Below are 57,671 nucleotides of genomic sequence, written 5' to 3'. Positions count from 1 at the left end.
CCTTGGCCGTGGCGGCGGGCCGCGGGCGGGGGCGGCGCGTTGCGGCGGCGGGCGCCCGCGGGTCCGGCGGGGGCGGTCACGGCAGCAGCCAATCGGCGGGGCGCTCCTCGGCGAGGCGCACGGAGCCGGTGACGGGGGTCCTGGAGGCCGGCGTGAACGGGGGCCCGTCCGCGGAGGACCAGGCGTAGCCGGACTCGGTGGCGGAGGAGGGCAGCAGGCGCACGAACAGGGCGATGGGGTCGCCCTCGGCGGCGAACCTGGCGGCGAGTGCGCTGTCGCCGAGGAACCCGCCGAGCTGCCGTTCGGTCTGCGGGGCGCCGGCGACGGCCGCCACCCGCCCGCGCAGCACCCCGTACCGCTCCCGCGGCGCCGACTGGACGCTGAGGTCGACGGCCGCGCCGGTGGGGATCGCGGCGCCCTGGGAACCGGGCAGGAACAGCACGGCGATCAGCGGCTCGTCCGGCCCCGCCGCGTGCTCCAGGGTGGCCAGGTCCTCGCCCGCGGTGACGACCGAGCCGACCTGGGCGAGGACGGTGGTCAGCCGGCCGCCGTCCACGGCGGGCACCTCGCGTTCGCCCTCCTCGGTGCGCAGCCGCAGCAGGGGCGCGTCGGGGGCGAGCAGCTCGCCCGGCTCGGCCAGCACCCGCACGACCTGCCCGGCCACGGGGCTCTGCAGCACGTAACTGCCCTCGGGGTAGGTGAGGATGCCGGGGGCGCTGACCGTGGTGGAGACCGTGCCGGTCAGGGCCCAGAAGGCGGCGCAGGCCATGACGGCGACGGTCACGGCCAGGACCAGCCGGCCCTGCGGGCGGGCGAAGCGCAGGGGAAGGTCGAGTTCTTCCGGTGACTGCAGTTTGGAGAGCGCTTTGTGGCGGAACTCCACGGGCCATTCCTTCACACTTCCGGCCCCGGCGAGGAGGTGACGGGCGGGGCCGAATCCGCGAGACGCGTGACACCCCCGCGACCCGGCAGGGCTTTCCGGGCCACGGGGGCGGCCACGCTGTACGTGGGGCTACTCGGGCGTTTCCCCGGGGCAGGGGCTTTCCGGGTGCCGGATTTCCTCCGGGTTTCTCCCGGGACGCCCCGCGACCTCAGAGACCCGCGACGCCGCCCAGGACGCCGGTGACGCCGACGCCGGTGGTGGAGGCGACCGTGCCCTGCAGGTAGTTGACGGTCTCCAGGCTGTTCACGGCGCCGGTGACGTCGGACACGACGGCGCCGACCAGGCCGCTGGTCACGCTGATCCCGGCCACCCCACCGGCGACCGCGTCCAGCTCGGCGTCGTCGATCTCGCGGGTCTCAAGCTCGTTACGCAAGATGGTCATTCCCTTCACTGTGAATTCTTCGCAATGCCGCAATGCCGCGGTGCCGCAATGCTGCGAGGCGGCGAAACGGCACGCGAGGCCATGGAGCGCGACGGAGATCGGTTCGGAAGCACCTCCGTGGCGAGCAGGATGTAAGCACGCGAACGGATGCCCGGGCCAGCCATGCCGCCGCCCGCGGCGGCCGAAGGGAAACCTCGGGTGACGGCCGTGCAGCATCCTTTGCCAAGTACCCCAATATTTTCGCGTAATCGGCCGCCGCGGGCGGGCCGGTGCCCGCGGCAACGAAACCCAAAGGGCGTCAACGGGGCCCATCGGGCGCAAGTCCGTCATGTACTCCATCGCGCCGAGGCGTGCCCGCGGTGGGGGTGCGGCGTGAGGATTTCACGAAGGTGCGGCCCGCGGCGCGGGCCCGCGGCCCGCCGGGAGCCGCCCCGCCCCGCCCCGGCCGCTCCCGCGGCCCTGCCCCGGCCGGTCCCGCGGCCGTTACCGCGGCGGGGCGAGCGCGGCGGGTGGGGCGGAAGGGGGCGCGGGGGCGGAAAGGTCTGCGGGGGCGGAGGGCGCGGCGGGGGAGGCGGCGGGGAGGAGGACGGTGACGACGAGTCCGCCGCCGGGGCGCGGCGTGGGGATCAGGCGGCCGTCGTGGGCGGTGACGACGGCCTGGACGAGGGACAGGCCGAGGCCGCTGCCGCCCTCGGCGTGCAGGCGGGCGCCCACGCCGCGGACGAAGGGCTCCAGGAGCGCGGCCGTCTCCTCGGCCGCGATGGGCGGGCCCGAGTTGGCGAGGCGCAGGTACGCCTCCCCGCCCGCGGTGCCGGTGGCGGCCGCCAGGTGGCCGCCGGGGTGGTTGTGGCGGACGGCGTTGCCGACGAGGTTGTCCACCAGCCGTTCGAGCAGCACGGGTTCGCCCCACACCACGGCGGGGCGCAGGTCGGTGGCCGAGCCGAGGCCCAGGGCCCGCACCTCCTCCGCGCGGGCCCCGAGGGCGGCCGTCACCAGGCCGGCGAGGTCGACGGGGCGCCGCGCGCCGGGACCCGCCTGGCTGCGGGCGAGCAGGAGGAGGCCGTCGAGGGTGCGCCGGCTCGTGGTGACGGCGGCGGAGATGTCCGCGGCCATGGCGAGGAGTTCGGCCCGGTCCGGCTCGCCCTCCAGGGTGACGTCGAGCGCGGTGCGCATGGTGGCCAGCGGGGTCCGCAGCTCGTGGGCCGCGTTGGCGGCGAACATCCGCTGGCTGTGCAGCGCCCGGTCGCGTTCGGCGATGCCGCGCTGGATGCGGTCGAGCATGTCGTTGATCGTGGCGGAGAGTGCGGTCAGTTCGTCGGTGGGGGTGCCGACCGGGACGCGTTCCGACAGATTCTCCGCGGACAGGCGCCGGGCCGTGGCGGAGACGCTGCGCAGCGGGCGCAGCACGCGCCCGGCGACGAGCCACGCCACGAGGGCGGCCGGCACGGTCAGCAGGGCGAGGGCGAGCGCGGACTGGGTGAGGAAGGCCGACAGGGTCACGTCCCGCACCCCGGACACCGAGGCGGGGAGTTCCGGCAGCGGCGGGGCGCCGGGTTCGCCGGCCGTGTCGTGGAGGTAGAAGCCGAGGCGCCCGCCGAGCCGCCGCCGCAGCAGCAGGTAGGTGAGGGCGGTCAGCACCACGCCGGTGGCCGACACCATCGCGGTGTACAGGAGGGTGAGCCTGCCGCGCGCCGTGAGGTGGCGGGGCGCGAGCCGCCCGGCCCACCCGCCCCCGCGTACGCCCCGGCGCCGGACGGCCCCGGGGCTCACGGCCCGATCCGGTAGCCGAAGCCGGTCACGGTCTCCAGGAGCGGCGGGTCCCCGAGCTTGCGGCGCAGCGTGCCCACGGTGATGCGCACGGCGTTGGTGAACGGGTCGGCGTGCTCGTCCCACACCTTCTCCAGCAGCGTCTCGGCGCTGAGCACGTCGCCGCCGGCCGCGAGCAGATGCTCCAGCACCCCGAACTCCTTGGGCGTCAGGGCGAGCAGCCGCCCGGCGCGCTCCGCGGTGCGGCGCGCGGGGTCGAGCACGAGGTCGGCGGCGCGCAGCACCGGCGGACGGGCGGGGGCGCTGCGCCGGGTCAGGGCCCGGACGCGGGCGACCAGTTCGGAGAAGGCGAACGGCTTGCCCAGGTAGTCGTCCGCGCCCAGCGTGAGGCCCTCCACCCGGTCCTGGACCGTGCCCGAGGCGGTGAGCATGAGGATGCGGGAGCCGCCGTGCTCGGCCAGCCGCCGGCACACGGTGTCCCCGTGAACCACGGGCAGGTCCCGGTCGAGCACGACCACGTCGTAGGGCGCGAGCTCCCACTTGTCGAGGGCGGTGCGGCCGTCGGGGGCGAGGTCGACGGCGAAGCCCTGCCTGCGCAGCCCGGTGGCGACGTACTTGGCCAGGGCCTGCTCGTCTTCGGCCAGCAGAATCCTCACCCGGCCATCATTCAGCCCCCGGCATATGGATTCCGTATGGCCGCGCGCCCGGCCGCCGCCCGGCGCGTCGGGAGGGCCGGGAGGGGCCGGGTGCTGTTGTCTCGGTAGGCCCGAGGCTTTCGACAGGGAGGTCACCGATGGAGATCACCGCCTACGGGGTGCTCGGCGACGAACGCCCGCTGCTCCAGGCGGCGTTCGACGAGGCGTTCCAGGGGCGTCACGCGCTCCGCTGCCTGGAGCTGTTCCTCGACCGGAACACCGCGCCCACCGCCGCCGGCCACGAGATCGTCCTCAGCAGCGTCAACGACCGACTCGACGCCGAGGTGATCGCGGCCCTGGCGGCCGGCGGCACCCGGCTGGTGGCCCAGCGGGCCACGGGCTACAACAACATCGACCTGGACGCGGCCCGGGCCCACGGCCTGGCCGTGGCCCGGGTCTCGCACTACTCGCCGTACTCGGTGGCCGAGTTCGCCTGGGCGCTGGCCCTTGCGGTGGGCCGCCGGGTGGTGCGGGCCGCCGGCCGCTCCCGCGAGTTCGACTTCCGCCTGGACGGGCTCATGGGCCGTGACCTGCACGGCCGCACCGCCGGAATCCTGGGCACCGGCGCGATCGGCACCGCCTTCGCACGCATCGCCCACGGCTTCGGGATGCGGCTGCTCGGCAACGACGTCCGGGAGAACCCGGAGTGCCTCGCGCTCGGCATGACGTACGTGCCGCCCTCCCGGCTGTTCGCCGAGTCCGACCTGATCAGCCTGCACGCGCCGCTGCTGCGCGAGACCCACCACATCGTGGGCCGCGAGGAGCTGGCCCGGATGAAGGACGACGCGATCCTGGTGAACTCCAGCCGCGGCGGCCTCGTCGACACCGAGGCCCTGGTCGAGACGCTGCGCGCCGGGCGCCTCGACGGAGTGGGCCTGGACGTCTACGAGGAGGAGGCGGGGCTCTTCCACCTCGACAAGTCGCTGGAGGTGATGACGGACGACACCCTCGCCCGGCTGACGACCTTCCGCAACGTCATCGTCACCTCCCACCAGGCGTACTTCACCCGCGAGGCCGTCGGCGAGATCGTCGCGGCCACCGTGGCCAACGTGCGCGACCACCTGGCCGGGCGCGCCGGGGAGAACCTCCTGGTCCCGCCCCCCGGCTGACCGGCCCACGCCCTTCCCCGCCGTCCTCCGCGGGGCCGCCGCCCATCCTGCGCAGCATGGGCGCGCCGCCGGTGGCGAGAAACCGGGCGCGGTGGGCTCGGTCGGTCCGGTCGACCTGGTGGGCCCCGTCGGCCCCGTCGGCTCCGTCGGGCCGGTCGGCTCGGTGGGCTCGGGCAGGCAGACGCCGTCCACCAGGAGCAGCTCAAGCGAGCAGCCCCTCCCGGGCGGGGGCTGGGGCGCGGGCCTGGGTTCCTCGGGACGGTCGTAGAGGAGGGCCGCGGTGATCAGGCCAAGCAGCAGCGCGGCGACGGCCTGCCCTACCCGGGAGGCGGGCGGCTCGGGAACGGCATGGTGGTGCGCCGGGCCCGGCCGCGGCGGCTCGGCGCCGAAGGAGGCGGCGACCGCCGTCAGCGGCAGGTCGAGGTCCGCCCCGCACCGCACGAGCGCGCGGCGGAGCCGGGCCGCCCGCTGCGGATCGGTGGGGGCCTCGGCCGTCAGGTCCAGCACCGCGGCCGCCCCGGAATCGCGGGGGACGGGCGCACAGGGCCTGGTGGCCCCGGCCGCCGTGGCGTCCCACACCGCCCGGCCCGCGGCGACCAGCGCCTGCCAGGCGAGCAACCGGACCGCCGTCCCCGCCCTGGCCTCGCCGAGGTCGCCCCACTGCGGCAGCCCCCAGCGGGTGAGCCGCAGCGCCCCGCCGAGCTCCGCGCCGCGCCCGTCCTCGACCGCCTCCAGCAGGCCGCCCGGGGTGGGCCGGGGCCGCCCGAGGATCCGCACCGCCGCGGCCAGGTCGCGGACGGCCGCCACGGCCCGCAGTTCCGCCACCTCCGCCAGCCACTCCTGCCAGGGCAGCACCACGCCCTCCCCGGCCGCACCCTCCGCCGGGGCCGACGCCGCGCCGTTCGCCGTGCCCCCCGCCGTGTCTCCCGCCGGGTGCCTGGCGGGCGCCTCCTCGGGGGTCGGGAAGAGCGCCCGCCAGACGCCGGCGGGGAGGGGCCTGCCCGGCCCCCACAGGGCGAGGGCAGGCCGGGGGTCCTCCGGCACCCCGCCGCCCGCGCCCCCGCCGCCCGCCCCGGCCTCGTCGGCGGCCAGCCGCCGGAGCCGCTCGGCGAGCGGGGGATGCGAGTCGAACGCGCTCCTCGGCTCCGCCGGCCGTGCCCACAGCCGGTGTTCCAGCAGGGCGCGCCGCCCGGGATCGGCGAGTTGCGCGGCGAACGCCCGCACCGGATCGTCCGGCCGCCGCCCGATGGCGGCCATGGGCCCCAGGCACCGGTCGCGGAAGTCCGCCCAGCCCGCGGCCAGCAGCGGTAACGCGGCGAGCGCCCGGGCCAGGGCCTCCGGCCCGGCGACCGCCGCCGCGGCCGCGTCCGCGGCCAGCTCCTGCCGGCGGCGCACCGCGAAGGACGTCACCTCGTACAGCCGGGCGCAGCCGAGCATGCACAGGTACTGGAAGCCGGTGTACGCCGCGCTCACCGGGTTGTTGCCGCCGACGGCCCCGGCCATGCCCCGCAGCGTCGCCTCCAGGGCGACCGCGCCCCGGTAGACCGTGGCGGCGAACCTGGTGTGCCCGTGCGCGTAGTGGCCGAGCTCGTGGCACAGCACCGCCCGCAACTCGTCGGCGCGCAGCCCGCCGAGCAGCGGGACCCCCAGGTACAGGCGGCGTCGACGGGGCGGCAGCCCGCCCCAGGAGTCCTCGTCGACCGAGGCGTTGGGCCACGGGGTGAGCCGGATCTCGGTCGGCGCGGGGGCGCCCACCCGGTCCGCCAGGGCCGTCACCTCGGCCCACAGTTCCGGCGCCTCCCGGCGGCCGACGGGGATCGTGCCCGGCCGCGGGCCGATCCGGCCCCCGCCGGCGAGGACGAACAGCAGCGGCGGCAGCGCGGCGAGGCCGAGCACGGCGTACAGCAGCGCGCCGAGCACCCGCCCGCTCGCCCCGGGGGCGGCCAGCGCGGGCAACGCCACCGCGCCGACGACCACGAAGCCGGCCGTCAGCGCGGCGGCCACCAGCCGGAAGCCCACCACCAGCACCGCCGCCGCCGGCGACCCGCCACGGCGGCGCGCGGTCACGCCCGCCCGCCCAGGCCCCGCGGTGCCCCCGCGGCCACACCCCCACGCGCCGCCCGCGCCCGTGCCCGGGGCAGCCCGCCGCCGCCCAGCGGGCCGGTTCACGGGATCACCGGTGCCCCTCGACTCCGCTCGGGGTCCGCTCCCGTGGTCACCACCGTCAGCTGCCGTGCCGCCTGCCCGGCGCGCCGGGCGGAACGCCCGGCCGCCGCCAGCGCGGTGAGTGCCGTGCGGCCCTCGCGCAGCAGCACCTCGCCGGCCCGGGTGAGGGAGACCCGGCGGCTGGTGCGGTCGAGCAGCCGGACGCCGAGCCGGCGCTCCAGCCGCTGGACCGACCGGGACAGCGCGGGCTGGGCGATGCCGAGCCGGACGGCGGCCCGGCTGCAGTTCAGCTCCTCGGCGACCGCGACGAAGCAGGCCAGTTCCCGCGACTCCATACCCTCAGGTTATGGGTGCGGGGCCCCGGTCGGTCTCGGTGCCGCTCACCGGCGGCTGGCGGACCGGGAGCCATGACAGACACGGCCAGACACGGCCGGGCCGGAGGCCAACGTGGCCCGCATGCGGCTCTTCGTCGCACAGGTGCAGCAGGCGGGCCGGTTCGAACTGATCGACAGCCTGGTCCACCCCGACTACCGCAACCACACGGCAGAACCGGGCCAGGGCAGGGACCGGGAGGGAGTGCGGGCGACCACGAGGGCCCTGCACGCGGCCTTCTCCGGCCTGACCGTGCGGATTCTGCACTGCGTCGGGGAGGGAGACCTCGTGGCCACGCACAAGGTGTTCCGCGCCCGGCACACCGGCCCGTGGTTCCACCTACACCGCTCGTTCGGCAGTCCCGGGGAACCCCGGCCGCCGCACGGCCGGGGTTCCTCAAGGCGGTGAGCGTCGGTCACCGTGCACCGGGAAGGTCAGCGCTGCAGGGTGAGGACGCCCGGCCGCCAGGGCAGCTGGTCGTAGGGGCCGCCCGCGGTGGGGGACTTGCCCTGGTAGAGGAACTGCAGGTTGCAGGGGTCGATGGTCATGGTCTGGTCGGGGTTGTTGCGGACCAGGTCGCCGTGGCTGATGTCGTTGGTCCAGGTGGCACCGCTGTTGGCCCTGCCCGCGAAGGGGTTGCTTTCGCCGGCGGCCTGCGGGGTCCACGAACCGCTCAGGCTGGAGGCCGTGAACGAGCGGAAGTAGCGCCCGTTCGCACCGATCGCCTCAACGATCATGAGGTACTGGTTCTGGCCCTGCACCTTGTACACCTGTGGCGCCTCGAACAGGTTGTTCGTCGTGTCGCTCATGACCGTCGTGTACGACGAGCCGAAGCTGGACGGGAAGTTGCCGATCGGCATGCTCGCCCGGTAGATACTGCCGTTGTCACCGGCGAAGAACAGGTACATGTTCTGGCCGTCGGCGATCAGGGTCTGGTCGATCGGGCCGGTACCGGAGTTGGGGATGCTGCCGGTGAACAGCGGCTGCGGCGCGGACCAGCCGTTGGGGTTGGTGGGGTCGCTCGACGTGCGGTAGATGAAGGGCCACGCGCCCCATTGGTACGCCAGCACCCAGATGTTCTTGGGCGCGAAGTAGAACAGCGTGGGCGCCACCGTGGACTGGCTCATCCCGGTCTGACCGGCCGAGGCCATGTCCGACCAGTTCGTGAAGGGACTGAACGCCATCGAGCCGTACGACGATCCCGAAACGTTCGACGCGTAGACCAGGTGCTTGCCGTTGTAGACGACGTTGGTGAAGTCCTTCAGGGAGACCCACCCGTTCGCCGGCTGCGCCAGCGCGCCCGTGGACGTCCACCGGTAGGTCGAGGGAAGAGCGCATGTGCCGTCGCCCGGCGTCCCGGACAGGCCGGTCCACTGCTGGTTGCTGCCGCCGTTGCACGTCCAGATCTGCACCGCTGTGCCGTTGGCCGTACCGCCGTCCGCGACATCCAGGCACAGCCCGGACTCCACGCCGACGATCGTGCCGTCGGCGTTCACCCGCCACTGCTGGTTCGCACCGCCGGAGCAGCTCCAGATCTGCACCCGGGTGCCGGCCGTGGTGGCGTGGTCCGGAACATCCAGGCATTTGTTGCCGTACACGGTGAGCTGGTTGCTGTCCGTCAGCGTCCACTGCTGGTTGGTCCCGTCCCAGCAGTCGTAAATCTGCAGTTGCGTGCCGTCGGTCTGGCCGGCGCCCAGCACGTCGAGACACCGGCCGGAACCGACACCGCGCAAGGCGCCACTGGAAGCCGCCTGAGCCGGGGCCGCCGCGAGCAACGCCGCCAATGCGGCCAGGGCCGCAACCACGGCGGTGATCACCGCAGACGGATGTCTGCGGCTGAAACTTCCTCTGTGCATGGGGGACTTCCTCAACTGTGAGTAGGCGGTTCCGGTCGGCCTCGTCAGAGGCTGCCCGGACTGTCGGTGCAGTGCGCAGCGGTCTGTGAGCACCACGGCAGACCGCTTGTGACACCCGGTTCTTCGTGCCCTTCTCCCGGGCGCCGACAGGACTGCCGCGGCCGGCGAACGGCCTGGCGGGGACGGAACCGCCGAGCGCCCGGTTGACATGGCCGAAGAGGGCGGCACGAAAAATTGGCGAGGTCATGACATGTGAAACGATGCGGCCCCTTGCGGCTCCGGCTTCGGGGATGCGACTCGGAGTCGCCCTGCTGCGCGAGGGGCGACTCCATGTGTTCGTGATATCGAACGCGGGTGGGAATGTCGAACAACCCGAATGATAGGGAACCGGCGAGCGGCGTCAACACCTCTCGGGCATCGAGGTCAGGACCTGGGAAAGCCGGGAAAGAGGGCGGGCCTCCGGCAGTTCCCCGATCCGGGCGACAAGGAGTCCGCGCTGGTCCGGCACCGAATTCAGGAGCCCGGGGCAGAGTCCGGCGAGGACCTCGACCCGCTGTACGAAGACCGGTTCCGCGGGCGGATCCCGCAGGAGCACGGGGGAACGCCGCCCGCAGGCCCGTGCGGCGCGCGGTACGACGCCTTCGGGGTGGAGGTCCGCCACAGCCGCCCGCGGGAAGAGATCACGCTTCGGGTGCTGATCACGCCCGATGTGAGTGAGGAGGTGGTCGTGGGCGTCCGGTGTCCGGGCGGACCGCCACCGGCGGTGAACCGGCGGAGCCGGCTCAGCCGTCCCGGATGACGAAGGCCCTGATCGCCTCGACGGCCCCGCCGCGTGACCAGTCCGTGGAGGAGGAGGACAGCGTCAGGATGTCCACCGAACCGGAGAAGTGGCGCTCGCTCAGGCCCTGTTCGATGTGACGGCTTCCGGCAAGGATCACGTCCACGCTCTCGCCGGCCACCAGCACGGTCCGCACGCTGGTGTGGTTGGCGATGCCGGCGGCGACCGCCCCGACCGCCCAGCCCGCCAGGCGGGCGATGTCGCCGCAGACGACGTCTCCCTGCCGGGCCCTGCGGGCGATCTCCTCGGGGGAGACCGGCCGGTGCAGTCCGTACGCCGCGGCGGACAGGAGCGCCCCGGTCGAGAGATACGCCGAGATGCAGCCGCGGTGCCCGGTGGGGCACATGGGGCCGCCCGGGTCCAGGATGTGGTGCCCGAAGGCGACGACGTCCTCCTCGGTGGTCTCCAGGATGCGGCCGTCCCGGCATACGGCGTAGCCGATGCCCGCGCCGGCGGTGGCCAGGGCGAAGTCGGTGAGGCCGCGGGCCTCCCCGAACCAGTGCTGGCCCCGGGCGAGGGCGTGGACGTCGTTGCGGACCACGCAGGGGATGCCCATGGCGGCGTTCAGGACGGATTCCAGCGAGACCCGCCGCCAGCCCAGGAAGGGCGCGTCGAACAACCCGGCCTCCGCCGCGTCGCCGCCGGGCGAGGCCCGCCCGCCCAGCGCGAAGCCCGCCGCGGCGGGCTTCGCGCTGTCCCGGGCCAGCCGGTCCATCAGGTCCCTGGCCTGGGCCGCGACCCCTTCGGGCGTCCGGTCGCCGAGCGGTTCGCTGCGCTCCGCCGCGACCTCGCTCCGCAGATCGGTGACGACCGCGTGCATGTGGTCGGAGGTGAGCTTCACCCCGAGGAAGTGGTAGGCGTCCGCGACGACGTCCAGCGGGCGGGTGGGGTGGCCGTTCACGGGGTCGTGGACGGTTCCCCGCTCCACCAGCAGGCCGGACTCCACCAGGGGCTTGGTCAGCCGGGTCAGGCTGCCGTTCGACAGGCCGAGGCGGCGGGCGAGTTCGGTCCGGGTGCGCGGGCCGTTGACCAGCAGCTCCTTGACGATGGGGCGGGCCGGCCGGGAGACGGCCTCCCAGTCCCCGACCGCCGGCCGGCCGCCCCTCTGTTCGGATCCTGCGTGCACCCGCGCAGCGTACAAGGCACCGCGGGGAAATCCTGGGCGGCGGCCTGCCCGGCCGGGCTCCGGCAGCGCGACGCCGGAGGCCGCCCGGCCGGGGAGCCCGCTCGCGCGACGGGGGGAAAACACCCGTACTTGTTTTTGGTCCAGAACCTAGTCACCCGGAAATCCCCGCCATACACTCCTCGCCAGGGTCGAACCGGCCCGGATTCCGCGGGAGTTGCTTCTGTAGCGGAATCGATCTTGTCTGCTTGCTCGCACCTGTGAGGGGTGCCCCTCCGAGGCCGCCTTCCCGGCCCCCCGGAGCGGTCGCTCCTCTTCCGATGGAGGCAGGTGCCTCCGTTCACCTCGGGAGCCGCAGTGAAACGAACACGGAGAACACTGACAGTCCTGCTGGCCGGACTGGCCACCCTCCTCGGCCTGGCCGGCCCGGCCGCCGCCCGGGACGGGGACCGGGCGGAGCCGCTCGCGACCGGACTGCACATCGAGAACGGCCGCCTGCTGGAGGCCAACGGGAACGACTTCGTCATGCGGGGCGTCAACCACGCGCACACCTGGTACCAGGGCGAGACGCAGTCGTTCGCCGACATCAAGGAACTGGGCGCGAACACCGTCCGCGTCGTGCTCGGCAGCGGCCAGCGCTGGGGGCCGGACAGCCCCGAGAACGTCGCGAACGTCATCGAGCTGTGCAAGGCCAACCGGATGATCTGCGTGCTGGAGGTGCACGACACCACCGGTTACGGCGAACAGGACGGCGCCGCCTCACTGGACCAGGCGGCCGACTACTGGATCGGCCTGCGGGACGTCCTGGTCGGCCAAGAGGACTACGTCGTCATCAACATCGGGAACGAGCCGTGGGGCAACACCAACGCCGCCGGCTGGACCCAGGCCACCATCGACGCGGTCCAGAAGCTCCGGAACGCCGGGTTCGAGCACACCCTCATGGTCGACGGCCCCAACTGGGGCCAGGACTGGCAGAACACCATGCGCACCACCGCGCAGCAGGTCTACGACGCCGACCCCACCGGCAACCTGATCTTCTCGGTCCACATGTACGCCGTCTACGAGAGCGCCGACCTGATCAGCGCGTACCTGCACGACTTCGTCGACGCCGGCCTCCCGATCGTGGTCGGCGAGTTCAGCCACCCCGCCGACCAGTGGGGTGACGTGAACGAGGACGCCATCATGGCCACGGCCGAAGAGCTGGACCTGGGCTGGCTGGCCTGGTCCTGGAGCGGCAACGCCGACCCGATCCACGACCTGACGCTGAACTTCGACCCGGCCCAGCTCACCTGGTGGGGCGAGCGGGTCTTCCACGGCCCCAACGGCATCGGGGAGACCGCCGAGGAGGCCACCATCTTCGGCGGGGGCGGCGACCCCGACGACACCCAGGCGCCGACCGCGCCCGGCACCCCCACCGCCTCCGAGGTGACCGCGACGTCCGCCGTCCTGACCTGGCCGGCGGCCACCGACAACGTCGGCGTGACCGGCTACGACATCGTCCGGGTGCAGGGCACCACCGAGACGCGCGTCGGCAGCTCGGCGACCAACCGGGTCACCCTCACGGGGCTGACCGCCGACACCACCTACACCCTGGCCGCCTACGCCCGGGACGCCGCCGGCAACCGCTCCGCCCGCTCGGCCACCGTCACCGTCACCACCAGCCGCACACCGGTGGCCGCCTGCGCCGTGGGGTACCGCGTCGTCAACGAGTGGAACAACGGCTTCCAGGGCGAGATCGTCATCCGCAACACCGGCACCGCCCCCCTGACCAACTGGACGCTCGGCTTCACCTTCAGCGGCGGCCAGACCATCACCAACCTGTGGGGCGGCACCCCCACCCAGAACGGCGGCACGGTGACCGTCACCCCGGCGGACTACACCCGCACCATCGCGGCGAACGGCACCGTCACCCTCGGCTTCATCGCCGGCAAGAACGGCGCCAACCCCGCGCCCACGGCCTTCACCCTCAACGGCGACGCCTGCGCCACCGCCTGATCCCGCACCACCGTCCGACCGCGGTCACGACCGCCACCGACCGGTGAGCCGAGCACCCCCCACGACCGGCTCGCCACCGGGGGTTGGCCGCCCCAGCTGACGGGGCGGCCAACCCCGAGGCCCGCCGGACACCGAGCGACCCCCACCGGCGCGGTCGTGCCCCGTGGCCGGCCCCGCGTCCACCTCCCGGCAAACCCACGGAAAGCGAACCACATGAACGTCGAACCGAGCCGTAGATCCCTCCTGAACGGAGCGGCCGCCCTCGCCGGCGCTGCGGCACTCTCCCCGCTGCTGGTCGCGTGCGGTGGGGGCGGCAGCGGCAATCAGGGCGGCACCAGCTCCGAGCAGGGCCTGGCGAGCGCGCTGCCGGACCACGTCCCCAGCGACGCCGTCACCCCCGACATCGCCCCCGTCGAGGGCGCGGCCGGCGCCATCAGCCCTCCCGGCTTCCTGCGCTACCCCACCGAGCGGGTCAGGACGGTCCCCGAAGTCCCGGGCTCCGGCGGCACCTACACCACGCTGACCCCGCTGTGGGGCGCGGTCCCGCCCGCCGACAACGAGCACTACCGGGCCATGAACGAGGCGCTGGGCGCGACCCTGGAGATGGCGCCGTCGGCGGGCGCCAACTACGGCACGGTGCTGCCGACCCTCACCGCGGCCGAGCGGCTGCCCGACTGGGTGCAGCTGCCGGGATGGCTGAACGCCCAGGCCAGCACGGGCCGGCTGGTGGGCACCCAGCTCGCGGATCTCACGCCCTACCTGGCCGGGGACAGGATCAGGCAGTACCCCAACCTGGCCGCGCTGCCGACCGGCGCGTGGCGGGGCGGGATCTGGCAGGACAAGCTGTACGGCATCCCCGTCCACTCCGGCACCTTCACGCTGGGAGGCATGTTCTACCACCGCCGCGACATCTTCGAGGAGCGGGGTATCGACGCCAACGAGGTCCGGTCCGCCGACGACCTCTTCGCCCTGGGGGAAGAGCTGACCGACGCCCGCGCCGGGGTATGGGCGTTCGAGGAGCTGTGGCCCTTCATCGACCTGATCTTCCCGATCGAGGCGAAGTTCCGGGTGGTCGACGGCAGGCTGGTCCACCGGTACGAGCAGCCGGAGTTCATCGAAGCCCTCGACTGGTGCCGGCGCATCGTCGACGCCGGTCTGCTGCATCCGGACGCACTGACCGGCAGCCACAACGACGACGCCTCCAAGGCGCGCTTTTACGCCGGCCAGTCGCTGATCACCGCCGACGGCGGTGGCTCGTGGAACGGCGCGGACGCCGACGCCGGCCGGGCCGCCAACCCCGGCTACCGACGCGGCTGTTTCATGCCGTTCTCCGCCGACGGCACCTCCGAGCCGCGGCTGCCCCTGATGTGGACGGCGAGCTGGTACAGCTACCTCAACATCAAGCTGAGGCCGGAACAGATCGAGGAGTGCCTGCGCATCGCCAACTACCTGGCCGCGCCCTACGGCTCGCAGGAATACACCCGGATCACCTTCGGCGTCGAGGGCACCCACTGGACCGAGGGCCCCGACGGTCCCCGCTACACGGAGCAGGGCACGATCGAGGCCCAGCCGGGGACCTACGTCTTCCTCGCCAATCCGATCGCCGTCGTCTCCAACCTGGGGTACCCGCAGATCACCGAGGACTTCTGCGCGTGGGCCGCCGAGGCCGTCCGGTACGCCTACAAGCCGGTGTTCTGGAACATGAACATCACCGTGCCCCGGCGCCTGGCCACGGCGGACGCCGCCCAGGCCGTCGAGGACACCATCAGCGAAGTCAGCCGCGGCATCCAGCCGGTCTCCGCGTTCCAGGAAGCCCTCGGCACCTGGAAGCGCAACGGCGGTGACGAGCTGGTCGGCTGGTACGAGACCGAGGTCCTGGACAAGCTCGGCACCGGCCAGGAATAGCCCCCCAGCCGCCACCGGCGCCGGACGGCAACGCCGGCCGGCCCACGGCCGGCGTCCGGGTCTTCCCCTTCACGGAGTTACCTCATGGCCTCAACCCTCGCGCCCGGCGACGAGCCGGGTGTCACCTCCCCGGCGCGCCGGCGCGGGCACCGGCGGCGGCCGGTGCCCCCGGAGAACCGGTTGACCTGGCGGATCAGGCTGCGCCGCGACCGGACGCTGATCCTGATGACGCTCCCGGCGATCGGCCTGCTCGTGGTCTTCACCTACCTGCCGATGCTGGGCATCGTCACCGCATTCCAGTTCTACGACCCGCTGGTGGGCATCGCCGACAGCGAGTGGATCGGGCTGGAGAACTTCGAGCGCCTCTTCGGCGACCCGCTGTTCTGGGGCGCGCTGGAGAACACCCTCTACCTCAGCGCGGTGCAACTCGTCCTGTACTTCCCGATCCCGATCATGCTGGCCCTGCTGCTCAACTCGGTGCTCAACGAGCGGGTCCGCGCGGTGATCCAGGCGGTCACCTTCCTGCCCCACTTCTTCTCCTGGGTCCTGGTCGTCACCATCTTCCAGCAGATGTTCGGCGGCGCCGGGCTGCTGAACCAGTTCCTGCGCGATCACGGCATGGGCACCTGGGACCTCATGACCGACCCCGACACCTTCGCCCTCCTGGTCACCTCCCAGGTGGTGTGGAAGGACGCGGGCTGGGGCATCATCGTCTTCCTCGCCGCGCTCACCGCGATCAACCAGAACCTGTACGAGGCCGCGGCCGTGGACGGCGCGGGCCGCTGGCGGCGCATGTGGCACGTCACCCTCCCCGGCATGCGCGGCATCATCGTCCTGATGCTCGTCCTGCGCCTGGGCAACGCGCTCAGCGTCGGCTTCGAACAACTCCTCATCCAGCGCGCCGGTGTCGGCCACGACGCCGCGGACGTACTGGACACCTTCGCCTACTACTACGGCATCGGCACCCAGGACTACGGCTACGGCGCGGCAGCCGGCATCTTCAAGAGCGTCATCTCGCTGCTCCTCCTCTGGGGCGCCAACGCGCTGGCCCACCGCTTCGGCGAGGACGGACTGTACCGCTCATGACCACGATGACCCGTTCCGGCACCCCCGCCCCGCGCGTCCCCCGGCAGGCGCCCGGGCGGCGCCGCCACCCCCGGCGCCCGGTGTGGGAGGAGCCGCCCACCGCGCCCGGCCAGGCCGTCAAGGGCCTGTCGCTGACCGCCGTGGTGCTGATCATTCTGGTCCCCCTGTACTGCGTGGTGCTGACCAGCCTCTCCACGCCCGGTGCGATCAACCGGGCCGGCGGCCTGGTCCTGGTGCCCGACGGCCTCACCTTCGACGCCTACGAGACGATGCTCTCCGGCGGGCCGATACGCCGCTCCCTGTTCGTGACCCTCGGCATCACCGTCGTCGGCACCGCCCTGTCGATGATCGTCTCCGTGCTGTGCGCCTACGGGCTGTCCCGCTCACGCTCGCTGGGCCACCGCTTCCTGCTGCTGATCCTCGTCGTCACCATGTTCGTCAACGGCGGCCTGATCCCCACCTTCCTGGTGGTCAACGAACTGGGCGGCTACGGACAGTACTGGTCGCTGATCCTCCCGACGGCGGTGAACGTCTTCAACATCATCGTCCTGCGGGCCTTCTTCTCCGGCACGGCCGCTGACCTCATCGACGCCGCCCGCATCGACGGCGCCGGCGAGTGGCACATCCTGGGGTCCATCGTGCTGCCCACCTCCCGCGCCGTGCTCGCCGTCATCACGCTCTTCTACGCGGTCGGCTACTGGAACACCTTCTTCAGCGTGCTGCTCTACCTGCCGACCGAGAGCGAGAAGTGGCCGCTGCAATACGTTCTATACCAGTACGTCAACCTCGGGGCCACGGTTCCCGGCCAGGCCAACTCCGGCTTCGGCACCGGCGCGGTCCAGATCGCCCCGCTCTCCCTGCAGATGGCGCTGGTGGTCCTGACCCTCATCCCCATCCTGCTGGTGTTCCCCTTCATGCAGCGGCACTTCGCCAAGGGCATGCTGACCGGCGCCATCAAGGGCTGAGGCCCGCGCCCGGCCGCCCGCACACGAACGCCCCGCACCAGCGTCCACGCCGGTCGCGGGGCGATGCGGCACTCACGTGGAGCGCCCCCGGCGGGGGACCCGCAACATGGGAACATCCAGAGCCGCCGACCGGCGCGGACGGAAGGTAGCGGATCCCGCGTTCTCATCGAGGAGCGGACGGCAGATTCCCGTCAGGAACGCGACGAGCGTTCCCTCGTACTGGGTACCCCCGACGGGATTCGAACCCGCGCTACCGCCTTGAAAGGGCGGCGTCCTGGGCCACTAGACGACGGGGGCCGATGGCTCCTGGCACCAGTGGTGCCCCGGGGACGTCCGCAGCATAGGCGATGCGGCGGCGGATCGGCAAAACGGTTTCCGGCGGAGAATGGCAGCGTGTTGCAGATGACGCGCGAGGAGTTCGAGGGCCTGGTGAGCGAGGCGCTCGACCGGGTCCCGCCCGAGTTGACGCGGCTGATGGACAACGTCGCCGTGTTCGTGGAGGACGAGCCGCCCGCCGAGGACCCCGAACTGCTCGGCCTCTACGAGGGGATACCGCTGACCGAACGCGGCGAGTGGTACGCCGGTGCCCTGCCCGACCGCATTCTCGTCTTCATGGGCCCCACGCTGCGCATGTGCGCGCGCGAGGGCGGCGACCGGGAGATGGTCGTCGAGGAGGTGGAGATCACGGTCGTGCACGAGATCGCCCACCACTTCGGCATCGACGACGCCCGCCTGCACGACCTCGGCTACGGCTGACCGCGCCCCCGCCTGGCCGGCGTCCCCGCCCGGCCGGTGCTCCGCCTGGCCGGCGCGGCAGCGCGGCGGTGCGACCGTGGGGCGGCGCGGCGGCGGGGCGGTGCGAGGGCATGGCGGTGCGGCGGCGGGGTGGGCCGTGGGGCGTCCGGCCCCGGTGACGCCGTGTCCTCGACTCGGCCGGGGGAGTTGTGCACGCGGAAGTTTCCGTCGTGGCCGGCTCGGAGGTGCTGCGCCGTGCGCCGTCGTCCCGTACTCGTCTCCCGTTTCCCCTTCCCCGGGCCCCGGGCGGTCGCCCGTGCGGCCCGGGCGATCGCCCGTGCGGTCCGTGGGGGCGCCCGTGCGGCCCGTGGGGCGCTGCTCGGCGCGCTGGCCGCGGTCCTGCTCGCCGGGTGCGTGACCGCAGAGCCGGACCGCGCGCCGGCCGGCCGGCCCCCGGCGGGCAGCCACCGCGCCCAGGACGGCGAGGGCCGCGCGCGGGCGCCGCTGGCCGGGGACGGGTCCGCGGGCGCGCGGGCCGCCGGGGCCGGGCCCTCGCGCGCCCCGCACGGCGCGCGGGACGACCGCGCGCGCCGCTCGCCCTCCCCGGCCGCCGGCCCCGAGCCAAGCCCGCCGTCCGTCCCCTCCGCGCGCGGCGCGCTCCCCACCGGGCGGAGCGGCCGGCCCGGCAGGGCGGAGCCGCCGGAACCGGAGCCGCGACCCGGGCCCGAGCCCGCGCCCACGGCCCCGGACCCGGACCGGGACCCGGGAACCGCCCCAAGCCAGGAGCCCGGCCCGGGACCCGGGGAAGGCGGGGGCGCCGGCCCCGCGCCTGCGGAGCCCTCCGCCCCGGCCCCGGAGCCCTCGGGCAGCCCGGCGCCCGGGCCCGGGGCATCCGGGTAGGAGGGCCGTTTGCGCGGCGGGTCGCACCCTGCGTATGCTTGTAGATCGTTTGATCCCACTTGCCCGGCGCCCCGATGCAGCGCGCCGTGTGGCGCGTTCCTCACTCAGCCGTGGCTGACCGCATCCAGGCGGTCTGAAGCACCTACGGAGCACAAGGCGCGTGCCGACCCCACGACTCCGGAAGGTTCTCGTTTCGCATGTCCGTCACCACGCCAGAGGCTCTGCTCCCGCTGGAGGACGAGCCGACCACCACGTTCGCCGATCTGGGCCTGCCGCAGGACATCGTGCGCAAGCTCGCGGAGAACGGCGTGACCACCCCGTTCCCGATCCAGGCCGCCACCATCCCCGACGCGCTCGCCGGGCGTGACATCCTCGGCCGCGGCCGTACCGGCTCCGGCAAGACGCTCAGCTTCGGGCTGCCGCTGCTGGCCAGGCTGGCCGGGGGCCGCACCGCCGCCAAGCGCCCGCGCGCCGTCATCCTGACCCCCACCCGCGAGCTGGCCATGCAGGTCTCGGACGCGCTGGAGCCCTACGGCGACGTGCTGGGCCTGCGCCTGAAGGTCGTCTGCGGCGGCACCTCGATGGCGAACCAGATCTACGCCCTCGAACGCGGCGTCGACATCCTCGTGGCCACCCCGGGCCGCCTGCGCGACGTGATCGGCCGCGGCGCCTGCTCGCTGGACGACGTCGAGGTGGCCGTCCTCGACGAGGCCGACCAGATGGCGGACCTCGGCTTCCTGCCCGAGGTCACCGAGCTGCTCGACCTGGTGCCGCCGGGCGGCCAGCGCATGCTGTTCTCCGCGACCCTGGAACACGAGATCGACACCCTGGTGCGGCGGTACCTGGTGGACCCGGTCAGCCACGAGGTGGACGCGGCCCAGGGCGCCGTCACCACCATGAGCCACCACGTGCTGATCGTGAAGCCGCGGGACAAGGCGCCGCTGACCGCCGCCATCGCCGGCGGCGAGGGCCGCACGATCGTCTTCGTCCGCACCCAGCTCGGCGCCGACCGGGTCGCCGGTCAGCTGCGCGAGGCCGGGGTGCGGGCCGACGCGCTGCACGGCGGCATGACCCAGGGCGCCAGGACCCGCACCCTGGCGGACTTCAAGGACGGCAGGGCCAGCGTGCTGGTCGCCACCGACGTGGCGGCCCGCGGCATCCACGTGGACGGCATCGACCTGGTGCTGAACGTCGACCCGGCCGCCGACCACAAGGACTACCTGCACCGTTCCGGCCGCACCGCCCGCGCCGGGCGTTCCGGCACCGTCGTCTCCCTCGCCCTGCCGCACCAGCGGCGCACGATCTTCCGGCTGATGGAGGACGCGGGCGTGGACGCCGCGCGGCACATCATCGGCCGCGGCGACCTCTTCGACGAGGAGGTGGCGCGGATCATCGGCGCGCGCTCGCTGACCGAGGTGCAGGCCGAGGCGGCGATGGGCGCCGTCCAGCACGCGGAACTGGAGGCCGCCAGGCTCGCCAGGGAGCTGGAACGGGCCCGCGCCCGCGCCACGGAGCTGCGCGAGGAGGCCGAGCGGCTGGTCGCCAGGGCGGCCAGGGAACGCGGCGACGACCCGGCCGAGGCCATCGCCGCGGCGACCGAGGCCCGCACCGCCGCCGTCGAGGAGGCGGAGCGGGAGGCCGAGCGCGAGGCGATCCGCGAGGCGCGGCGCGCCGAGAAGGCGGCCCGCGCCGAGGCGGCGCGGCACGAGCGCGAGGACCGGCGTGACGACCGCAGGGGCGGCGGGTTCCGTGAGGACCGGCGTCCGTACGGCCGTCGCGAGGGCGAGCGCCGCGAGGGCGACCGCGGGGGTTACCGCAGGGACGACCACCGGCGGGACGACTACCGCAGGGACGACCGGCGTGAGGACCGCAGGGGCGGCGGGTTCCGTGAGGACCGGCGTCCGTACGGCCGTCGCGAGGGCGAGCGCCGCGAGGGCGACCGCGGCGGATTCCGCAGGGACGACCACCGGCGCGACGACCACCGGCGGGACGACTACCGCAGGGACGACCGCCGCGAGGACCGCAGGGGCGGCTACCGCGACGACCGGCCCTCCGCGTACGACCGGCGTGGCGACAAACCGCGCTGGAAGCGCGGCAGCTGAGCCGACCGCCCCGGCCCCCGGCACCACCCGGTGCCACCGGGGCCGGGGCGAGCCCCCGGGCTATGCTGCTCTTGCGGGCCGTTAGCTCAATTGGCAGAGCAGTGGACTTTTAATCCATTGGTTGTGGGTTCGAGTCCCACACGGCCTACGGAAAAGCCCCAGCTCAAGCGCCCGTTGAGCTGGGGCCTCGCTCGTTTCGGCTCGCGGCCCGCGGCAGGGGCGTGGTCAGGCCACGGGGGCCGGGTAGGGGCTTCTCATCGTGCCGGAGTGGGCCTCGACCTGGCCGTCGAGGTGCTCGGGCAGCTCGGCCAGGAAGGCGCGCAGCGTCGGGGTCGCCTGGTGCCGGTCGAGGTCCTCCTGCGACCGCCAGACCTCGTAGAGGAAGAACCGGCCGTCCTCCTCCTCGTGGAGGTGGTACTGAAGGCTGCCCTCGTGTCCCCTGGACGGTTCGACGAGGTCCAGCAGGAGCTTCCTCAGGGCGGCGGCGTGCCCGGGCCTGGGCGTGAGGAATCCGTAGAGCGAAACGGGCGTTTGGGCCTGCGATGTCGTGGTCATGCGCCCACGGTAAAATGTGCAATCCATGTCAGGTTCAAGGTCGTTTCCCGTGAGGTGGGTCACATGAAGATCGGGGAGCTCGCTCACGAGACCGGGGTGGGCGTGCGCCTGCTGCGCTACTACGAGGCCCAGGGGCTGCTCGCCTCCCGCCGCAGCGAGGGGGGCCACCGCCACTACGGCCCCGAGGCCCCCGCCGCCGTCGCCCGCATCCGGACCCTGCTCGCCGCCGGGCTCCCCACCAGGATCATTCGCGAACTCATGCCCTGCTTCTCCGGGGACGGCACCGCGCTCCAGGCCTGCGTCCTCGACCACCTCAGAAGCCAGCTGGCCGACATGGACTCCCGCATCGCCGACCTGACCCGCGCCCGCACCGCCCTGGGCGACATCCTCGACGCCTCCACCCGGGCACTGGCTCCCGCCGCGGCAGGGCGCTGAGGCACACCGGGGCCCCCGGCCGCCGCCCCGGCGCGGACGGGGCGGCCGGCTGCGGCCGGGCGGCCGGAGCCGGGGCCGCGCCCGCGGCCGGGTGGGCGTTCCCACCGGGTGGGCCTCCTGGACCCTGATCAGCCCTTCCAGTAGAGGAGTTCGGCGCGGGCCCACTCGATGACCGCCGGGTCGTCGCCGCCGGGGACGAGGACCTGGCAGACGACGCGGTCGTCGTGGCTGCCGCCGACGTGGGCCTGCCAGGTGTAGGTGAAGTGGCCGTCGCCGGCGTCGTGCACCGGGGAGGCGATCGGCATGCGGGCTCCCTCGTGCCAGCCGGAGGAGTCCCGGTAGTTGTGGCCGAGCCTGAGCTGGATCTCCTGGCCGGCCGCGAGGCCGCGGGCGCGGATCGCGAAGCCGCCGACGTAGGAGGCGGGGCCGTTCAGGACGGTCTGTTCCGCCTTCTTCGTGTGCCAGTCGCCGTCCTGGTAGATCCGGTCGAACGTGAGCGTGAGCCACGTGCCCGGCCGGGCGGTCTGGGTGTGTCCTTCGGTCGTCGAGTAGAGCGAGCGCTCGGGCATGGCATCCTCCGTCTCCGAGTGGGGGTCCCCGGCCCAGCGGCGCAGCGCGGCGCGGTCGGCGAAGGCACCGACGTTCGTGTCCAGGGGGGAGCTGGTGTACTGGTGGAACAGCCATGTGGCCTCGATGCCGGGATGTCCCGGGCGGCCGTTGTAGTCCGCGATCCACAGGGCGTCCCCGGCGAACGAGGTGGTGTCGCGGTTCAGCCAGAAGTCCCGGTTGCAGTACAGGCCGACCCGGTGTCCCGGGCGGAGCTTTCTGACCTCGCGGATGAACTGGTCCTTCTCGGCGCAGGAGGCGCGGGTGCCGCTGCCGGTGGTCTCCCAGTCCACGAACAGCGGGTCGCCCTCCACGCTGCCGCACTTGTCGACGAAGTACCGGGCCTGGGCGGCGATGTTGCCGGGCCACAGGAAGTGGTACCAGCCCACCACCAGGCCCGCCTTCCGGCCGTGCGCGGCCTGGTCGTGCTGCTTCGGGTTGATCCAGCTTCTGCCCTCGGTGGCCTTGACGAACACGAAGTCCAGGCCGTCGGTCGAGTAGGCCGAGCCCTGGTGGTCGGAGACGTCGATCCCCTTGATCACGTGGCCTCCTGAGTCGGCCCCGGGCCGAACGGCACCGGGGGCGGTGGTCGGCGGATGCGTCAGGCGATGCGTCGCCCGCCGGCGCGCGGGCCCTCGCCGCGCGCGGGCGGGCGGGAGGGGGTGGGGGTAGGTCGGCACCGGCGGAACGCGAGGTCCCAAGTGTGGTAACGAGGATGTGTCCCCACTGACCGCTCGCGGCAAACAAGGCGCGTCGCCCGGTGCGTCGAGGCGCCCCTCTCGTGCCGCAACGCACCCGCAACGCGCCCGCGTGCCGCAACTCCCGTGGCGGCGCGAGGCACCCGCAAGGCGCCCGCAAGGCGCGCCCAGGCCCGTAAGGCGCCTGGGCGACGCGCCGCCCTCGCGCCTGGGCGCCCGCAACGAGCCCCCGCGCCCGCAACGCGCCCTCGCGGCGGAGCCGGGCCGGGGCCGGTCTGCGGTCGGCCGGGGCCGGGGCCGGTTCAGGCCAGGGTGGCGGAGAGGGCCTCGCGGAGGCGGGTGACCGAGGCCAGGAACGCGAAGTGGCCGGCGAGTTCCTCCACCCGCGGGGCCACGGCGCGCAGCCGTTCGCGGTCGCCCTCCTCCATCGCCTCGTCGAGCCGGTCGAGCAGGGCCTCCAGACGGTCGGTTGCCTCGTCCCGCACCACGCGTTCCAGGTCGGCGCGTACCTGGGCGGCGGCCTCGCGCAGCGCGGCGCCGGCCCCCTCGGGGGGCGGTCCCGAGCCGACCTGGGGCGTGTTGGCCACATGGCCCTGGCTGCCGATGTTGAACAGCCCGCCGATGACGCGCTGACCGAAGGAGAAGTTCCTGTCACTCACTGGCCGCTCCCGTCTCCGCCGAAGGTTTCCGCCACCGGACCGGCCGCTGTTCCCAGGGCGTCCGCGGCCGGTGGCGCCGCCTGCCCCGCGTCGCCCTCGGAACGGGCCCCGCGTCCGCGGGGCGTGGCCACCGCCTCGCGTACCACGGGCAGTTGGCTGCCCACCTGGGCCAGCAGCGCCGGGGCTGCCGCCCCCACGGTCAGCGCGGCGTAGCCGCCGCCGACCTGGCCGCTGGCCCCGAAGGCCGTCGCGGTGGCCGCCCCCAGGGCGATCCTGATGGCGCCGATCACGAGGAAGGGGCCCAGGTCCACGTAGGCGGCGAGGCGCGGTGGGTTCTTGCGCAACAGCCCGGTGGGCGTTCTCCTGGCCTGCTGCCAGGAGCCGAGCCGGTCGTAGAGGGTGACCAGCTCGATCAGCCCTCCGCCCGCGCCGCCGAGCACGGCGCACTGCCAGACCTCCATCGGCCCCCCCTGCTCGCCTCGGCCCGCGCCGCCGCGGACCTGCCGCCCGTGGGCCGTCCCCACGGTAGCCGCGCCGGGCGCCGCCCGGGTGGCCTTTCGCCGCTCCGGCACTTCGCGGGCGCCCCGGGGGGTTTCTACCCGCCCCGGGCCCGGGTCCACCGGCGCGGCGGCCCGGGGGAAGGGGAAAACCGCGTGGCCGTCGGCGGGCGGCCGTGGCAGCGTGCGGGTATGGGACAGGACGCGCGCATCCGGATCACGACCCTCGCCGAACGGCCCGCGCTGGCCGGACGGCTCTACGAGATCGCCGACACCTGGCCCGCCTTCTTCGACCACGAGGTGGTGGCGCACGTGCTGCTGGGGCGGGTGGCGGCGGAGTTCCCCGCGTACTGCGTGGTGGCGACCGAGGGGGAGCGGGTCGTGGCCCGGGGGTTCGCCGTGCCGTTCGACGCGCGGTCACCGGGCCGGGAGGAGACCCCGGACCAGGGCTGGGACCGGGTGCTCGGCTGGGCCTTCCACGACGCGAGCCGGGGCCGGGAGGCGACGGCGGCCAGCGCGCTGGAGATCACGGTGGACGCCGGGTACCTCGGCCGCGGCCTGTCGTACCTGATGCTGGACGCGTTGCGGCAGGCGGCCGGGCGGCAGGGGCACGGGGAGTTGCTCGCCCCGGTCAGGCCGACGGCCAAGCACCTGCGCCCGCGCCTGCCCATGGCCGACTACCTTCGCCTGCTGCGCCCCGACGGGCTGCCCGAGGACCCCTGGCTGCGGGTGCACGTGCGGTCCGGCGGGCGGGTGGAGGGGATCGCGCCCGCCTCGATGACGGTCAGCGGCTCCCTGGCGCAGTGGCGGGAGTGGACCGGGCTGCCGTTCGACCGCGACGGCGAGGTGGAGGTGCCGGGGGCGCTGGTTCCGGTGCGGTGCGAGGCCGCGCACGGCTACGCGGTCTACGTGGAGCCCAACGTGTGGGTGCGGCACGCCACCCGCCCCCGTTCCGCCTGAACGCGCCGGCCCCGCCTGAACGCGCCGGCCCCGCCCGAGCGCGTCGGCCCCGCCTGAACGCGCCGGCCCCGCCCGAGCGCGCCCGCGCGAACGCCCCGCGTGAACGCCCCCGCCCCGCGCGCCGGCTCAGTCGCCCTCCTCGGGGCAGTCGTAGGCGCCGTCCGGGCCCCAGTGCTCGGCCGGCGGCTGGTTCACCGCGAACGCGCCGCAGGACATCACCGGTTCCGAGTGGCCGTCGACGTAGCGCAGGATCACCAGCGGCTTGTTCCGCGGCACCGGGTCGCCGGCCCGGTAGTCGAGCACGCCGCTGGCCCCCGCCTTGTGCACCCCGCCGTAGAGGACCACCTGCACGCTCTCCCGGTTGAGGCCCCGGCCACCCGTGCTGCCGTACGCGTCGTTGGCGGCCTCGGCGATCACCTGCATGGCGTCGTAGCCGAGCGCGGCGTGCCCGTCGTTGCGCCACAGGTCGTCCTCGCCGAAGGCGGCGGCGTACCGGGCGTTGAACTCCGCGGTGATGGCGCTCGGCGACTCGCCCACGGGCAGCACATGGTCGTCGTGGTAGAGGCGCAGCCAGCCGGGGGTGCGGTACATCCCGGACAGGGCGGCGTTGGTGAGCTCGTTGCCGCCGACGACGGTGAGCGGGTCGCCCGAGCAGTCCGTCGAGTCCTCGAAGTCGTTGAGGAACGCGCCGAGTTCGCGGGACCTGGCCGCCCAGAACACGACCGTCGGGGTGCCGGAGGCGTTCCGCAGCTGCGCGCACACCGCCTCGGCCACGCCGTGGATGCTGCTCTCCCAGCCGATCCGCGTGTCGGGCGAGCGCGGCGGGGCGCCGGTGCCCTCGCCCGGCGGGGTGTGCCACAGCGTCCGCCAGGTGCCGCCCTCGGCCTCGAAGGAGCGGGTGAAGCCGTCGCCGACGGACTTGCTGTACAGGTCGGCCGGGTCCTGGACGACGATCGCGGCCCGCGCGGGCAGGCAGCCGCCCGAGCCGTCCTCGACGATGCGGGCCTCGTGGACGAAGCGGCTGACGATGGCCGCCTCCCGGCTGCTCGGCGGCGCCAGCTGGTGGTAGTACGTTCCGGCCTGCATCTCGTCCGCGGTGGCGTTGGTGGCGAGGGTCGGCACCTCCGCCGCGTTGAGGATGCGGACGGCCGACTGGGTCACCTCCCAGCTCTGGGCGAAGCCGACCACGCCGATCAGCCCCTCGGGGTCCGCCTCCGCCAGGCGCACGATCTCCCGCGCGGCCTCGACGGCGCCCGCGAAGTGCGCCCCGGCGTCGAAGAGTTCGACGCGCAGCCAGATCTTCTGGTCGTCGCTGCGGGCCTCGTCGTTGAGCTGGGCCTGGGCCAGGGCGATGCCGCGCAGCTCGGGGACGGCCCCGTCGGAGCGCTGCCGCTCCTGGTCCCAGTCGTCGCTCACCGGGGTGCCGACGTAGGCGACGGTGCGGACGACGCGGCCCTGCGCCTCGGCCTGCTCGGCCCGCGCGTTCTGCTCCTCGATCAGGGCCTCGGCCGCGCGGTACTCCGCCTGCAGGGGCACCGGCCGCGGCTCGGGTTCCGGCGCGGGGACGACGGCGGAGCCCGAGCGGCCGGGCGGGGGGCCGCCGAGGCAGTCGTGTTCCCCGCCCGGGGCGAGGTGGCCCACCAGCGTGGCCAGCAGCCCGAACGCGGCGAGGCCGGCCGAGGTGGCCTGCAGCGAGGCCGCAGCCGCCGGGCCGAGGCGCCACTCCCGCGGCCGGACGGCGAGCGGCGCCCTGCCCCACGCCGGCCAGGCGCCGGGCCCCGCGGGCAGCGTGACCAGGAGGGGGCCGAACGCCCCGGGCTCCCGGCCGCGCGGCGGGCCGAAGTGCCGCGCCGCCGCGGCGAGCGGGGTGGTGCCGTCCGGCGCCGCCGCGGCGTGGCCGACGGCCAGCAGCAGGGTCGCCGTGCAGCCGGCGTCCCTGACGGCGCGGGTGTAGGCGCGCAGGAAGGCGGTGGCGCGGTCCGCCGCGGGGTGTTCCCGGTGGGCCGGGCGGGCGAGCCGCGCGCCCAGGTCCCGCGGGAGCGCGCCCGGGAGTTCGAGGAGGAACACGTAGCGGGTGCTGCGCCTGCGCCGCCACGGGGAGAGGCGGACCGGCGCGGTGGCGCGGCCCAGGTCGGCGAACAGGGCGTGCAGCAGCACCGTCTCCTGGTCGGCGGGCGAAAGCTGTAGCGCGTCGGCGAAGAACTCGGCCGAGCTGTAGCCGTGCGCGAGGCCGCGTGCCCGGGCGTACCAGCCGTGCCGTTGGGACCGCACCAGCCGCCTGGTGCAGTGCCTGCCCCACCACCAGCGGGGCAGCCGGAAGAACAGGGGCTCGGCGAGGAAGCGCCACAGGGTGCCGAGGGCGCCGCCCGCCACCGCGTCCGGGACCGTCCCGGCGGACCGCAACGCGCCCAGCAGCTGGCCGCGTTGGCAGCGCAGGTCGTAGCAGTGGTCGCGCAGGGCGGTCGCCGTGAGGGGTGGCGCGCCGCCCGCGCTCCCGGGATCGCCCGCGCCCCCCGCGCTCCCGGGATCGCCCGCGCCTCCCGCGCCCGCGGTGCCACCGGGATCGCCCGCGCCGTCCCGGGTTCCGGCGGCGGCCGGGCGGCTCGGATCGCCTGGGGTGCCGGGGCTGCCGGGGGTGCCCGGGGCGGCGCCGGGGGCGGCCGCGTCCGCGGGGCTGCCGAGGCGGGTGACCAGGTCGAGGGCGAGCCGGTGGTTGCGCAGCGGCAGCCGGCCGGTGCGCCGGGGCAGGTTCCCGCCGAGGCGTTCCGCAAGCGGCACGGTGAGGGGCCCGGTGGCCGCGGCGATGTCCGCGGCGGACAGGGTGGCGTGCGGGACCAGGGCGGCGAGCCGGCGCCCCGGCCCCTGCCGGTGGAGGCACCGGTCGAGCCAGGCGCTCACCCGGCGGGCCCGTTCGCGCCGCTCCGCGCCCGTCGTGACGAGCACGGCGGGCGGCAGCACGGCGCGCCTGCGGCGGTGCCTGGCGCGCCGCTCCCGCGGGACGGCGGCGGCCAGCCACGCCTCCAGGAACTCCTCGCTGCCCTCGCCGGACGGGAAGTGGGCGCTCCCCGCCTCGTCCTCTCCCTCACCACACACGGTGCCTCCCCATGCCTCGCGCCGGGCCGCGGCGCGCGGGCGGCGGACCCGGGACGTCCGCGGCCGGAAGCCCGCGGCATGCCGATGGTGCCGCCCGCCGCCGGGGAGGGGTCCCGGTGACGGCTTCCTGTGGGGAGTGCAACGTCCCCCGGCGCCCGCCCGGTTGCACCGCGGAGGGCCCGGGCCCCCGACCGGTGCCGCGCCCATGCCCGCGGCACATGCACCCCGGGGCCGCGGCCATCAGGCGGCCCCGGGGGCGTCCCCGCCGTGGCGGCCCGGCGGCGCCCGCCGTCCCGGCGCCGGCGGCGTCCCCGGCTCCCCGGTTCGGGGCAACCTCGCCGCAGCGCTGTTGAGTTGTCACCGTGGGTTCCTACAATGAGCGGCACGCCAATCCGCCCGTCGCCGAAGACGGGCCGGGGGACCACAGGGGGAAGCGTTGCCGGCGGAATCAGCGGAATCAGCGGAATCGGCAGAGTCAGCGGGAGCGGCGGAGCCCGGGCAGAGCGGACGGGCGCGGGACACGGGGGAGCGGGTCACCCTGCGGCTCGGCGTGGCCGGGGACGAGGCCACGGCGCAGGACGCCCAGCTGCTGCTGCTGTGGCTGCGGGAGGACCCGGAGCTCGAAGGGCTCGACTTCCACGCCGCGGAGGGCAGCGGCATGGGCCCGGGCGAGGACCTGCTCGTGTCGCTCGTCACCGGCGCCATCCAGGCCGGCGTGTTCCGGCTGCTGCGCGCCGCGTACAACTACGTGCGCAACCTGCGGGGCCGGAACCTGTCCGTGACGGTCGACGTGAGCGACACCCTGAGCATCGAGCTGACCTCGACCACCGAGTGCACGCGCGCCGAGCTCGAGCGCCGGGCCGAAGAGGCGGCGCGGCACCTGCGCGGCGAGCCGGAGTGAGACGGTGGCCCACGAGCCGCGGGCCAAGAAAACCCGGGTCCTCCTCATCGGAGTGGCCGACTACGACCACTACGGCGACATCCCCTCGGTGCGCCACAACCTCACGCAGTTGCTGAGCGAGGTCCTCACCCGCGACGAGGCCGGGCGCCTGACCGGCGGCGTCGCCGCCCGCACCCTGGAGTCGCCGACCGGCGCCGAGCTCAGGCGGGCCGTGCGGCGCGCGGCGGGCGAGGCGCGCGACCTGCTGCTGTGCTACTTCAGCGGGCACGGATACCTGCACTTCGACCCGGGCCACGGCGGCGCGGGGCCGAGCACCGAGCTGTACCTGCTGCCGCGCGAGGCGACCACCGAGCGGCCCTGGGAACAGGGCATCAGATACGGCGAGTTGCGCGACCAGCTGTGCGCCGGCTCGCCCGCGGAACGCGTCGTGCTGATCCTGGACTGCTGCTACTCGGGCGCGGCCCAGCGCGAACCCCTGCCCACCGGAAGGCCGTTCGCGCTGATCACCTCGGCCAAGCCGCGCGGCCAGCAGTGGAAGGGCGACGGCCTGGGCCCGACCCCCTTCACCGCCGCGCTGCTCGCCGCCCTGCGCGCGGGGGGCGGGTCCGTGACGGTCGGGGACCTGGCGGCGCCGCTGCGGGAGCGGGCCGCGCGGGACGCGGCGGAGGAGGCCGCCAAGGCGGCCGGGCACGGCGGCTACCCGGACGACTGGTTCCCGCAGGTCACGGCCCTGGAGGGGGCGGGGGACACCAGCCTGACCCGGGCCGCCCACGGCGACGAGCCCCCGCTGGTGGCGGCCTGGCGCCTGCTGCGGGAGGCCGCGCGCACGACGCGGGTCGCGGTGCGGGACGCCGTCACCTGGGCCTTCGGCCGGGGCAGGCCGCTGTGGCACCGGCTGGCCGGGGCGCTTGCCGCGCTGGCCTTCGCCGGGGGCTGCCTGGGCGTCGTGCGGGCCGCGGACGCCCTCAGCCCGCCGCCGGAGAGCTGCCCCATCCCGCTCCAGCTGCGGGTGCTGACCACCCCCGAGTACGAGCAGGCGATGAGCGAGGTGCTGGCCGCCTTCGAGGGCTCCCAGGCGGCGGCGGACCCGCTGGGGGACCGCCCCGAGGGCTGCCGCCAGCTGAACGCCTACGTGTACGCGGCGCCGGGCGCGCAGGTGTCCGAGGCGTTCCGGGACAGCGCGGCCTGGGCCGAGCCGGAACGCGCCTGCCCCGAGGGCGAGCCCTGCCCGAGGCCGCTGCGGGACCTCGGGCCGCGCCCCGACGTCTGGCTGCCCGCCTCGGCCGCCTCCTACGAGCGGGTCAAGGACGCCACCGCGCTCCCGGAGAGCGCCGTCTACCTCGGCGAGCCGGTGACGCTGGCCCGTACCCCGGCCGTGCTGGCCGTGCCCGGCGGACTCCCGGGGCTCGCCCCCGAGGACGGGGACCTCGCCGCCGCGCAGACCGGGCACGGCCTCGCCGAGCTGGTCGAGGCCGCGGAAGGGGCGGGTCTCACCGTGCGCAGGGCGGTCCCGGCCTCCTCCGACGCCTCGCTCGACGCCGGCCTCGCCGTCGGCCCGCACCGCCTGCCGGACACCGGCCCGGCCGCGCTCGACGACCTGGCGCTGCTGTGCGGCCTGGCCGACGGGCCGCAGGCGCGCGATGCGGCGCTGCTGATCGCGGAGCGGTCCCTGGTGTCCCTGCTCGACGAGGAACGCGGGCCCGGCTGCCTGACCGGCCGCGACAGCGAGTTCGACTACACGCCGCCGCAGGACGCGCTGCCCTACTACGTGGCGTACTACCCGAGCGATGTGCCGGTGCTCGACCTGGAGTTCGTGCCCGTGCACTGGGAGTCGGCCACGCGCGACACCACGGTGCGGGAGGCGGCCGTGGAGCGGCTGCGGGACTGGCTCGGCGGGAGCGAGGGCCGCGCGGCCCTCACCGCCCAGGGCTTCCGCGAGGCGCGGCGCGGGATCGGGCACGAGCGGGACGGCGGCGACCCGCTCAACCGGCAGGAGTTCGCCACCCCGCCCGCCCTGCGCGAGGACTCCTTCGCGCCCGCGGCGGGCGAGGTCGAGGAGTACCTGGAGCGGGACGGCACCTCCCGCACCGGGCGGGACGTGGTGTTCGTCGTCGACGTCTCCACGAGTTCCTACGCGGGGCAGCGGGTGGACCTGATCGACGAGGTGCTGCGCCGCGCCCTCGGGCAGCTCGCGCCCGGGGACCGCTACGCCCTGCTGACCGCGCCCGCGGATCTCGGCGGGGGCGTGCGGGGCCCGGATGAACTGCGCGACTTCGACGCGGAGGAGGCCCTGGCCGAGGTGGACTCGCTCGCCGCGGTCAACGCGCGGGCCCCGGTGAACGAGGCGCTCGACCGGGGATTCCGGCTGCTCGGCGACAGCGGGCGGCGTTCCCCGCTGCTCGTGCTGATCACCGACGACCTCGACAGCGAGGGCGACCCGAGCCGCCCGGACTCCTCGATCCCCGCCGCCGTCGTCTCCTTCGGCCGCGGCGGCTGCGCCCTGCCGTTCAACCAGTCGCTCGCCCGGCCCTCGAACTTCTGCTTCGACGACCCCTCGGCGCAGGCCACGCAGCTGGCCGCGGTCCTGGCGCGGCTCGCGGCCGGGGAGGCGGCGCCGTGAGGGGTGGTGCGAGAGCCGGGGCCGCGGGGGGCGGCGCGGGAGCCAACGGGCGCGCCTCGCGCGGGCGCGGGGCGTGGCGGCGCGGGGCGCTGGCCGTGACGTTCCTGCTGGGCTGGCTGGCGGCGGCCTGCGGCGGTTCCGGCGGCTCAGGCCCCGACGTGCCGCCCGACGACGGCCGCCCGCTGGTCGTCGTCAGCGGGGCCGACCTGACCGCCACGGACGAGGGCGGCAGCGTGCACCAGCGGCTGATCGACGACTGGAACCGGGACCACAGCCGCAAGGCGCGGCTGGTGGAACTCCCGGCCGCCGAGGACGGGCAGCGCGGCGAGCTGATCGCCGCCCTCCAGTCGGGCGCCGGCGACTTCGACGTGCTGAACGTGGACACCGCGTGGATACCGGAGCTGGCCGAGGCGGGCCTGATCAGGGAACTCGACGAGGACCAGCACCTGCTCGACGCCGACTTCCTGCCCCAGGCCGCCGCGGCCGGCCGCTGGGAGGGCAGGACCTACGGGGTGCCGTTCAACAGCGACGTGGGGCTGCTGTACTTCCGTCAGGACCTGCTCGAACGGCAGGGCCGGGACGCCGGCGACCTCGCCGCGGACGGCATGGCGGACCTGGTGCACGACTGGCCCGGCTCCAGCAACTGGCTGTACGTCACGCAGCTGCGGCCGTACGAGGGCCTGACCGTCAACACGCTGGAGGCGTTCTGGAGCGAGGGCGTCGAACTGGTCGACTCGCGGGGCCGTTACCAGGGCAGCGAGGCCGCGCTCGAACGCGGGCTCACGGCGCTGCGGCAGATCGCCACCCCGGGCAAGCTGAACGACGCCTCCTACGAGGCGGACGAGTCGGCCTCGATCGCGGAGTTCGCCGACCCGGAGGCGGGCACCGTGCTGATGCGCAACTGGCCTTTCGCCTACGCCCAGGTGGCGGCGGCCTTCCCGCCGGGGGAGCGGACGTTCGGGGTGACGGAGCTGCCGGGCACGGCGGCGCTCGGCGGGCAGAGCCTGGTGCTGAGCGCGAGCAGTGCGCGCGCCGCGGACGCCATGGAGCTGATGCGCTTCCTCACCTCGGAGGACAGCCAGCGGAAGTTGCTCGACGCCGGCTTCGCGCCCGCCCTGCGCGACGCCTACCCCCTCGACGACCCCGACCACCTCGACTGCGACCGGCCGCGCACCGTGCTGCGCCCGGCCGCCGGGGAGACCCCGCCGGGCGAGGAGGCCGGGGAATCGGGGGAGGCCGGGGACGGCGGGGGCGACGCCGCGGCGGGCACCTCGCCGAGCCGGGACCCGGAGTACGCGGCGCTGCTGTGGTGCGCGCTGCGGCAGGCCCACCAGCGCCCGGCCACCCCGTACTACCCGGAGTTCTCCCAGCTGTTGCGGACCGAGGTGGCCGCACTCCTCGGCGACGGCGCGGGCGACGAACGGGACGTGCGCTCCACGGCCGAGGACCTCGACGAGCTGCTGCCGCTCGCCCTGGACGGGCGGCTGCCCGAGCCCTCCGCCGGCGGCTGAGCCCGAGCCCTCCGCCGGCGGCTGAGCCGGCCCGCGGGCGCCCCCCGCGCGCCCCTCCGGGCGCCCACCGCGTCCCCGGGATCACATTCCGTGAGCGAAGAGCGCCGCAGCGCAGCAGAGTTGACGCGGCATCAAAAAGCGATGTGGCGTACGGCACGCCGAAATTATGCCCGGATTTGCGGGATTTGGTGACCGATGATCCCGGGGGTCTCCTCATTTATTCCCGCGGGAGCTTGGAATCCGGCGGTCAAGTCTATTAACGTTCGATAACGCAGCGCGGTCGTCACCGCCGTCACAGGGACGGCGCCGCGCCTTGTCGCCGAATCCGGCGCGTGCGCAACAACGCACCAAAGGAACCGGGGAACCACCACATGGGGTGAATCGGACAGTCGGCAGCATCCGCCGGCCGCCCGTAGGAGACCTTCCTGCTCCGAACCCGTCAGCTAACCCGGTAGGCGAGGGAAGGAAAGGAGAGCGCCTCCGTGGCGTCCTATCGCTATGCCTCGATCGAGGACACGCACCCGGTCCGGACGGCCACCGTCCCCGGCGGCCCCGACGGCTCTCCCGGCCCCTACGGCTTTCACGAGAACTTCCACGAGGACATCCACCAGGACTTCCACCAGGACCTCCGGCAGGACTTCCCCCGGGACGGCCACGCCGGCACCTACGGCGACTCCCTCGGCGCCGCCACCGGGGACGGCCTGCCCCCGTCCGACGGCGGCCACCCCGCGTACTTCGGCCCCCGGCCCTCCGACGGCGAGCCCTACACCGAGTGGAACCCGAGCGAGGACTCCCTTCGCCCGCTCCGCGGCAGGCACCGCGTGGTGCGCCAGCGCGGCGGCACCATCGCCCGCAGCCGCGCGGTGCTCGGCGTCGGCGTGATCGCCGCGGTCGGCGCGGGCGGCATGGCCACCGCCAACGACGACGGGGCCGGTTCCCTCCCCGGCATGGGGGCCGCCGCCGACAAGCTCAAGGCCATACAGGCCGACATCCCCGTCCTGGGCGACCTGCTCTCCTCGCCGGACTCCGCGGCCCCCGACTCCGTGGCCCCCTTCACCGAGGCCGGCCTCACCGCGACCGAGACCGCCGCCGGCCACGCCGACGCCGGCGAGGCGCTGCGCGCCCGCATCCTCCAGCAGGCCGACCAGCAGGAGAGCGCCGCCGCCGCGGCGGCCGTGACGACCGCCGTGCAGGCCGCGGAGGAGGACGCCGCCGAGCAGGCCGCCGCGGCGGCCGAGGCGGAACGCGCCGCCGCCGAGGCCGAACGCAGGGCCCGCGAACTGCGCGAGAGCTACCGGCTGCCGCTGGCCGACTTCACCCTCACCGCCGGCTACGGCGACAGCGGCGGCATGTGGCAGGCCGACCACACCGGCCAGGACTTCGCCGCCCCCACCGGCACGCCCGTGAAGAACGTGCACACCGGCACCGTCAAGGAGGCCGCCTGGGCCGGCTCGTACGGCTACCGCGTGGTCGTCGAGTTGGAGGACGGCACCGAGCTGTGGTACTGCCACCTCTCCTCGATGAGCGTCTCCGCCGGTCAGGAGCTCACCACCGGCGACCAGATCGGCCTGGTCGGCTCCACGGGCAACTCGACCGGCCCCCACCTGCACGTCGAGGTCCGCCCCGGCGGCGGCGACCCGGTCGACCCGCTGCCCTGGCTGCGCGACAAGGGCCTGAACGTCTGATCCGGCCCGCACCACCCCCACACACCGACGCCGACGGTCCTGGTCGCACCCCCCCGCCGCCAGGGCCGTCGGTCTAAGCTGGCGGCCATGAGTGCAACGTCATACACGGTCGGCGATCTGCGGATATCGCCGCTCTGCCTGGGCGGGAACGTCTTCGGCTATACGGCGGACGAGGCCGAGTCGTTCGCGGTCCTCGACGCCTATGTCGCGGGCGGCGGCAATTTCATCGACACCGCCGACGCCTACAGCGCCTGGGTGGAAGGCAATTCGGGCGGCGAATCCGAGACGATCATCGGCAACTGGATGCGGCAACGCGGCAACCGCGCATCGGTCGTCATCGGCACGAAGGTCGGCGCGCACCCCGACTTCAAGGGCCTTTCCGGCGCGAACATCAAGCGCGCCGCCGAGGAGTCCCTGCGCCGCCTGTCCACCGACTACATCGACGTGTACTACACCCACTTCGACGACGAGTCGGTGGACGTCTCGGAAATCATCACGGCACTGGACGACCTGGTTCGCGCGGGCAAAGTGCGGGAGATCGCCGCCTCCAACATCTCCCCGGCCCGGCTGCGGGCCTCGCTGGAATTCTCCGTCGCCGAGGGCAAGGCCCGTTACACCGCGATCCAGCCGCACTACAACCTGGTCTCCCGGGACACCTACGAGGGCGAACTCGCCGCGGTGGCCGCCGAGTACGGACTGGCCGCCATGCCGTACTTCTCCCTGGCCTCCGGCTTCCTCACCGGCAAGTACCGCCCCGGCACCACCGTCGACAGCGTCCGGGCCGGGCGCGCCTCCGAGTACCTGGAGACCGACCGGGGCCGCCGCGTCCTCGCCGCCCTCGACGAGGTCGCCGCCGCCCACTCGGCCGAGGTCGCCACCATCGCCCTCGCCTGGCTGGCCGCCCAGCCCACCGTCGCCGCCCCCATCGCCAGCGCCCGCACCACCGGGCAACTCCCCGCCCTCCTGGCCCTGAGCGGCACGACCCTCACCACGGACGAACTCACCCGCCTCACCGAGGCCTCCGCCTGAGACCAGGCAGCCTGCGCCTGAGCCGCCCGGCCCCGGGACCCGCCGTCCCGGGGCCCGGCTCTCGGGCGAGCGGCCTCAGCGGACCGGGGGCGTGCGCGTCAGCAGCGTGAGGTCCGAGTTCGTCGCGATCACCAGGCTCGCGCCCGTGGGGGAGAAGCCGGTGGCCCGCAGGGTGGTGTGGGTCGCGTGGTGGATGTGCCACCAGTCGCCGCCCGCCGGGCCGTGGCACAGGCCGCCGTCCGCGGAGAGGATCACGCGGTGGTGCGGCCAGTCCGGGCTGACCACGTCCAGGGTCCAGCCGTCCTCCGTCATGGTGTGCAGCCCGCCGCCGTGCAGTCCCGCGATCCGCACCTGCTCTCCGGCGAGCGGGCCGAGCCCGGGACAGGTCAGGTGCGGGCCCGAGGGCTCGCACACGTCGGGGTCGGGGGCGCGGTCCCGCGCGAGGAGGGCTCCCGTCCCGGTGTCGAGCAGCCCGTGCCCGCCGGCCGAGACGACCATCAGCGCCTCGTGACCCGTGGCCGGCTCGGTCGCGAAGCCCACGCCGAGCAGGCCGGCGATGCCGGTGTGCAGGACCCGGCGCCAGGGGGGCGGGGCCGGGGATATGGGGGCTGCGAGGAAACGCTCGCGGAGCTGCTGCTGGTACTCGGTGAACATCGTCCGTCCTACCGGCCAAGCGGGATGTGAGGACGACGTTACGGTGCGTGGGCGAGAAGCGCTAGACAGGAGGCGTTCACCTTGCCGGTGCTTTCGGGTCACGTGGGCTGAAGCGGGAGCGGGCACCCTCGTGGGCATGAAGTTCAGGCTGCGGCCGGGAAGCGTCGCGCGCGCCGAGGACATGCTGACCGCGTGCGTGCGTGAGTGCGCCGCCTACCTCGCCACGGGCCCCACCCACGCCGGGCTGGTCGCCGCGGTCGGGGCGCTGGTCGTCGAGCACTCGGACCACGAGCCCTCCGCGGAGCGCGCGTTCGACGCGGTGCTGAAGGTGGGCAGGGCGGCCCTGGACGCGGGGGAGGTGCGGCTGGCCCGGCGGGTCGCCGACTCGGCCGTGGCCCTGCGGAACAGCTCCAAGGGCGCCTGGCGGCTGCGCGGCGAGGCCCTGGAGGCCGACGGCCGCGAGCACGAGGCGATCGAGGCGTACGAGCGGTACCAGGCGCTCGCCGGGGGCGGCACCGAGGAGGTCGCGCGCCGGCTCACGCTGCTGCGCCACAAGCGCGCGGCGCTGGTCGAGGCCGGGCGGATCGTGTCGGACGCGCTGCTCGCCGAGCGGCCGGCCCCGGAGGCCAAGGCCGCGCTGACCGGCGCGGTGGAGCGGGAACTCGCCGGCCGCGGCGCCGCCGACCCCGGCATGCGCGCCCTGGCCGGGGCGTTCGGCAGCTACGCCAGGCTCTCCGTGGAGGCCCCGATGGAGGACCCGCTGCTCGGCGGCAGCGAGCCCATCGGCGTGGGCGACTTCAGGGCGCAGGTCAAGGGCCGCCGCGTCTGCGTGGTGGCCAACGGCGAGGAGCTGGCCGGCCGCGGCCTGGGCAAGGAGATCGACTCCTACGACCTGGTGATCCGGCTCGACTCCTTTCAGACGCACCCGGCCGGCACCGGGGAGCGGGTCGACGTGCACGCGGTCTCGCACCGCAGCGGCGGCCCCGGCTGGCGGCGGCAGGTGGACACCAGGCTGGTCTTCGGCGAGAAGCCCTCGGAGTGGCGGGAGGCGATCCGCAGCCGCCTGGTCCCCGGCGCGCAGCGCCGCGTCGGCGACCGCTCGCTCAGCCGCCCGGTGCGCGACCCGGCCCTGATCGGGGAGTCCCGCTGGGCCGTCGACGCCGGCACCGGCTTCACCGTGGCCCGCCTGCTGGACTTCCTCGACGTCAGCCCGGCCATCGACCTCTTCGGCTTCGCCCTGCCCGGCCAACTGCGCCCGGAGGAGCGGCAGTGGGTGCTTTCGCACGCCCGCGGCGTGGACGGGGTCCGCATCTCCCTGCGCTGAACTCCCGCCCGCCGGCGGCCCGTCAGGCCGGGCACGCCACCCTCCCCGCCGCGCCGCAGGCCCCGCCGCGCCATCCTCCCGCCACGCCCCTGCCGCCCCCGCCGGGAACGCTGCGGGGCGCCTGGCCACCCCTCAGGGGAAGGGGCGCCGGGCTACTCCTCAGGCGGGAAGGGGCCCGGGGCCGAGGCGGCGATGGGGGCCGCCGCGAGGGCGCGGTGCTGCCACAGGCTGCGCAGCAGCTCGCCCTCGGCCTCGGCGAAGCCGGGGCCCGCCGCCCCGCGCTCCGCCCGGTCCCGCAGCAGCGCCACCGCGAGGGCGGCGGACTGGTACGCGGCCACCGCGCGCGCCCCGGCCGCGCCGTGCCGGCGCCGCGCCATGCGGCGTGAGAGCCGGCGCGCGCGGAGCGAGGTGAGCGCCGCCGGCTCCTCGGGCCCCAGCCAGCCCGCCTCCGCGTACACCGGCAACATCAGCCGCAGCACCTGGAGCTGACGCCGCCTCGCCCACACCACCAGCCAGCTGAGCAGCGCGAAGACCGGCAGCATCAGCAGCCCGTAGACCAGCGCGAACCCGGTGAAGGACAGCGAGGTGGAGGCGTTCCACGCCGAGTGCAGGCCCATCGCCGCCGCGAGGCCGAGCAGCGGGAGCGCGATCCGCGGCGCCCGCCGCCCCGGCGCGAGCGCCGTCGCGAGGCCGAAGCCGAGGCCGGTGAGCGCGGTGAACATCGGATGGGCCAGCGGCGCCAGCACCACCCGTACGACGAAGGTGAGCACCGTCTGCGAGTCCAGCACGTCCGTCACCCCGGCCTCGCGGTCCTCGGCGAAGGAGCCGCCCAGGTAGAGGATGTTCTCGGTGAACGCGAAGCCCGTCGCGGTGACCCCCGCGGCCAGTACTCCGGCGAGTACGCCGTGGAAGGCCCGCGGCCGGTGCACGAAGAGCAGCAGCACGGCCGCCGCCTTGGCGGACTCCTCCACCATCGGCGCCACCACGGTGAGTTCCAGGGTGTCGGCGTGCTCCGGCGTCATGGTGGCCGCGTCTCCCGTGAGCCACTTCGTCACCAGGCCGTTGACCAGCAGCGCGAACAGGGTCGCCGCGCAGGAACCCCAGCCGAAGGCGAAGGCCACCGCCCGCCGCGGCTTGGGGATGACCGCGTCCATCCACCAGAAGACGCCGAAGAGGAAGGGCAGCGGCAGCAGCGCAAGACCGAGCCCCGCCGCGAAGCCCGCCCCGCCCGTCTCCCTGCCCACCAGCAGCCCGGCGCCCACGCCACAGGCCGTCAGCAGGGCGCCGACGGCCAGGGAGCGGGGGGTGGTGGTGCGCGGGGAGGCGCGCGGGGCGGGGAGTGGGGGCACTCCCCGACTGTACGGTGTGGCATGTCGGCGCCAACAGATTGTGCCGGGCCTGCCCCGCCGTGCCGCGCCGGTTCGCCGCCGCCTCCCGCGGGGCCGGGGCGGCGGCGCTCAGGCGGGAGCGGCGACCAGCCGGCGGATGCTCATCGGCCGGGCGAGCACCTCCCGGAGCACCTGCTCCACGTGGCGGAAGTGCGCGGTGGCGAAGTGTTCCTCCAGGGCCCGCGGGCCCGTCCACTCCTCGACGATCACCATGCGGGCGCCGTCGTTGGGGTCGGCGTAGAGGCGGTAGGCGAGGCAGCCGGCCTCCTCCACGGAGGGCTCGATCATCGCCTCCAGGGCGGTGCGGAGCCGGTCCTCCCGGCCGGGGGCGGCGACGCATTCCGCGAGAACGGTGAGGGACATGGGTCTCCTTACGGTGCGGGACCGGGCGCCCGCGGTCGGGGGCAGGCGCATGCGGTCAGGGACGGGCACGTGCGGTCAGGGGCGGACGGGGCCGGTGCCCGCCCCTGAGGCGGTGAGGGCGGCGGCGATCTCCGCCAGGTCGGCCGCGGTCAGGCGCACCGAACCCGCCCCGATCCAGCCGTCGACCTGTCCCGGCCTGCGGGCGCCGACGATGGCGCCGGTGACGCCGGGCCAGGCCAGCACCCAGGCGAGGGCCACCTCGGCGAGGTTGGCGCCGTGCCGCTCGGCCACCGGGCGCAGGGCGTCCACCGCCTGGAGGCCGGCGGCCAGGCCCGTGGTGAAGTCCCGGTGCGAGGCGCGCCAGTCGTCCGCGGGCAGGCTCGCGGCCCGTTCGGCGGAGAAGGCGCCGGTGAGCAGCCCGGACTGCAGCGGCGAGTAGGCGATCACGCCGGTGCCGTGGGCGTGCGCCCAGGCGACCTCGGCGGCGGCGGAGCGGTTGAGCGCGGAGAACGGCGGCTGGATCGCGTCGACATGGGCGATCCGCTCGGCGGCAGCCAGCTGCTCGGGCGAGTGGTTGGACAGGCCGATCGCCCGGACCTTGCCCTCGGCCTTCAGCTCCGCCATGACCTGCCAGTACTCCTCAAGCGGCGTGGCGTTCGCGGAGACGGCGCCGCCGCCCTCGCCGACGTACTCAAGCGACTCGCCGGTGTCGGGCCAGTGCACCTGGTAGAGGTCGATGCGTTCGACGCCGAGCCGGCGCAGCGAGTCCTCGACCTCGCGGCGGACGCTGTCGGGGCGCATGATCCGGCGGGGCGCGGCCTGCGGCTCCCGCGGGTCCCAGACCAGCCCGACCTTGGTGAACAGGTAGGGGCGTTCGGCCTCGGGCAGGGCGGCGACGGCCTTGCCGACCAGCTCCTCGGCGTGGCCGAGGCCGTAGGCGGGGGCGGTGTCGATCCAGTTGACGCCCGAGTCGATCGCGTGCCGGATCGTGGCGATCGACTCGGTGTCGTCGGTGGGGCCCCAGCCGAAGCGCCAGCCGGAGCCGGACACCGCCCAGGAGCCGAACCCGAGGCGGGAGACGTTCATGCCGGTGCCACCGAGGGGACGGGTGGGCAGGAGAGGGGAGGACACAGCGGTTTCCTTCCGGGGATCTGACGGTGGGAGAGCCGAGGGGCGCGGTGGGCGCCCGGGCCGGAACCGTTCCGGCCCGGCTCACTCTGCTCGCCCGGCCGCCGCCCACCCAGTGGCGGCCGGTGCCTGGGCACGGCGAGACCAGGCTGCGGGGGCGACGCGGGCGGGGCCGGGCGGGGATACTCGCGGCATGTCCCTGGACAGACGCGCAGAACTGGGCGAATTCCTCCGCTCCCGCCGGGCCCGGCTGCGGCCGGAAGAGCTGGGGCTGGCCGACTACGGCGGGCGGCGGCGGGTCCCCGGCCTGCGCAGGGAGGAATTGGCGCGGCTGGCCGGGGTGAGCGTGGACCACTACGTGCGCCTGGAGCAGGGCCGCACCCTGCACTTCTCCGAGGCCGTGCTGGACGCCGTCGCCCGCGCGCTGCGCCTGGACGCCGTGGAGCGCGAGCACCTGTACCGGCTGGCGCGGCCCTGGCCGCAGGGCCGGCCGGAGCCGGGCCGCCCGGAGGGGGAAGAGCCGCAGCGGGTGCGGCCCGGGCTGCGCCGGCTGCTGGACTCGGCGGCCGACGTGCCGGCGTACGTCGTGGGCCGGAACACCGACGTCCTGGCCTGGAACCGGCTCGCTGCGGCGCTGATCACGGACTTCGGGGCGCTGCCGCCCCGGCAGCGGAACCTGGCCCGCCTGGTCTTCCTCGACGAGGGAACGCGCAGCCTGTACGCCGACTGGTGGGACAAGGCCCGCGACGTGGCCGCCTACCTCAGGCTCGACGCCGGACGCCACCCAGGCGACCCGCAGACGGCGCGGCTGCTGGAGGAACTCGACGCCGCCAGCCCGGAGTTCCGGGCGGCCTGGGCGGAGCACCGGCTCAAGGACAAGACCCACGGGCGCTACCGCTACCGGCATCCGGTGGTGGGCGAGCTCGACCTGGGCTTCGAGACGCTGCGGCTCCCCGACGACCCGGATCAGGCGCTGGTCGCGCACACGGTGGAGGAGGGCTCGCCCTCGGAGACGGCGCTGCGGCTCCTTTCGACCTGGGCCGAGAGCCTGCCGGTGAACTGAGGGCCCCGCCGCCTCCCGCGCCCCGGCGTGCACCCCCCGGGCGCGGAGGCGCCGGGCGCGGGGGCGCCGGGCGCGGGGGCGCCGGGCGCGGGGGCGCCGGGCGCGGGGGCGCGGGAGTCTCGCCGGGCGGCGGCCGGGCGCCGGCGCGCGGGAGCCGGGGCTCAGGGCAGGCGGCGGAACAGCAGGTCGTGGACCACGTGCCCCTTGGCGAGCCCCTGGCGTTCGAACCTGGTCGCCGGCCGTCCGGCGGCCCGCGCCGCGGCGAACCCGCCGCCGGGGACCGCGTTGCGCAGGGAGGGGCTCGCGGTGAGCACCTCCAGCATCCGCTCGGCGTAGGGCTCCCAGTCCGTCGCGCAGTGCAGCAGCGCCCCCGGCGCCATCCGGGAGGCGGCCAGCTCCACGAACTCCGGCTGGATGATGCGCCGTTTGTGGTGCCTGGACTTGGGCCACGGGTCGGGGAAGAACACCCGCACCCCGGCCAGCGCCGGTCCCGGCGCCAGCATCTCGCGCAGCAGCAGCACGGCGTCCCCGTTGGCCACCCGCACGTTGTCCAGGCCGCGCTCCTCGGCCAGGCGCAGCAGGTTGCCCTGGCCGGGGGTGTGCACGTCGGCGGCGAGGATGCCGGTGTCCGGGTCGGCCGCGGCCATCTCCGCGGTGGCCTCCCCCATGCCGAACCCGACCTCGAGCACGACGGGGCGGCCGGAGAACAGGGCCCGCAGGTCCAGGCGGCTCAGGCCGTCGATCTCGATGCCCCACCGCGGCCACAGCCGCTCCAGGGCCTGCCGCTGCGCCTGCGTGACGCGGCTGCGCCTGGGCTGGAAGCTGCGGATGCGCCGCTGGTGGCGGTCCCCGGCCGGATCGGGCTGCGGCCCGGCCCCGGGCGCGAACATCGTGGCCGCCCGCGGCTGAGGCACCGCGGGTGCCATGGCCCCGGCCGCGGGGCGGGGCTGAGCGGAGGGTTCGTCGCACACAATGCGTCCGATTTTACGGGTTTGGCGCGGCGCCGGGCCCGCCTTGGGGCAGCCCGGGAGGAACCGGGCGGCGTCCCGGCCACGTCGGAGGGGGTGACCGGATCGGGCGCGGGGGGGCGCGCGGCCCGGTGAACCGGGGGAAGCGCGCGGAGGTGCCATGTCGGAAGGGGAAGGCCGGATAGGGCTCGCGGTCGCGGTGGGGGTGATCCTGCTCGCCGTGCTGACGGTCTGGGTGGTGGTGTTCAGCCGCCAGGACGGGGCCGCCGACAGCGGGCAGGGGAGGAGACGACGGCGCCCGCCGTTCCCCTGGAGCTGGCGGAGGTGTGGCGGGCACGGGACGTGCCCGCCGCGGCGCAGGGCGATCGGGCGCTCGCCATCCGCCTGTGGCCGGGGGAGGACACGCTCACCCTGGTGTCCGCGGCGGGGGTCGTCGGCTACGGCACGGCCGACGGGGAGCCGCGGTGGGAGGCGGCCGCCCCGTCAGGGGCCGGGGCGCCCTGCGCGGCGGCGCCTGGGGAGAACTCCGCCGGTCTGGGCGCCGTGTTCTACACGGCGGGCGACGGGGGCTGCTCGGTGCTCGCCGTCCTGGACACCACGAACGGCGCCCTGCTGTGGTCCACGGACCTGGCGGTGCCCGGGCGGCCGCCCGCCGCGCCGGACGAGGTCGCGGTGACGGTGGGCGAGGCCGCCGTGACCGCGAACCTGGACCGGGCGGGCAGCCCCGCCGGCTTCCACCGCTTCGAGGCGGCAGGCGGCGCGGAACTGCCGCTTCCCGAGCCGCCGCGGGACGAGGCCGCGCCCTGCCCGGTGGAGCGGCGCACCGAGGCGATCAGGCACGCCGGCTCGCGGATCGTCGCGCTCAGCACCTGCGCGGGCGCGGTCCCCGAACTCGCCGCCTACGCGATGGACACCGGCGAACTGCAGTGGACGCACCCGGTGAGCGACCCCGTGTCCGCCTTCACGGGCATCCTGGCCGGAGACCCGGTCCTGCTGGCCCAGCGCGACACGAACGGCACGGGCGACACGGACGGCGCGGACGGCGCGGACGGCGCGGAGGGCGGGCCGGGCGCCGGCGCGGAGGGCGAGGAGCTGGTGGCGTACTCCGAGACCGGCGAGGAGCTGTGGCGGATGCCGCGGCCGGACGCGTTCCGGGTGGCGGGCGGCGTCCTGTGCGCCGGTTTCGCGGCGGACGCGGAGGAGCCGGGCGCCACGCAGGGGACCGGAGGCACGGAGGACACCGGGGACACCGGGGACGCCGGGGACACCGGGGACACCGAGGACGCCGAGGGCGGGATGCGGTTCGCGGGCTACGGCCTGGTCGACGGCGAACGCCGCTGGACCGCGGAACTGCCGGACGGCACGCGGCTGCTCGGGGTCGAGGGCGACGGGCGGCTGCTGATCGGCCACACCGCGGGCGACGCGTTCGCCCTGCGCCGGCTCGACCCGGCGGACGGCACCCTCACCCCGGCCTCGACCGTCCCGCTCGACGGGCACCGCGCCACCGACCGCCCGGTCGTCGCCTACGACGACGACCAGCTCTACGTGCTGACCGCCGTCGAGTCCGCGGACGCGCCCGGGGGCGAGGCGCTGCGCCTGCGCGCCTACGAGCGCTGAGCCGGGCGCCCGCGGGCGGCGTCCCGTGCCGCTGTCATGTGCGAGCTCATGCGGGAGCGGTCAGCACGGTGCGCGCCCGCTCCTGCAGCTCCTTGACCAGCGGCTCGTGCTCGTAGGGCGCCAGCCGGTGCAGCAGGTCGCGCACGTAGTCGGTGGTGCGCGCCGAGGAGATCCGGCCCGCGACCTCAAGCGCGCGCGAACCCACCGCGCAGGCGGCGTCCAGGTTGCCCGACTCCAGCTCGGCGACGGCCGCCACCACCAGCCGCAGGCCGTGCGAGCGGACGAACTCCTCGGTCGGCTCCGACAGGGCCTGCTCGGTGAAACGCCGCACCTGGCCGGGCACCTTGAGGTCGATGTAGCACTCGGCGGCGTCGGCGGCGAGCCTGTCGTGCGCGTAGAAGTCGAGCCAGCCGGGGTCGTCGTCGCCCTCCCTGGCGCGTTCGAGCCAGCTCTCGGCGGCGGCGAGGGCGTGACCGCAGCCCGCGGCGTCGCCCGCCTTCGCCAGCGCGCGGGCCTCGACGAGGTGGAAGAAGCTCCTGGTGCGGGCGGTGGCCCACTGGCGGTTGCGCTCCAGGGCGGCCTGGGCGAGGTCGACGCCCTCCTCGGCGAAGCCGCGGTAGGTCGCCTGCAGCGACATCGACGCCAGCACGTAGCCGCCGAGCGGCACGTCGGCGGCGGCCCTGGCCAGCCTGAGGGCCTGGATGTAGTAGCGCTGGGCGGCCTCCTGCTGGCCGGTGTCGAAGGCCATCCAGCCCGCGAGCCTGGTCAGTTCGGCCGTGGCGCGGAAGAGGGAGCGCCCGACCTCGTCGCTGTAGCTGCCGAGCAGCAGCGGCGCGGCGTCGGTGCGCAGGCACTCGGGAACCATGGAGGAACGCCAGTCCCCGCCGCCGTACTTGGAGTCCCAGCGCCTGGCCTCCTCGGCGGCCTCCCGCAGCTTGGAGACGTCGGAGTGGCCCACCCGGCCGCCTGCCCCCTCCTGGGGGGCCGGGGCCTCGCGGGCGACGGAGGCGTCGACCTGGCTTATCAGCCAGCGCGAGACGGGGCCGGCGTAGGCGCTCACCGCGAAGGAGCCGGCGAGCGATTGCCAGATGCCCTTGCCCGGGGTGACGTCGAGCCGGTAGAGGGCGGTGGCCGAGTCCACGGCGCCCGGCACGTCCCTGGGGAAGGCGAGGCCGATCTCGGGGGCCGGATCGGTGTCGGCCAGGCCGATCTCGTGGAGCGGAACCGGGCGGCCGAGCTTGCCGCTGATCGCCGCGGCGATGAGATGGGGCGCCGAACCCTGCGGCACCATGCCCTTCGTCACCCAGCGGGCGACGGAGGTCTTGTCATATCTCAGCGTCAATCCCCGCTGCGCCCCCAGGTCGTTGACCCGACGGGCGAGACCGGCGTTACTGATTCCCGCAAGGGCGAGAACTGCACCTAGCTTCTCGTTCGGCCCGCGTGGCTCCCTGGACATGTGCGCACCCCTGACACACCAACGGCAGCCCCGCGACCAGCACGAGGCGTTTCCGTACCTCCGCCAACCCAGCGTAGTTCGGCGCCTGCTGACCGTTAAGGGGGTGTGCTCCGGATGGCGCGTTTGTTGCCGTACAGGTGTGCGAACGCTGCCCCGTCCGCCGTCTCTTTGCCGATTGTGCTCCGGGCATGTGGCCGTGCGCCCGGCCGTGCGCTCTGCCGGCGCGCGGGGTGGAGCGCTTCGATGGAAACCGCGTGGGTCGGCCCGCTGCCCTTGACGGAATCGGCGGGCCGGGGGAAGCCGCCATCTCATTCCCCGCGGATGGCGGCCTGGTCCGGGAGGCGACCAGCGCCTCCCGGACCACAACTCTCCTGCCCCGGCGGAGGCGGCGTCATGAGCCGTTCTCCGGCCAGACTTTGGCCGAAAACAGCCGGTTTTCCGCGAAACGCATCAGGCGTCACTCCGGGAACCGGCCGGGTACGTGCGGTAGTTCGCCACGCCACGCGAACTACCTCCCAGGTATGCCACGTTCACGTCAGTCGCATGGCAGCATGGGCCTCGGCACACCTACGCGACGGGCCCACCCGGACGAGGCCCGAGGCTCATTCTTCAGCGGGGGAGGCGGCGATGCGGTGGTTGGTCGGCTGGTCGGGGGCCTCTGCCAGCGCTGCCAGGGACATCCAGCCGCTCGGCGCCCAGCTGCTGTGGGAGGGGCCCGACCCCCTGTGGGCCGTCGGCGACTGGCGCCCGGACGAGATCCGCCTCGTCTACGCCGAGGGCGACACCCACCTCGCCGTCTTCGGCTACTGCGGCGCCGACGACGCCACCCTGCGCCGCTCCCTCGTCTCGGCGCGCGCCGGCGCGCTGCGCCAGCTCACCACCTGGCCCGGCAGCTACACCGCGGTCGCCCGCTTCGGCCGCCGCACCGTGATCCCCGCCGACCTGGCCGGCACCCGGCCCGTCTTCCACGCCGACTGGGCGGGGGGCACCGCCTACGCCACCGCCGCCCTGCCGCTGGCCGACCTCACCGAGGCCCAGCTCGACGTCCCGCACCTGGCCGCCCTGCTCGCCTGCCCCGAGGCCCCCGAGGCCGTCGGCCAGGGCACCCCCTACCGCGGCGTCCACCGCGTCCCGCCAGGACACGCGCTGATGCTGCGCGAGGGCGGCAGCCGCGACCTCGTCGACTACGAGCCCGCCACCCCCACGGTCGTCGCCGCGCCCCCCGTGGAGCGCGAGGCCGCCATCGCCGGCGTGCGCGACGCGCTCGTCGAGGCCGTGCGCACCCGGCTCGCGGCCCCGCGGCACGCGCCGGCGCGCGACGCGGGCCCGGTCCCCGGCATGGGCCCGGAGGCCAGGCGCGCCGCCCGGCGCGGCCCGGAACCGGCCCCCGGCGTCGGCGCCGACCTCTCGGGCGGCAGCGCCTCGGCCACCCTCGCGCTGCTCGCCGCCGGCCTGCCGGGCATGCCGGGCACCGTCTTCGGCACCGGCGCCACCCAGGCGGGCGAGCGGCTGCTCGCCGTCACCTTCAACGACCTGACCGCCACCGGCACCCCGAGCGCCGTCGCCCGCGCCGCCGAGCTCGAACGGGCCCGCGCCATCGCCGAGAACCCCCGCCTGCACCACGTGGTGGTCGCGGCGGGGGAGGAGGCGCTGCCCTACGCGGGCCTCGACAACGGGCCGCTCACCGACGAGCCGGGGCCCTCCCTGGTGAGCGCCGCGCGCCACCGCCACCGCCTCGCCGCCGGCAGCGCCGACCACCTCATCGGCCAGGGCGCACGCCAGGTGATGGACGCCCACCCGGCGCGGCTCGCCGACCTGCTGCTCGACCGGCGCCGCCGCCACCTGCTGCGCCCGGTCACCGCGCTGGCCAGGGCAAGCGGGGGCGGCAGCCGTTCCATGCTGGTGCCGTTCACCGTCTACCGCGCCGCCCGCCGCCTGGCCCGTACCCCCTACCCCGAGGGCCTGTCCCACGCGGCCGTCCTGCTGCGGCAGCCGATCGACGCTTTCGGCGAGGAGCCGCACGAGGACGGCGCGCTGGGCGCCTCGCTCGCCGCGCTGGCCTGGTGCCGCCCGGGCCCGGCCGCCCGCTGGCTGACCGGCGAGGCCCTGGCCGAAGTATCGATTCGGCTTGAGGCGGTGGCCGCGCGCCCGCGCGCCGCCTCGGCCGGCGGGCGCCCCGGCGCGCTCCGGGCGCGCGCCGCCCTGGCCAGGCACGCGGCCGACCACCGCGTCTTCGAACAGGCCGCGGAGGTACGCCATCAGCGCCTGCACGCCCCCTTCTACGACAACCAGGTGGTACGCGCCTGCCAGGTGCTGCCCGAGACCCTCCGCGTCCAACCCGGGGCGCGCGCCGACGTGTTGCGCGCCGTCTTGGAGGGCGCGGGCGTGCGGAGCCTGCCCCCCGGCTGGGGCGCCACCACATACGCCACGCACGGCGAGGCGGTCCGCACCGGCCTGCGCCGCCACATCGGCGAGCTGGTCGACCTCTTCGACGCCCCGCTGCTCGCGGACGCGGGCCTGATCGAGGCCCGCGTGGTGCGCAAGGCGCTGCGCGCCGCCTCGGAGGGCGCACTCCTCCCGCTGGACGGGCTGGCCGAGCTGGTCTCCACGGAGGTGTGGCTGCGGCGCCTGCTGACCCGCCGCGGCTCCTGCTGGACGGCCGAGGGCCACCACGACCCGCGCGCCGTCACCAGCGGCGTCAGCCCCTGACCGCCCGGCCCCACCTCCTCCGGCCCCGCACCGCACCGCCCCGGCGCACCCCGGCGCACCGTGATCCACCCGTTTCCCCCCGCACCACCCCCCGCTGACCCGCCCCGCCGCGCCCTCTTCCGGCCCGCGCCCGTCTTCCGGCCCGCGCCCGTCTCCCGGCCCGCGCCCGTCTCCCGGGCGGCCACGATCCGGCTCGCTCCGCCTTCCCCCGCCCACGGCCGCCGCTTCACGCGCCCGCAACCCGCCTCCCGGGCCGCCTCGTTCCGCCTCTCGCGCCGCTCCCCCGGCCCGCTCCCCCCGGCCCGCTCCCCCGCGCCGCCCGCGCGCGGCGGCGTGGCCCGGGGCGGGGCGGCGCCGGGGAAGGGGGCGGCGGGCGGGGGGAACCGGCGGGCGCGGGTGGCGACAATGGGGGAGTGCGGTATCTGATTCTCGGCGGGACCGAGGCGCGGGACGCCGAGGGGCGCCCCGTGGCGCTCGGCGGGGCGCGCCTGCGCGCCCTCCTCGCCGCGCTGGCGCTGCGCGCCGACCGCGCGACGTTCGTGCCCGCCGAGCGGCTGATCGACGAGATCTGGGCCGAGGAGCCGCCGGGCGACGCCCGCGCCGCCCTCCAGGCGCTCGTCGGCCGCCTGCGCCGCGCCCTCGGCCACGGCCGCGTCCTCTCCGGGCCCGGCGGCTACCGGCTGCGCGTCGCCGCCCCCGAGGAGGAGGTCGACCTCTTCCGCTTCCGCCGCCTCGCCGCGGCCGGGGAGCGCGCCGCCGCCGCGGGCGACCACGCCGCCGCGGCCGCGCACCTGCGCGCCGCCCTCGCCCTGTGGCGTGGCCCGGCCCTCGCCGACCTGCCGGGCCGCGGGCGGGCCGCCGCGCGCCCCGAGGCGGAACGGTTCGCCGCGCTGCGCCACCGCCTCGCCGCCGACCTCGCCCGCGGCCCCGCCGAGGCCCTGCTGCCCGAACTCGCCGAACTGGCCGCCGCCCACCCGCTCGACGAGCCGATACGCGCGCTCCACCTCCGCGCCCTGCGCGCCGCGGGGCGCCCCGCCGAGGCCCTCGCCGCCTACGCGGCGGCCAGGCACACGCTCGCCGAACGGCTCGGCACCGAGCCCGGCCGCGAACTGCGCGCCCTGCACGCCGAGTTGCTCGCCGCCCCGGCGGAGCAGGAGCCGCCCCCGGGGCGGGTCGGCAACCTCCGCCCCCGGCTGACCAGCTTCGTCGGCCGCGCCCGCGAACTCGCCGCGCTGCGCGCCGACCTCGGCCAGGCCCGGCTGATCACCCTCACCGGCCCGGGCGGCTCGGGCAAGACCCGCCTCGCCGAGCACGCCGCCGCGGCGGCCGCCGCCGCGTACCCCGACGGCGTCTGGCTCGCCGAACTCGCCCCCCTCGACCACCCGGCGGCCGTGCCCGGCGCGGTGCTCGCCGCCCTCGGCCGCCGCGACACCACCGTGCTCACCGGCGCCCAGGACCACTCCGGGCTGACCGGCAGGCTCCTCGACCACTGCTCGGGGCGGCGGCTGCTGCTCCTCCTCGACAACTGCGAACACCTCGTCGCGGCCGCCGCCACCCTCGCCGAGACGCTGCTCACCCACTGCCCCCGGCTGACCGTCCTGGCCACGAGCCGCGAACCGCTCGGCGTCCCGGGGGAACTCGTGCGCCCCGTCGAGCCCTTGCCGCCCGGACCCGCCCACCGGCTCTTCGCCGAACGCGGCACCGCGGCCCGCCGCGACTTCGACCCGGCCCTCGACGCGCCCGCCGTCGCCGAGATCTGCCGCCGCCTCGACGGGCTGCCGCTCGCCATCGAACTGGCCGCGGCCAGGCTGCGCTCCCTCACCCCGCGGCAGATCGCCGACCGGCTCGACGACCGCTTCCGCCTGCTGACCAGCGGCAGCAGGACGGTGCTCCCCCGGCAGCAGACCCTGCGGGCGGTCGTCGACTGGTCCTGGGACCTCCTCTCCCCGCCCGAGCGGACCGTGCTGCGCCGCCTCTCCGTCTTCCAGGGCGGCTGCACCCTGGGCGCGGCGGAACGGGTCTGCGCCGACGGCGAGTCGGTCCGCCGCGAGGACGTCCTCGGCCTGCTCGCCGCCCTCGTCGACAAGTCCCTCCTGGTCGCCGTCCAGCCGACCCCGGGCCCCAGCCCGGGCCCGCCGCACCCCGGCGCCGGGTCGCCCGAGGCGCACCGGGCCCAAGAGGCGCACGGGCCGGCGGAGGCGAACGGGCGGGAGGCGAACGGCGCGAACGGCGCGCGCGGCGAAAGTCGCGCGCCGGGCGCGCACCACCGGTCAACCACCCGGGAAACCCGCCCCGCGGCACCCGGCAGGCCCCCCGCGGCCCCGGCCGTGCGCCCCGGCGCGCCCCCCTCCGGACCCGGCGACGCGGTGGCACTCGAAGAGGCGCGCGAAGAGTTCCGGCCAGCACCCGGCACGGAGGGCGGCCCCGGGGCCGGCGCGGGGGCCGATTCCGGGGCCGATTCGGGGGTCCGCTACCGCATGCTGGAGACCATCCACGAGTACGCCGCCGCGCGCGCCGCCGCCGAGGCGGCCGAACTCGCGGCCACCCGCCGCCGGCACACGGAGCAGATCCTCGCCTTCCTCGACCACGCGGCCCCCCGGCTGCGCACCGCGGGGCAACTGCGCTGGTTCGCCCGCATCGAGGCGGACCTCGACAACATCAGGGCCGCCCTGCGCCGCTCCCTGGACGAGGCCGACCTGGACACCGCGAGCCGCCTCATCCTCTCCCTGGGCTGGTTCTGGTTCCTGCGCAACCACCGCGAGGAGGCGGTGAGCTGGATCGAAGGCGCCCTCGCCCTCGACCCGGAGGCCGCCCTCGACCACGCGCCCTTCGGCGAGCACGACCCCTCGCCCACCGGCCCCGCCTACCTGCGCCGGCTCGAACTGCGCCTGCTCGCCTACTTCCTGCGCCAGGAGACCGGCCGGGAGGAGCGGGAGCCGAGCCTCGGCCCGCTCACCAGCTACGCCCGCCGCGTCACCGCCGCCTTCGGCCGCTCCCCGGTGCCGCAGAGCGTCCGCTTCCCCGGCCTGCTGTGGCCGTTCACCGCGCTGATCAGCGGCGGCTACCCGGCCGGGCTGCGGGAGATGGACCGCGCCGTCGCCCGCTGCCGCGAACTCGGCGGCCCCTGGGAGCTGGCCGTCCTCCTGCTCTTCCGCACCCACCTGCGCTTCGACGTGCCGGGCGCCGCCGCGGCCGCCGGCACCGTCGAGGACGCCGCGGCCGACCTCCCCGAGCTGGAACGGCTGGCGCGGCACGTCGGCGACCGCTGGCTCAGCTGCGAGGTGCACGGCGTCCGGGCCGCCACCGAGATCGCCCGCGGCGACTTCGACGTCGCCAGGAGGGAGTTCGAGGAGGCCATCCGGGTCGCCGAGGAGATCGGCGCCGACGCGGAGGTGCCCTTCTTCACCGTGCGCATGGCCGAGGTGGCCTTCTACGCCGACGACCTCGACCGGGCCGAGAAGCTGCTGGAACGGGCGCTCGGCGACGCGGAACGCCTCGGCAGCCAGGACGTGCTGAGCATCGCCCACCTCACCGGCGCCGCCATCGCCCTGGACCGCGGCGCCCTCGCCAGGGCCCGCGCCCTGCGGGCCCTGGCCCTGCGGCACGCCAAGCGGGCCACCCCGCCGCCGACCCTCGAGGTCGCCTGCGGCGCCCTCACCGCCCGGCTGCTCGCCGCCGAGGACGGCGACCCGCGGCAGGCCGTGACCGAGGCCCGCGACGCCCTGCACGCCGCCCTGACCACCGGCTGCTCCGCCGCCCTGATCTCCTCCGTCACGCTCGCCGCCGCCACCGCCGCCCGGCACGCGGGAAGGAAGGAGGAGGCCGCGCGCCTGCTCGGCGCCGCCCTCGCCCCGCGGAGCGCCGCCTCGCTGACGGCCCCGGAGCGGCGCGAGATCGCCACGCTGCGCCGGGACACGGCCGATGCCCCCGCCGCCGCGGCCCGGTCGCTCGACCCCGAGGGCGGGCTCGCGCTCCTCGACTCGCTGCTCGACGCGCTCCCGCCCGCAGGCCCCGCCCGCCAGGAGCGCACCCCGCGAGCACGCCCCTGAGGAACCGCACCGCGGCCCGGCCGGGCAACGCCCCACCGCCCCCACGGCCGCGGAGGACCACGGAAGGCGCTCAGCACCTTTCCGAACGCAACCCCTGGAGCAGAATCTGCAGCAGGCGCCCGCCGACCGCCGTCTGCCGCGCCGGATCGTCGATCCGCGGCGGCGTCGTCGCTATCACCAGCATCAGGTCCGCCACCGTCACGTCCGGGCGCAACTGTCCCGCCGCCCGCGTCCGTTCCACCAGCTGCCCGACCGCGGACAGCAGCTCGCGCGCACCCCCGCCGGCCGCCTCCCCGGCACCGGCACCCTCGGCCCCCGCCTCCCCCTCGGCGGCCTCGCTGTTTCCCGCCGCACTCTCCGCCGCACACCCCGCCGGGCGCTCCGAAGCCCCGCCCCCGGCCGCACCCGCCGGCTCCTGCGGCCCCCCGCCCGCACCCGCCGGCCCGGCCGATCCCGCCCCGGCCCCGGACTCCGCCTCGCCGCCCCCGCCCGGCGCCGCCCCCCGCTGCCGCGGCACCCGCTCCTGCGCCCCGGCGGAGGCACTCGCCACCAGCAGCTCCGGCGGCAGCAACCGCCCCGCGCCACCCGCCGCGGAACGCTGCACGAAATCCTCCAGCGCCCCCCACGGCTCCTCGTCGAGGGCCAGCGCCTCCCGCGCCCTCGCCGTCAGCCGCTGCGTCTCCTCCTCCGCTATGTACCGCACCAGCGCCTCCTTGTTCGGAAAGCGGCGGTACACCGTCCCGACGCCGACCCGCGCCCGGCGCGCCACCTCCTCCATCGGGGCCCCGTACCCCTGCTCCCCGAACACGTCGCGCGCCGCGCTCAGCACGTGCCGCAGATTGCGCTGCGCGTCCACCCGCAAAGACGTCGCCTTTCCCACCGCATTTCCACCCACGGCACACCGCCCCTTCGGCAGGGCGGCCTCCCGATGACCCGCTGCTTTCCGCGGACTTCCTGACCCCTGAATACGCATACTACTTTTCCCCCGTGCCCCGAACCGTTTCCCGAAAGACCGCCCCACCCGTCAGCCGGAGGAGCGGCGGTACCGCCCGTGGTCGCGAGTACGAACATAGTTGAGCCCTCTGACAGTGAGAAGGCGTGACCGCCCGGCCCCACCCCGCGGGACGCGCGCCGGACCACCCGGCGGCACCGGGAACGAACGGCCGCGCACCCCGCCCGCCTCGCGCCCCCGAACGGAGCAGCGACCGCTGCCGACCTGTGGACAAATCCGCGCCCGCGGGTGCCTCATGGACGGGTGACGAAGCAACCCGAGCACATCGTGGTGATCGGCGGCGGCTATGTCGGTCTCTACACGGCGCATCGCCTCCAGCGTCGACTCAGGCGCGAGCTCAAGCGCGGCGACGTCCGGATCACGGTGATCAGCCCCGAGCCGTACATGACCTACCAGCCCTTTCTGCCCGAGGCCGCCGCCGGGTCCCTCTCGCCCCGGCACGTCGTCGTCCCGCTCCGCCGCGTGCTCGCCCGCTGCCACTTCGTCCCCGGCGAGGCCACCTCCGTCGACACCGAACGCCGCATCGTCACCGTGCGCACCCTCGCCGGCGCCGAGTCCGGCGCGGAACTCACCGAGATCGCATACGACGAACTGGTGCTCGCCCCCGGTTCCGTCTCCCGCACCCTTCCCGTGCCGGGACTCGCCGAGCACGGCATCGGTTTCAAGACCGTCGAGGAGGCCATCGGCCTGCGCAACCACGTGCTGGAACAGCTCGACATCGCCTCCTCCACCCGCGACACGGAGGTCCGCGACGCCGCCCTGACCTTCGTTTTCGTCGGCGGCGGCTACGCGGGCGTCGAGGCGCTGGCCGAACTGGAGGACATGGCGCGTTTCGCCTGCCGCTACTACCACAACATCCGCCCGGAAGAGCAGAAGTGGATTCTGGTCGAGGCGACCGACCGGATTCTCCCCGAGGTGGGCGAGCGCATGGGTACGTACGTGGTGCGCGAGTTGCGCGGACGCAACATAGACGTGCGCCTGAACACCCGCCTCGAATCCTGCGCCGGCCGCACCGCCGTGCTCGGCGACGGCTCCCGCTACCCCACCCGCACCCTGGTCTGGACCGCCGGCGTCAAGCCGAACCCCGTCCTCGCCTCCTGCGGCGTCCCCCTCGACGCCCGCGGCCGGGTCCGCTGCACCCCCGGCCTGCGCGTCGAGGGCGTCCCGCACGTGTGGTCCGCGGGCGACGCCGCCGCGGTGCCCGACCTCACCGCACAGCGGGACGAGGCGACCGGCGCGTGGCCGCCGTGCGCCCCCCAGGCGCAGCACGCCCTGCGCCAGGCCCGCCGCCTCGCGGACAACCTCGTCGCCGCGCGGCGCGGCAGGCCGCTGACCGACTACCGCCACCGGTCCGCCGGCTCCGTCGCCTCCCTCGGCCTGCACAAGGGAGTCGCCCGCATCTACGGCCGCCGCCTGCGCGGTTACCCCGCGTGGCTGGCCCACCGTGTGTACCACCTCTCACGCGTCCCCACTTTCAACCGAAAGGCCCGGGTTCTCGCCGAATGGGCACTTGCGGGACTGTTCAAACGTGAGATCGTCTCACTCGGCTCCCTGGAACACCCGCGGGCCGAGTTCGAGCTCGCGGCCGGCGCCGGAGGGCAACCGGAAGCCAGGTGAGCCGGGTCCCCATGTGACCATGGGTGGACCGGCGTTCGGCGAAGAGTGGAGAAAGAGCACGACAGGACCCGCCCGAAACCCGCGCGAAACCTGCGCGACCCACCCACACCCCCCACACCTTGCGAACCGCGCGGGATGGGCGTAGACCACGAAGACCCCGTACACCACGCGACACGAATCGGATCGGAACGCTGTGAATTTGACGCGCTGGGGTATCCGGCTGCCCGGAGCGCAGCGGCGCCACGCCGCCACCGGAGCCGAGTCCGGCGGCGTGCCGGCGGCCCGCGGCGAATACCGGGAGCGGGCACCGAGCCCGGCACCCACCCGCGGAGTGGAACCCCTCGCCGTGCACGAGCTGCTCGGCCAGGTGCCCGCGCCCGTCGCCGTCGTCCACGGCCCCGATCACCGCGTGGCCTACGTCAACGACGCCTACGCCGCGCTCTTCGGCGAACGCGCCCCGGGCGCCCCCGCCCGCGAGGCCCTCACCGAGCTCGTCGAGCTCGGCCTGCTCCCGCTGATGGACCAGGTGCAGCGCAGCGGCACCCCCCGCACCCTCAAGTCCCGCAGCGTGCCCGGCCGCCCCCGTGAGAGCTACTTCACGTTCACCTGCACTCCCGTCGAACTCGCCGTGCCGGAACGTCGCACCCCGGCCCGCGGCGTCCTCGTCTTCGCCTCCGACGTCACCGACCAGGTCGTCTCGGCCGAGCGGCTGCGCGAGAGCGAGAGCAAGCAGCGCGCCGCCGCCGTGACCCTCCAGCGCACCCTGCTCCCCCAGGAGCTCGAACAGCCGGACGACCTGCGCGTCGCCGCCACCTACCAGCCGGGCGGCACCGACGCGGCCGTCGGCGGCGACTGGTACGACGTGATCACCCTCGGCGCCGGCCGCACCGCCGTCGTCATCGGCGACGTCATGGGCCGCGGCGTGCTGGCCGCCGCCGTCATGGGGCAACTGCGCACCGCGGTCCGCGCCTACGCCAGGCTCGACCTCCCGCCCCACGAGGTGCTCCAGCTCCTGGACGGCCTCGCCTCCGACATCGACCCCGGCCAGATCGCCACCTGCCTCTACGCCGTATACGACCCCAACGAGGGCACCCTCACCTACGCCTCCGCCGGGCACCTGCCCGTCCTCATCAGGGAGCGGGACGGCTCGGTGCGCCGGGTCGGCGAGCCCACCGGCCCGCCGCTGGGCACCGGCGGCTGGGTCCACGCCTCGGGCGTCGTCCCCTTCGGCCAGGGTGCCAGCGCCGTCCTCTACACCGACGGCCTCGTCGAACGCCGCGACGCCGACATCGACGAGGGGCTCGACGCGCTCGAACGCGCCCTGGCCGGCGCGGGGGACAGCCCGCAGATCATCTGCGGCCGGCTGCTGCGCGCGCTCGGCATCACCGAGGAGCACGACGACGACGTCGCGATCCTCGTCCTCTCCTGCCCGGAGCGGCACGGCGAGGAGGCCGACCTGTTCCGCGGCGCGGCCCTCGACCTGCTCGGCGGCGTCGAAGCCGCCCCACGCGCCCGCGCCTTCGCCGACGGGGTGCTCGCCAGCTGGCGCTTCCCCGAGGAACTGCGCGAACTCGGCGTCCTCGCCGCGAGCGAACTGGTCGCCAACTCGCTCAAGCACGGCCGCGCCCCGCTGGGCCTGCGGCTGCGCAGGACCGACCGGCGGCTGATCGTCGAGGTCACGGACGGGGACGAGCATCTGCCGCGCCGCCAGCAGGCCGAGCCGGCCGACGAGGCGGGCCGCGGGATCGCGGTGGTGGCCACCATCGCGGCCGAGTGGGGGGCCCGCAGACTCCCCGAGGGCGGCAAGGCGGTCTGGGCGGAGTTCGCCCTCCCCGTCTCAAGTTGACGCCGCACAGGCGAACGCGTAACGTTGCCCAAGCGCTCGGAAAGGGCGCAATCCACTGTAAGGCTGATCGGCCCGTGAGGGTCTGTTTTGGTGTGTCCGGAACAGGTGCTGCGGGAGCTGGATTTGGTTTCCGGCGGGGATTGGTTCTAAAGTAGTGGGCATACCGAACGAAGCCCGGTGAGGGTCCGTTCCTTGAGAACTCAACAGCGTGTCTATTCTCGTCAATGCCAGTTTATTGATTGAGTAGTTCATTTTTAGCGAGGATTCTCGCGTGAAGCATTCACGGAGA

General features: G+C 75.3%; 40 protein-coding genes, 2 tRNA genes, 3 pseudogenes and 1 riboswitch (1 of these 46 running past the window's edge). Of the genes and pseudogenes, 23 read left to right on the top strand and 22 right to left on the bottom strand.

From position 1 onward, the window contains the following. The 5 genes from D7294_RS20995 to D7294_RS20975 form a co-directional block, all read right to left on the bottom strand. Positions 1–80: the 5' end (the start) of an NHLP family bacteriocin export ABC transporter peptidase/permease/ATPase subunit gene (locus tag D7294_RS20995; RefSeq protein WP_120682089.1), read on the bottom strand. The gene continues 2,272 nt to the left of window position 1, outside the view; 80 of the gene's 2,352 nt are visible here — the first part of the coding sequence; it begins with the start codon at positions 78–80; its stop codon lies beyond the left edge, outside the window. Continuing rightward, positions 77–883, bottom strand: coding sequence for a biotin/lipoyl-containing protein (locus D7294_RS20990; protein ID WP_120682087.1), 807 nt, complete (start codon positions 881–883; stop codon positions 77–79). Before D7294_RS20990 ends, D7294_RS20995 begins: the two co-directional genes overlap by 4 nt. A 208-nt stretch (positions 884–1,091) precedes the next feature. Then, on the bottom strand, positions 1,092–1,325 hold the full coding sequence (locus tag D7294_RS20985; RefSeq protein WP_120682085.1) for a hypothetical protein: 234 nt from the start codon (positions 1,323–1,325) through the stop codon (positions 1,092–1,094). A 483-nt stretch (positions 1,326–1,808) separates the two neighbouring features. Continuing rightward, positions 1,809–3,095 (bottom strand): sensor histidine kinase, encoded by a 1,287-nt coding sequence (locus D7294_RS20980; protein ID WP_206619534.1) that lies wholly within the window; start codon positions 3,093–3,095, stop codon positions 1,809–1,811. Further along, positions 3,092–3,748 (bottom strand): response regulator transcription factor, encoded by a 657-nt coding sequence (locus D7294_RS20975; protein WP_120682083.1) that lies wholly within the window; start codon positions 3,746–3,748, stop codon positions 3,092–3,094. The genes D7294_RS20980 and D7294_RS20975 overlap by 4 nt, the downstream gene beginning before the upstream one ends. A 137-nt stretch (positions 3,749–3,885) precedes the next feature. Here D7294_RS20975 and D7294_RS33345 point away from each other — a divergent pair, with 137 nt between their 5' ends. After that, on the top strand, positions 3,886–4,896 hold the full coding sequence (locus tag D7294_RS33345; protein ID WP_120682081.1) for a 2-hydroxyacid dehydrogenase: 1,011 nt from the start codon (positions 3,886–3,888) through the stop codon (positions 4,894–4,896). 1,098 nt (positions 4,897–5,994) lie between these two features. On the opposite strand, the pseudogene D7294_RS33340 reads toward D7294_RS33345, so the two are convergent. Beyond that, positions 5,995–6,792: pseudogene (locus D7294_RS33340) on the bottom strand (M48 family metalloprotease); the annotation flags it as partial. A 338-nt stretch (positions 6,793–7,130) separates the two neighbouring features. After that, positions 7,131–7,397: pseudogene (locus tag D7294_RS20960) on the bottom strand (LysR family transcriptional regulator); the annotation flags it as partial. A 121-nt stretch (positions 7,398–7,518) separates the two neighbouring features. On the opposite strand from D7294_RS20960, the gene D7294_RS20955 reads away from it, so the two are divergent. After that, complete coding sequence (locus D7294_RS20955; protein ID WP_120682260.1) at positions 7,519–7,842, top strand: ester cyclase; 324 nt, start codon at positions 7,519–7,521, stop codon at positions 7,840–7,842. A gap of 26 nt (positions 7,843–7,868) precedes the next feature. Here the strand turns inward: D7294_RS20955 and D7294_RS20950 are convergent, their stop codons facing one another. Both D7294_RS20950 and D7294_RS20940 read right to left on the bottom strand, forming a co-directional pair. Then, positions 7,869–9,290, bottom strand: a complete 1,422-nt coding sequence (locus tag D7294_RS20950) for a non-reducing end alpha-L-arabinofuranosidase family hydrolase (protein WP_120682077.1) — start codon at positions 9,288–9,290, stop codon at positions 7,869–7,871. 782 nt (positions 9,291–10,072) lie between these two features. Then, positions 10,073–11,254: an ROK family transcriptional regulator gene (locus D7294_RS20940; protein WP_147450880.1), complete on the bottom strand. Its 1,182-nt coding sequence runs from the start codon at positions 11,252–11,254 to the stop codon at positions 10,073–10,075. Between the two features lie 354 nt (positions 11,255–11,608). Between D7294_RS20940 and D7294_RS20935 the strand changes: the two genes are divergently transcribed. The 4 genes from D7294_RS20935 to D7294_RS20920 all read left to right on the top strand — a co-directional run bounded on the left by D7294_RS20935 (position 11,609) and on the right by D7294_RS20920 (position 17,202). Continuing rightward, positions 11,609–13,246, top strand: coding sequence for a cellulase family glycosylhydrolase (locus D7294_RS20935; RefSeq protein ID WP_120682071.1), 1,638 nt, complete (start codon positions 11,609–11,611; stop codon positions 13,244–13,246). Between the two features lie 213 nt (positions 13,247–13,459). Further along, positions 13,460–15,151 carry an ABC transporter substrate-binding protein gene (locus tag D7294_RS20930; protein ID WP_120682069.1) on the top strand — a complete coding sequence of 564 codons (1,692 nt, stop codon included), beginning with the start codon at positions 13,460–13,462 and terminating at the stop codon, positions 15,149–15,151. An 84-nt stretch (positions 15,152–15,235) separates the two neighbouring features. Beyond that, a complete protein-coding gene (locus D7294_RS20925; protein WP_120682067.1) occupies positions 15,236–16,237 on the top strand; it encodes an ABC transporter permease in 1,002 nt (333 codons plus the stop codon). After that, positions 16,234–17,202, top strand: a complete 969-nt coding sequence (locus tag D7294_RS20920) for a carbohydrate ABC transporter permease (RefSeq protein WP_120682065.1) — start codon at positions 16,234–16,236, stop codon at positions 17,200–17,202. The genes D7294_RS20925 and D7294_RS20920 overlap by 4 nt, the downstream gene beginning before the upstream one ends. A gap of 224 nt (positions 17,203–17,426) precedes the next feature. Here the strand turns inward: D7294_RS20920 and D7294_RS20915 are convergent. Next, positions 17,427–17,499 (bottom strand) — tRNA-Glu (locus D7294_RS20915). A gap of 96 nt (positions 17,500–17,595) precedes the next feature. Between D7294_RS20915 and D7294_RS20910 the strand changes: the two genes are divergently transcribed. The 3 genes from D7294_RS20910 (at position 17,596) to D7294_RS20895 (ending at position 21,087) form a co-directional block, all read left to right on the top strand. Beyond that, the gene (locus D7294_RS20910; protein WP_120682063.1) at positions 17,596–17,958 is read left to right on the top strand and encodes a metallopeptidase family protein; all 363 of its coding nucleotides are present in this window, start codon (positions 17,596–17,598) and stop codon (positions 17,956–17,958) included. A 1,076-nt stretch (positions 17,959–19,034) separates the two neighbouring features. Next, complete coding sequence (locus tag D7294_RS20900; protein WP_120682059.1) at positions 19,035–20,939, top strand: DEAD/DEAH box helicase; 1,905 nt, start codon at positions 19,035–19,037, stop codon at positions 20,937–20,939. A 75-nt stretch (positions 20,940–21,014) separates the two neighbouring features. Continuing rightward, positions 21,015–21,087, top strand: a tRNA-Lys gene (locus tag D7294_RS20895). A gap of 77 nt (positions 21,088–21,164) precedes the next feature. Here the strand turns inward: D7294_RS20895 and D7294_RS20890 are convergent. Then, positions 21,165–21,494: a putative quinol monooxygenase gene (locus tag D7294_RS20890; protein WP_120682057.1), complete on the bottom strand. Its 330-nt coding sequence runs from the start codon at positions 21,492–21,494 to the stop codon at positions 21,165–21,167. Between the two features lie 63 nt (positions 21,495–21,557). Between D7294_RS20890 and D7294_RS20885 the strand changes: the two genes are divergently transcribed. Further along, positions 21,558–21,929: a MerR family transcriptional regulator gene (locus D7294_RS20885; RefSeq protein ID WP_120682055.1), complete on the top strand. Its 372-nt coding sequence runs from the start codon at positions 21,558–21,560 to the stop codon at positions 21,927–21,929. 599 nt (positions 21,930–22,528) lie between these two features. Here the strand turns inward: D7294_RS20885 and D7294_RS33335 are convergent. From D7294_RS33335 to D7294_RS20870, 3 genes and pseudogenes are all read right to left on the bottom strand, one after another. Then, a pseudogene (locus D7294_RS33335) lies at positions 22,529–23,077 on the bottom strand (glycoside hydrolase family 25 protein); the annotation flags it as partial. 458 nt (positions 23,078–23,535) lie between these two features. Further along, positions 23,536–23,892 (bottom strand): hypothetical protein, encoded by a 357-nt coding sequence (locus D7294_RS20875; protein ID WP_120682051.1) that lies wholly within the window; start codon positions 23,890–23,892, stop codon positions 23,536–23,538. Continuing rightward, positions 23,889–24,353: a hypothetical protein gene (locus tag D7294_RS20870; RefSeq protein WP_120682049.1), complete on the bottom strand. Its 465-nt coding sequence runs from the start codon at positions 24,351–24,353 to the stop codon at positions 23,889–23,891. Before D7294_RS20870 ends, D7294_RS20875 begins: the two co-directional genes overlap by 4 nt. Positions 24,354–24,581: 228 nt before the next feature. On the opposite strand from D7294_RS20870, the gene D7294_RS20865 reads away from it, so the two are divergent. Further along, positions 24,582–25,349 (top strand): N-acetyltransferase, encoded by a 768-nt coding sequence (locus D7294_RS20865; protein ID WP_120682048.1) that lies wholly within the window; start codon positions 24,582–24,584, stop codon positions 25,347–25,349. Between the two features lie 126 nt (positions 25,350–25,475). On the opposite strand, the gene D7294_RS20860 is transcribed toward D7294_RS20865, so the two are convergent. After that, on the bottom strand, positions 25,476–28,442 hold the full coding sequence (locus D7294_RS20860) for a hypothetical protein (protein WP_120682045.1): 2,967 nt from the start codon (positions 28,440–28,442) through the stop codon (positions 25,476–25,478). A gap of 550 nt (positions 28,443–28,992) precedes the next feature. Here D7294_RS20860 and D7294_RS20855 point away from each other — a divergent pair. The 5 genes from D7294_RS20855 (at position 28,993) to D7294_RS20835 (ending at position 36,188) form a co-directional block, all read left to right on the top strand. Then, the gene (locus D7294_RS20855; RefSeq protein ID WP_120682043.1) at positions 28,993–29,343 is read left to right on the top strand and encodes an effector-associated constant component EACC1; all 351 of its coding nucleotides are present in this window, start codon (positions 28,993–28,995) and stop codon (positions 29,341–29,343) included. Positions 29,344–29,347: 4 nt separating this feature from the next. Then, positions 29,348–31,963: a caspase family protein gene (locus D7294_RS20850; protein WP_120682041.1), complete on the top strand. Its 2,616-nt coding sequence runs from the start codon at positions 29,348–29,350 to the stop codon at positions 31,961–31,963. 95 nt (positions 31,964–32,058) lie between these two features. Beyond that, positions 32,059–33,474, top strand: a complete 1,416-nt coding sequence (locus D7294_RS20845) for an extracellular solute-binding protein (RefSeq protein ID WP_158674667.1) — start codon at positions 32,059–32,061, stop codon at positions 33,472–33,474. Between the two features lie 307 nt (positions 33,475–33,781). After that, positions 33,782–33,947, top strand: a riboswitch (cyclic di-AMP (ydaO/yuaA leader). A 228-nt stretch (positions 33,948–34,175) separates the two neighbouring features. Next, positions 34,176–35,159 (top strand): M23 family metallopeptidase, encoded by a 984-nt coding sequence (locus tag D7294_RS20840; RefSeq protein ID WP_120682258.1) that lies wholly within the window; start codon positions 34,176–34,178, stop codon positions 35,157–35,159. 87 nt (positions 35,160–35,246) lie between these two features. Continuing rightward, positions 35,247–36,188, top strand: coding sequence for an aldo/keto reductase (locus D7294_RS20835; protein ID WP_120682037.1), 942 nt, complete (start codon positions 35,247–35,249; stop codon positions 36,186–36,188). A 75-nt stretch (positions 36,189–36,263) separates the two neighbouring features. Here D7294_RS20835 and D7294_RS20830 read toward each other — a convergent pair whose 3' ends face one another. Further along, positions 36,264–36,842 (bottom strand): hypothetical protein, encoded by a 579-nt coding sequence (locus tag D7294_RS20830; RefSeq protein ID WP_120682035.1) that lies wholly within the window; start codon positions 36,840–36,842, stop codon positions 36,264–36,266. A 136-nt stretch (positions 36,843–36,978) separates the two neighbouring features. Between D7294_RS20830 and D7294_RS20825 the strand changes: the two genes are divergently transcribed. Next, a complete protein-coding gene (locus D7294_RS20825) occupies positions 36,979–38,166 on the top strand; it encodes a bacterial transcriptional activator domain-containing protein (RefSeq protein WP_158674666.1) in 1,188 nt (395 codons plus the stop codon). A 152-nt stretch (positions 38,167–38,318) separates the two neighbouring features. Here D7294_RS20825 and D7294_RS20820 read toward each other — a convergent pair whose 3' ends face one another. The 3 genes from D7294_RS20820 to D7294_RS20810 all read right to left on the bottom strand — a co-directional run bounded on the left by D7294_RS20820 (position 38,319) and on the right by D7294_RS20810 (position 41,048). Beyond that, positions 38,319–39,515: a PrsW family intramembrane metalloprotease gene (locus D7294_RS20820; RefSeq protein ID WP_120682031.1), complete on the bottom strand. Its 1,197-nt coding sequence runs from the start codon at positions 39,513–39,515 to the stop codon at positions 38,319–38,321. A gap of 108 nt (positions 39,516–39,623) precedes the next feature. After that, a complete protein-coding gene (locus D7294_RS20815; protein WP_120682029.1) occupies positions 39,624–39,917 on the bottom strand; it encodes a putative quinol monooxygenase in 294 nt (97 codons plus the stop codon). 75 nt (positions 39,918–39,992) lie between these two features. Continuing rightward, the gene (locus D7294_RS20810) at positions 39,993–41,048 is read right to left on the bottom strand and encodes an aldo/keto reductase (protein WP_206619533.1); all 1,056 of its coding nucleotides are present in this window, start codon (positions 41,046–41,048) and stop codon (positions 39,993–39,995) included. A gap of 190 nt (positions 41,049–41,238) precedes the next feature. Between D7294_RS20810 and D7294_RS20805 the strand changes: the two genes are divergently transcribed. Beyond that, positions 41,239–42,108 carry a helix-turn-helix transcriptional regulator gene (locus D7294_RS20805; RefSeq protein WP_120682027.1) on the top strand — a complete coding sequence of 290 codons (870 nt, stop codon included), beginning with the start codon at positions 41,239–41,241 and terminating at the stop codon, positions 42,106–42,108. A gap of 161 nt (positions 42,109–42,269) precedes the next feature. Here D7294_RS20805 and trmB read toward each other — a convergent pair whose 3' ends face one another. Next, positions 42,270–43,034: a tRNA (guanosine(46)-N7)-methyltransferase TrmB gene (gene trmB, locus D7294_RS20800; protein WP_241562531.1), complete on the bottom strand. Its 765-nt coding sequence runs from the start codon at positions 43,032–43,034 to the stop codon at positions 42,270–42,272. Between the two features lie 366 nt (positions 43,035–43,400). Between trmB and D7294_RS20795 the strand changes: the two genes are divergently transcribed. After that, the gene (locus D7294_RS20795) at positions 43,401–44,693 is read left to right on the top strand and encodes an outer membrane protein assembly factor BamB family protein (RefSeq protein WP_120682023.1); all 1,293 of its coding nucleotides are present in this window, start codon (positions 43,401–43,403) and stop codon (positions 44,691–44,693) included. Between the two features lie 46 nt (positions 44,694–44,739). Here D7294_RS20795 and D7294_RS20790 read toward each other — a convergent pair whose 3' ends face one another. Then, positions 44,740–46,149 (bottom strand): NsdA family TPR-like regulatory protein, encoded by a 1,410-nt coding sequence (locus tag D7294_RS20790; RefSeq protein ID WP_120682021.1) that lies wholly within the window; start codon positions 46,147–46,149, stop codon positions 44,740–44,742. 627 nt (positions 46,150–46,776) lie between these two features. Here D7294_RS20790 and D7294_RS20785 point away from each other — a divergent pair. Together D7294_RS20785 and D7294_RS33330 are read left to right on the top strand one after the other, a co-directional pair. Further along, positions 46,777–48,858, top strand: a complete 2,082-nt coding sequence (locus D7294_RS20785) for an asparagine synthase-related protein (protein ID WP_120682019.1) — start codon at positions 46,777–46,779, stop codon at positions 48,856–48,858. Between the two features lie 413 nt (positions 48,859–49,271). Further along, entirely contained in the window at positions 49,272–52,907 is a 3,636-nt protein-coding gene (locus D7294_RS33330) for an ATP-binding protein (RefSeq protein WP_241562525.1), read from the top strand. 70 nt (positions 52,908–52,977) lie between these two features. Here D7294_RS33330 and D7294_RS20770 read toward each other — a convergent pair whose 3' ends face one another. Further along, positions 52,978–53,880: a TetR/AcrR family transcriptional regulator gene (locus D7294_RS20770; RefSeq protein ID WP_120682017.1), complete on the bottom strand. Its 903-nt coding sequence runs from the start codon at positions 53,878–53,880 to the stop codon at positions 52,978–52,980. A 282-nt stretch (positions 53,881–54,162) separates the two neighbouring features. Here D7294_RS20770 and D7294_RS20765 point away from each other — a divergent pair, with 282 nt between their 5' ends. Beyond that, the gene (locus tag D7294_RS20765; protein WP_120682015.1) at positions 54,163–55,536 is read left to right on the top strand and encodes an NAD(P)/FAD-dependent oxidoreductase; all 1,374 of its coding nucleotides are present in this window, start codon (positions 54,163–54,165) and stop codon (positions 55,534–55,536) included. 193 nt (positions 55,537–55,729) lie between these two features. Continuing rightward, entirely contained in the window at positions 55,730–57,382 is a 1,653-nt protein-coding gene (locus tag D7294_RS20760; protein ID WP_120682013.1) for an ATP-binding SpoIIE family protein phosphatase, read from the top strand. Positions 57,383–57,671: the final 289 nt, after the last annotated feature.

The sequence above is a fragment of the Streptomyces hoynatensis genome (assembly GCF_003626535.1).
Taxonomy (GTDB): domain Bacteria; phylum Actinomycetota; class Actinomycetes; order Streptomycetales; family Streptomycetaceae; genus Streptomyces; species Streptomyces hoynatensis.
Note: the sequence above shows the minus strand (reverse complement) of the source record. Positions and strands in the feature narration are given on the sequence as shown.

Excerpts from the sequence above, each read along its gene's own strand:
- D7294_RS20985 (WP_120682085.1), bottom strand. The coding sequence starts at position 1,325 with ATGACCATCTTGCGTAACGAGCTTGAGACCCGCGAGATCGACGACGCC.
- D7294_RS33345 (WP_120682081.1), top strand. The coding sequence starts at position 3,886 with ATGGAGATCACCGCCTACGGGGTGCTCGGCGACGAACGCCCGCTGCTC.
- D7294_RS20955 (WP_120682260.1), top strand. The coding sequence starts at position 7,519 with ATGCGGCTCTTCGTCGCACAGGTGCAGCAGGCGGGCCGGTTCGAACTG.
- D7294_RS20950 (WP_120682077.1), bottom strand. The coding sequence starts at position 9,290 with ATGCACAGAGGAAGTTTCAGCCGCAGACATCCGTCTGCGGTGATCACC.
- D7294_RS20930 (WP_120682069.1), top strand. The coding sequence starts at position 13,460 with ATGAACGTCGAACCGAGCCGTAGATCCCTCCTGAACGGAGCGGCCGCC.
- D7294_RS20925 (WP_120682067.1), top strand. The coding sequence starts at position 15,236 with ATGGCCTCAACCCTCGCGCCCGGCGACGAGCCGGGTGTCACCTCCCCG.
- D7294_RS20920 (WP_120682065.1), top strand. The coding sequence starts at position 16,234 with ATGACCACGATGACCCGTTCCGGCACCCCCGCCCCGCGCGTCCCCCGG.
- D7294_RS20900 (WP_120682059.1), top strand. The coding sequence starts at position 19,035 with ATGTCCGTCACCACGCCAGAGGCTCTGCTCCCGCTGGAGGACGAGCCG.
- D7294_RS20890 (WP_120682057.1), bottom strand. The coding sequence starts at position 21,494 with ATGACCACGACATCGCAGGCCCAAACGCCCGTTTCGCTCTACGGATTC.
- D7294_RS20885 (WP_120682055.1), top strand. The coding sequence starts at position 21,558 with ATGAAGATCGGGGAGCTCGCTCACGAGACCGGGGTGGGCGTGCGCCTG.
- D7294_RS20870 (WP_120682049.1), bottom strand. The coding sequence starts at position 24,353 with ATGGAGGTCTGGCAGTGCGCCGTGCTCGGCGGCGCGGGCGGAGGGCTG.
- D7294_RS20865 (WP_120682048.1), top strand. The coding sequence starts at position 24,582 with ATGGGACAGGACGCGCGCATCCGGATCACGACCCTCGCCGAACGGCCC.
- D7294_RS20835 (WP_120682037.1), top strand. The coding sequence starts at position 35,247 with ATGAGTGCAACGTCATACACGGTCGGCGATCTGCGGATATCGCCGCTC.
- D7294_RS20830 (WP_120682035.1), bottom strand. The coding sequence starts at position 36,842 with ATGTTCACCGAGTACCAGCAGCAGCTCCGCGAGCGTTTCCTCGCAGCC.
- D7294_RS20825 (WP_158674666.1), top strand. The coding sequence starts at position 36,979 with ATGAAGTTCAGGCTGCGGCCGGGAAGCGTCGCGCGCGCCGAGGACATG.
- D7294_RS20815 (WP_120682029.1), bottom strand. The coding sequence starts at position 39,917 with ATGTCCCTCACCGTTCTCGCGGAATGCGTCGCCGCCCCCGGCCGGGAG.
- D7294_RS20805 (WP_120682027.1), top strand. The coding sequence starts at position 41,239 with ATGTCCCTGGACAGACGCGCAGAACTGGGCGAATTCCTCCGCTCCCGC.
- trmB (WP_241562531.1), bottom strand. The coding sequence starts at position 43,034 with ATGGCACCCGCGGTGCCTCAGCCGCGGGCGGCCACGATGTTCGCGCCC.
- D7294_RS20790 (WP_120682021.1), bottom strand. The coding sequence starts at position 46,149 with ATGTCCAGGGAGCCACGCGGGCCGAACGAGAAGCTAGGTGCAGTTCTC.
- D7294_RS20785 (WP_120682019.1), top strand. The coding sequence starts at position 46,777 with ATGCGGTGGTTGGTCGGCTGGTCGGGGGCCTCTGCCAGCGCTGCCAGG.
- D7294_RS20770 (WP_120682017.1), bottom strand. The coding sequence starts at position 53,880 with ATGCGTATTCAGGGGTCAGGAAGTCCGCGGAAAGCAGCGGGTCATCGG.